The organism is Mycolicibacterium chubuense (assembly GCF_001044255.1).
Taxonomy (GTDB): Bacteria; Actinomycetota; Actinomycetes; order Mycobacteriales; family Mycobacteriaceae; genus Mycobacterium; species Mycobacterium chubuense.
Map to the genome: position 1 here is coordinate 274,990 of NZ_JYNX01000060.1, position 54,942 is coordinate 329,931.

Consider the following 54,942-nt stretch of genomic DNA (forward strand, 5'->3'; position numbering starts at 1 on the left):
GGTTTACGACATCGCCTGCTGGGTTGCCGACGGTGACCGCACCTGGGACGGCACCAGGTTGTGCGTGGGCGGACAGAGCGCCGGCGGGAACCTCGCCGCCGCCACTGCCCGTCAGGCACTGGACAACGGCGGCCCGCGCATCGCCCTGCAGGTGCTGTTCTACGCGCCGTTGGATCTGGTCACGGCCACGCGGGACAAGCCGTCGGCGATCGGTGCTCGGGCCGTGATGAAGCCGTGGATGGGAGAGGTCTTCGACACCGCCTACATCCCCGATCCCGCGTCACGACGCGACCGGCTGGCCTCACCGGCGAACGACGACGCGCACCTCGCCGGTATCGCGCCGGCCCTGGTGATCACCGCCGAACAGGACCGGCTGCGCGACGAGGCTCGCCGATACGCCGAAAAGCTCGATGCCGCAGGCGCGTTGGCCGAGTACTACGAGACTCCCGGCGTGGACCACGGGTACAACATCATGAGCTCGGCGACCGACATCACCCGCGCGACCTACGACCGGATCTGCGGCCACGTCCTCCGCGCCACCACGAGCGGCGAGTAGCCGCCCCGGGTCACCCCGCGAGGGCCAGACGCAGGGACGTGAACCGCGACGACACCAAGGACGTCGCCGACAGCGGCCGGAACACGGTGGTGACGGGAGCCACCGACGTACCGATGACCACGCCGGTGGCGGGACCCACCGGGGTTGCGATGGACACTGCTTGACCGGGCTCGCCGTAGATCCCGGCGCAGCTGCTCCCCTGGCACGCACCCGTCGACGAATCGATGCGGCTCGCGAAGATGTCGTTGATCCATCCGGCCATGAGAGTCTGTGCGGCCGACTTGTTCTCCTCGGTCGGGAACCCCTGGTTCAGGTACGAGATGAGCTGGATGGCCCGGCTCCCGCCCTGCATCGAGTCCAGGTGCTGCCCGTTGTCGAGAACCACGCCGTTGAAGTGGCCGGGTCGGTGTGCATTCAGCGCCTCGTCGACGCGGCGGGGCGAGCCGTCCTCCCTGGGAGCCCCGAGCTCGATCACCGGGATGTAGGTGCCGAGCCCGTCGAGCTTGTCGAGCGCGTCCGCAAGCACCGATCCCGGCGGAGCGCCGTCGAGCGTGATGACACCGGCAAGCTGGTTGACCGCGCCGCTCGCGATCACCGCTTCGGCGTAGTAGCCGGCGGTGCCTGCGACGACTCCCGCTCCCAGCGAATGGCCGACCAGGGTGAACCGATCCGGCAGCGCGGCGTCGGCGCCATACCGCTTGGCGAAGCCGGCGGCCACCGCGCTGGCGGTCAGCGCGTCACGATCACCGAGCAGCAGGGCGGCGGTGGCGCGGTACACCTGATCATCACCGAGCCAGAAGCCATCGCGCACATACGGATTCGACGACAGCGTCGGAACGACGACGATGCTGTTGGTGCGCTCGGCCAGCCAGGCTGCGGTGTAGCTGTACATCGGGCCGACGCCACGATAGCCGTGCTGCAGGTAGATGAACCGCTCCGGCAGTTCTTCACCATCGGGGTAGTACCAGTCCGCGCGGACGAAGCGCCCTTCGGTGATCTCCAGCCTGGAGCTGCGCACCGTGACGTTGACGCCCGCCGGCACCACCGGCGGGCCGGCGACGAAACGAATGGCGGCGCCGATGATCTCCGTCACCAGCGACTGGATGACCTCCTGCAGCGTGCGCGGCTCGGGTGCCGCCGCAGCCGTCGGGGCGGCAAAGGCAGCCGACACGCGTTTCGCCGCAACGGTGTTGGTGGCCGCGACGGGTCGAGCCGGGGTGCTCGGTGGCGCGCTCTGTTCGTCACCGGAGCTCTCGGGGCTTGCCGGCCGGGGGTCGACCGACTCCGGTTCGGCGGGGTCGTCCTGATCTCTCAGTTCGGGGGCGTCGTCCTCGACAGCCTGCTCGCCATCGGAACTCGACCCGGTCGTCGCGTCGTGATCACGGTCAGACGCGGAATCGGTGTCGTCGCCGGTCTGGTTGTCGTTGCCGGTGTCCGTGTCGGCGTCTGAGTCGACATCCTCGTCGGACGCGTCGGGGGCCTCGTCGACAGCCGCGTCGTCGGCCTCCTCGGTATCGGTGTCGGTATCGGGGTCGGCGTCGGTGTCGGTGTCGGTGTCATCGGACGCGCTCGACGTATCCGCGCTGTCGCTCTCACCACCCGCGTCGTCTGACGCACGCGGACCACGATCAGCGGTGTCGGACGCACTGGCGGTAGCGCCCGCCGTGTCGGACCCGGTATCAGCGGCCGCCGTATCGGCCCCGGCAATCAACGCGGCCGACACACCCGCGGCCACCACACCTGCACCCATCCACGCTGACAGTTGCGCCATTCCACTCCCCAACTCGATATTGACGGCTGCGTCATTGACAGCCGTCAACAAACTAGAACACGTTTCACAGTGAATAGACAGTTTCGGTGATCTGGTCATTTTTGTGTCACGGCCCGCTGGGGTCAGTGGTGTAGCACTCGGCGCATCTGCCGATCCGTGGGCGGCGGTACGTCGACGGGAATGTCCGGCGAGACGAGACCCGCCAACCACAGCGCGACCAACCGAGCGCTCGCGCGCGGAGCGTCCTCGACGGTCCGGTGGATGAGACCGGCGTTGGCGATCAAGAGCACTGCGAGGTCGGCGGGCGACGCGTCGACGCGCACCATGCCGCTGCGTACCGCGCGCGTGAACACCGCGGTGATGGCGCGGCGGTGACGAGCACGAAGACTTTCGACGTGTGGCGACAACGGCCGTAGCGATGCCAGCAGATCGGCCAGTCCCCGGTTCGTGGCCTGCAGCGCGCAGGTGGAAACGACACAGTCGCGCAACGCGCTCACCGGATCGTCGGCCCGCGCAGCCTCTTCGGCGATGATGCAGTACCGCTCGAGATGGCCCGTGTAGACGGTCGACAGAAGCAGGTCCTGGGTAGGGAAGTGCCGGTACAACGTCGCGTTGCCGATCCCGGCGCGCCGGGCGATCTCGTTGAGCGACACGTCCACACCGTGCTCGGCGTAGACAGCCTCGGCGGCCGCCAGCACGGCAGCCCGATTGCGTTGGGCGTCAGCACGCACCCTTGACCCTCCGTCATCGTCACGCGGAATATCTGGGGATGGCTCCCCGTTTGATCGTACCGTCGAGATAACGGGGAAGACCCCCCGAATTGAGAGGCGGTCCTCGTGAAGGCAGTGGTGGTCACCCGTTACGGCGGTCCGGAGGTTCTTCGCCAGGTCGATGTCGCCGAGCCTCATGCCGGCCCCGGCCGAGTACGCATCAGGGTGCACGCCGCCACGGTCAACCCCGCCGACGTTCTGCTGCGGGTCGGCGACATCGACGAGGCGTTGCGCGCCAGCACACTGTCACCGCCGTACCGTCCCGGCATGGAGGTCGCCGGGGTGGTCGACGAGATCGGCCCCCGAACATCCACCGACCTCGGCATCGGAGACCGGGTCATGGCGATCGTGATGCCGATCGACGACTCCGGCGGCGCATACGCCGAGTATGTGGTCGTCGACGCAGACCAGGTCACCGCAGCGCCGGCCGGAAGCAGTCACGCCGAAGCAGCCACTGTGCCGATGAACGGGCTCACCGCCCGCCGGGCGCTCGACGTGTTGAACCTGGCACCGGGTGAGACCCTCGCTGTCACCGGTGCCGCGGGAGCGGTCGGGGGCTATGTCGTTCAACTCGCCAAGGCCGACGGGCTCCGGGTGATCGCCGACGCGGCACCCGCCGACGCGCAGCTCGTGTCCGATCTCGGTGCCGACGACGTCGTCCCGCGCGGACCCGGGGTGGGAGAACGCATTCGGCGATTGCGCCCCGACGGGGTGGCCGCGGTCGTCGACGCCGCACTGCAGGGTGACGAGGTGTTACCCGCGCTGCGCGATGGCGGTCAGCTCGCGATCGTTCGCCGTCCCGAGGAGCGCGGCACCTCGACTCTGCACCCTGACCGCGGAATCGCGATCCGCGACGTGTGGGTGCCCGACTACACCCATGCGACCGACAGGCTCCGCAGCCTCCGGGTGCTCGCCGAGGAGGGGAAGATCACCATGCGCGTGGCCAGGATCTTCCCGGCAGCGGAAGCCGCCGCGGCGCACCGCGCCCTCGAACGGGGCGGCGTTCGTGGCCGGCTCGTCCTCACGTTCGACGGCAACGAGGCGACGATCTAGATGAGTCCCATCGGAGTCGGCATCATCGGTGCCGGCAACGTGGCCGCGCTCTACACGGCATTCGCTCGCGACCTCAGCGAAGGCACCAGAGAAACCCCGTCGTTCGGCGACGCGGTGCGGATACATCGACTGGTCGACCGGATAGCCCGCGGTGCATCCACCGCTGGGACGACGATGACAGCAGATCTCGAGGAGACACCATGCGCGCTGCAGTCCTGACCGCTGACAACACCCCGCTCGAGATCCGCGATGTTCCCGACCCCGTGCCCGGCCCCGGCGAAGTCCTGGTTCGAGTCATGGCCAGCGGCGTGAACCCGCTCGACACCAAGATCCGCCGAGGCATGGCCGCACACGCGAAGATGGCGCCGCCGGCGATTCTCGGCATCGACATGGCCGGTGTGGTGGAAGCCGTAGGGGAACAGGTTCACCAGTTTCAGGTCGGCGACGAAGTGTTCGGTATGACCGGCGGTGTCGGTGGCGTCGCGGGGTCACTGGCCGAACTGGCCGCAGTCGATGCGCGCTTGATCGCTCGCAAGCCCGACGCACTGTCCATGGAGCAAGCCGCGGCCCTCCCGCTGGGTTTTGTCACGTCCTGGGAGGGGCTCGTCGATCGCGCGGATGTGACTGCCGGCGACCAGGTGCTGATCCACGGCGGAGCCGGCGGGGTCGGATTCCTCGCGATACAACTCGCCCTCCATCGAGGCGCACGCGTGTTCGCGACCGGGGGGCCGGCGAGCCAGCAGGTGATCCGCCAGGTCGGGGCGACGGCCATCGATTACACGACGAGCGGCGTCGAAGAGTACGTCGATGAGTACACGAGCGGAGAAGGCTTCGACGTCGTCGTCGACAACGTCGGCGGCGCCACCCTCGACGCGTCGTTCACCGCCGTCAAGCGCTACACCGGCCGCGTTGTCAGCGCATTGGGCTGGGGCACCCACAGCTTGGCTCCCCTGTCCTTCCGCGGCGCCACCTACTCCGGCGTCTTCACGTTGATGCCGCTGTTGACCGGCCGCGGGCGTGAGCACCACGGCCACATCATGTCTCAGGCCGCCGCACTCGCCGACCATGGTGGGCTGGCCCCCCGCCTGCACTCGACGACCTTCCCGCTCGACGAGGTCAATCACGCCCACGAAATCATCGAGAACGCCACCGCCACCGGGAAAGTGATCGTGCTGCCTCACCTCTAGCCCAGACGGAGATGTGCTTCAACCCTTCGGCGGTTCGGCAGCCGGTACTGTTGGTGGTCACCATGACAGGCAGGTGCAGGATTCGTTGGCTCGCGCTGATGCTCACTGTCCTGGCGGCGAGCGGTGTCTTCGGATCGGGAACCGCCGGGGCTGACGCACTCGACGACTACCGCTGGGAACGTCGCCCGCTGCTGGTCTTCGCACCGACGGCCACCGACCCCGGCCTCGTGGAAACGCTGAGCCGAATCGAGGCGAGTCGATGTGACTTCGTCGGCCGTGACATGGTGCTCGGCGTTCTGGTGAACGTGGGCACCAGCGCTCTCGATGGGAAAGCGATCGACGCCGAGGAGTCACGGCGGCTGGCGCAGCAGTATGGGATCGATGACAACGCTTTCCGCGTGCTGTTGATCGGAAAAGACGGCGGCGAGAAGCTGCGCTTCACCGACGTGCCGGACCTGCAGGCGATCTACACCGTGATCGACGGCATGCCGATGCGCAGGGGCGAGATGCGGACGAACACGGAGGGGTGTTGATCATGGGGATGCGCGCGCTGATCGGCGTCGTGATGGCCTGTTCACTGGCCGTCATGTCCTGCGGAAGCATCGAGCCGTCCGCCCGGGCCGCCCCGCCCGAAGGATCCGACGTCGTCCTCGTCGACCTCGGGAACCCCGGCGAGGTGGCGACCTGGACGACGGTGAACGACCCTGTCATGGGCGGTGAATCCACCTCGGCGGTCAGCTTCGGCAACGGTGGCCTCGTGTTCTCCGGGGTCCTCTCGCTCGAGAACAACGGCGGCTTCGCCTCGGCGCGCGGTCCGCAAGACCCCGGCATCGGACAACGGGCGACGGGCGCGACGTCACTGCGCGTGCGGGCGGTGGGCGACGGCAAGACCTACGTGCTGAAGGTGGGCGACGCAACGCAGCCGTGGTCCTACATTCAGCGCTTCACCACCGAGGCCGGCGTCGCGCGGGCCTACGACCTGCCCGTCGCGGGCTTCGAACCGGTGGGCATGCGCTTCGACCCCGCACCCGAGGCGCCGCGGACCTTGGACTCCTCACGCATCAACGAGGTATCGCTCTACATCCTCGACAAGCAGGAGGGACCGTTCACCCTGACGGTGAACCGGATCGACGCCGACATCTGAGGACCCGCGGTCAGGACCGCCGAGCTTTCGCCCACGCGGTGAACGATCCGACTGACCCTGACCGAGGGCGCTCCAACCAGGGCCAGGGATGGAGCGCGCCGACGTCGAGCCGGGATGCCCGGCGCCGCCAGCCGGGAACCGGCGCGAATGTCGTCGCCAAAGCCATGCCGTGCAGCACGTGCACGGGGTCGCCGCGGTGCACCTGCACTTCGCGGCGGGTGGCGAGGTCGGCCAGCGACTGGGCGAGAAACACCAGGCGGTTCTGCGACAACCGAAGCCGTCGCAGAAGCGGCTCGTCGAAAACGAAGACCACCGGCAGATCAGGATGCGCCGCGACAGCGGGATCCCGATCGCTCAGACTCTCCGCGGTCATCCAGACCGCCTCCGGTTGGGCGGTGTGCCGCGGGGTCGCAGGGCCGCCGGTGATGTCGGGATGGTCGTCATGACGTAGCCGAGAGTCGGTCGTGTTCCGCCGCTCGGGTTCCTGTGTGGCGGGCCACCGCGCGATCGGGCAGCGCCGCTCGAGCGGACACGACGCGCAGAGACCGGGCGCCCGCTTCTCCACCTGCCAGCGGGAGAACCCATAGGCCTTCCCGGTCAGCGCACCCACCGTCCATTGCCACCCCAGGCGGTTCGCCGCCCGGGAGCCGTCGAGCAGATGGCGGAACATCAGCTCCTCGCCGTCGCGCCAGCCCCACCCCTGACGAACCGTCCAGTGCGACGCGAGCCACATCCGGCTCTGATTGGTCAGCCAGCCGGCGGCTAGTTCGCTCCAACACAGATCCAGGCAGCGCGCCTCGCTCGACCACTGGTCGGGGGCGGGTTCCGTATGCTCGACAATGTTGTATCGCAACGATTCTGACGACGCGACGCCGACGCGGGCGTACAGGTGACGGGCGTATTCCTGCCACCGCAGCTCGTCACGGAACTTGGCGACGTCGGGTCGTGGACCGCCGGCGACGTGGTCCCACACCTCACGCAGGGTCAGCAGGCCGTGCCGGATGTACGGCGACAGCCGCGACGCGCCGCGACGCTGCGGCGGCCACACCTCGTTGCGGCGCCGGGCATAGCCGGTCACATCGAAGGACTGCAGCGCGGCGTCGGCCGCGGTCTGGCCGCCCCGCGCGGGCGGGTCGCTCGCCCGCGGTGGCGGTGTGGTCAGATCACCCAGCTGATCGTCCACCCACGCGCGGATCGCCGAGTCGTCGGTGGGCGGGACGGGCAGGCGCACATTGCGAGTGTAGGTTCGCGTGACCGCGCCTGGCGGACAGACGCCACAACCTGCGCACAGCCTGTGTCCGCATTCACCGAGCCACCTCGGTGGTCGCGCGAGACGCCATGCGGCTCACCAGGATCGGGGCCGCGACGCCATGTAGGAGGACACTGCCCAGAACGACGACGATGGCTACGGACAGGAGCGTGTCGCCCGGTCCGGGCGGTATGACGATGTAGGCCCACAGAGCCAACGCGACGTTCGCGGTGCCGCGGGGACCGAGCCAGGCCAACAGGATCCGCTCGTGTCCGCTCAGTGGCGACCGCACCGTCGCGGCCGCGACCGAGACAGCACGGACGACGGTCAACACCAGCACCCCGAAGACCACCTGAGTGACCGCGACCCCGTCGTGCAGCTTCTCCCATACGACGGCCCCGAACACGAACCACACCACCGCGGCGAGGACGAACCCCACGTCGTCGATGTACTCCTGTTCCCGCTCCTCGTCGACGTAGTGCCGCACGCTGTGGTACGCGATGCCGCCGACGAACGCCGCGACGATGCCGTTGCCGTGCAGGCCGACGTTGAGGGTGTAGGTCAGCACCGGGACGCCGAGCATCAGGAGTCGGCGGGACTGTTCTGTCATCAAGCCGCGGCGGTCGGCTGCGTTGGCGCACCACGCGGCCGCGGCACCGATGCCGAGGCCGAGCACGACCGCGATGGCGAGGTGCGGAATGCCATGCCGCAGCGCATAGATCACGCCCTCCGCCCGGGTGTGCTCGCCGCTCGCGATCGTCAGCGCGAGGAGGAACACCGGCGCGATCACCCCGTCGGAGTAGCCCTCCTCGATGTTGAACACGTGACGGACCCGCTCGGGGATCCGGGGATCGTGCAGGAACGACACCACCGGCGCGAAGTCGACGGGGACCACCACGCACGCGAGCACGAGCAGCTGCGCCAGCGTGAGGCTGGGCAGCAGGCCGGCGCCGAGGAGCACGGCCAGGGCCACGCCGATGGGCAAGGCGATGAAGAGCAGCCGGAGCACGATGCGGGTGTGCCCGCCGAAGAAACCGTTGCGTACGCGGGTTGCGTGCTCGAACAGCACGATCGCCAGGATCGCCTCGATGATGGGTTCGACGACACGGGCCTCGAGGCGGCCGGCGAGCGCATCGTCGGTGAGGTAGCCGAAGAAGGTGCCCGCGAGCACCAGGATCAGCGCCGGAGTGACCTGCCAGTGCCGGAGGCGACGGGCGAACAGCGACCAGACCACCAGCACGGCCGCCAGACCGGCGATCGACCACGACATCGCGTCATTATCATCCGCCGGCAGGCCAGCACGGGTGAACTGCTGCAGGACGAGTCGCGAACGAGCTTGCCAACTCCCCGCCCGAGGCAGGTGCGCCCCCGGGTCGAGCAGTGAACCCGTTGTTGCGCAATCGATTCAGGGAGAAGGCCGCTGCCTCCCGCCACGGCTGTGGACGCTACGTGCGATCCGACGTGGAATCTGAGTAGTCCCAGGACAGTGTCCTCACGGGGGTCACGCGGATGTAAGCGGAACCCGGTCGTGGTGCGGTGGGCCACTCGGACTCCGGCACACCCCGCGCGCGGGCCCCTGCCCTGGCGACTTCGAGGGTCTCGTCGGGTTCGCGGACGATGCGGGCGTGACCTTGGAACATCACTCCCCGAATGTTCGCCATGGTCGATCCGTCTTCGAGCATGACACTCACGTTCGGGTTGCTCTCGACGTTGGCGACTTTGCGCGTCCCATCCCGCACACCCATGACGATGTCGCGGCCGAGCCGAAAGTATCCGAGGGGCACGGTATGCGGAAAGCCATCCTTGTCGATGGTGCTCAGCATCGCCCAGCCTGGACGGCTGTCGAGAAACGCCTCAATTTGCTCGTCACTGAGTTTTCGCGGCATGAAACAGGCTAGCAGGAGCGGTATCTGGCTGGTCCTGCCTGCACCGTGCTTTACCTCGCGCCATCGACGACTACGCGGAGACGGCCGGGAAGCGTCGCAAGGAGCACCACACCGTCCACGGCACGCAGGCCGGAGACCCCGCCAAGGCAGCCACCGCCATCATCACGGCCGTGGAGCAACCGCAACCTCCCCGCTTCCTGCTTCTGGGCTCCGACGCGCTCGCCGGCCATCGGCAGATGGCACAGGCCCGAATCGGCGAGGTGGACAGGTGGGAGAAGCCCAGTGCCAGTACCGATTACATCGACGAGTAGCGCCAGGCCCTCGTGACGCCCACTGCGTCATCAGCTGCCACCTGTTTGCTCCTTCCGCGAACAATTTTTGAGATGCCCCTCAAAAATGCTCCTCTGGCTTGATTTCGCCAATTTGTGACTAGGAAAGGAATTTGCTGTACGCTCCCTGAAAAATATTGACAGGGGGGTCAGCACATGGGTGGGCGGCATCAACGGCGCGCGGAGCAGTTCGGGGTGAGGCAGTGGCTGCAGCTGGGCGCTGCATCGGCTGGTGTCGGGGCGGCACTCCTGGGGTTCTCGCTGGTGGGTCCGGACATCGGCACGGCGGCCGCGGACACGTCGGGGGAGTCGTCGGCCGCATCGACCGGTAGCGCCGGCGGCGCAGAATCCACCGGTCCAGCGAGGTCGACACCGTCGGCCGACCGTGAGTCGGGCACCGCCGCCACCGATACGGACCGCACCGATGACGGTGGCTCCGACGACGCCGTTGATGACGCCGACGACCGCGTCGGCCGCGTCGGTGCGCGCCAGCTTGATCAATCGGTCGAGGACTCGTCGGATGTCGCCACCACCGACGAGAACGCTGCCGACGGGGACGACGCCGGGGATGACGACGCTGCAGACGACGTCGGCGAGGACGAGGTTGCCGAGGAGCGCGCGTCGGCCGACGGCGACGACACCCGTACAACCCCTGCCCCCGCAACGGTCACGGCGACGGCGACCACCACGCCCCGGCCGACCCACGAGGAGCGGGTCGCCGAGAAGATCGCCAAGATCTCGGCCTCAGCGCAGGCGTGGATCGACGCGCGGCCGGTCAGCGACGAGCGCAAGGACGAACTCGAAGCAGCCTGGGCGGCCCTGCGCCGCAACCTTCTCAACCAGGCGCCCACACTGACCCCGGTCCAGCTCACCGGCGTCATCACCGGCGAGGTCACCGGCACCGTCGACGCCCTGGATCCCGACGGGGACCGGCTGGTCTACCGCGTGGTGCGCGGACCGGCGACCGGCAAGGTGCACCTCAACTCGGACGGGACGTTCACCTACACACCCGGTGAGCATTTCGACGGCGTGGACACCTTCGTGGTGCGCGCGGTGGACCTCGGACTGCACATCAACCTGCTGGACTGGTTCCGGCCGATCGGAACGCGCGCCGGCGCACTGATCAACCAAGGTGCGGTCACGTTCGACTTCGCCTACACCGAGGGTGCCGAGCACTGGACGCCCGAGCGTCGCGCGGCGTTGCAGCGCTCGGCCGAGGCGCTGGTGACTTACCTGCGGGTCGCCAAGCCGGTCGTGCTCACCTATGAGATCGAAGGGGTCGACAATCCGGACGTCCGCTGGTTGGCGGGCGCCGGTAGCGGCCTCATCAGCAGGGACCCTGGCTACTGGCCGACGGTGGTACAGAACAAGCTGCTCTCGGGGAAGGACGCCAACGGCGCCGAGTACGACGGCTCCATCGAGTGGAACTTCGCCAAGCCGTGGGCGTTGGGTGACGTGGTCGTCGGCGACGAGTACGACTTCATGAGCACGGCGATGCACGAACTCCTGCATTCGTTCGGCTTCGCTTCGACGCTGGAGGCGCCGGGCACCAACAGCGGGCGGAGGTGGAGCATCTTCGACAGCTTCATCGGTACCGCCGACGGCACAGGGCTTTTCGCCGCCGACTTCACCTGGCCGAGTTCGGCAGATCCCTACCTGACCGGGTTCGCCGGTGGAGTGTTCTTCGGTGGCGAGAATGCCGTTGCGGCGTATGGGAAACCGGTCCCGCTTTACTCGCCCAACCCATGGAAGGACGGCAGTTCGTCGGCCCACCTCGACGACGACACCTTCACCGGTGACGACTTCCAGTTGATGAACCACAAGGCGAAGGGGCACGGGATGGTCGAGGTGCGCGAGATCAGCGCGATCGAGGCGGGCATCCTGCGCGACCTCGGCTACACGGTGGTCATGCCGCGCCAGCCGGCGCTCGCGACAGGTGCGCTCATCGGACTGAGCGCCTGATGGCGCTCCCCGCAAAGGTCGCCCGATACTCCGACGGGGACACGTCCACGATCCTGCGGAAGTGCAGCCGCAGGTTCGCTCCGGTTCCGAGGCCGACCTGATCCGCGATCTGATCGACGGACAGCCTCGTGCTCTCCAAAAGCTCTCGGGCGGCGTCGATCCGAGCGCGCAAGATCCACTGCAGCGGGGTAGTGCCGGTCTCTTCGGCGAAGCGGCGCAGAAATGTGCGCGGCGACATCTGGGCGTGGGTCGCGAGATCATCGATGGTGAGCTGCTTGTCGAGTTGCGACATGACCCATTCGCGCGTTGCGGCAAGAGTGTCCCCGCGGCACACGGCGCTGTTCTTCGGTAGGAACTGGGCCTGCCCTCCACTGCGGTGGGGAGCGGTCACAAGACCGCGAGCGATCTCGTTCGCCGCGCCCACACCGTGGTCACGTCGCACGATGTGCAGACACAGGTCGAGACCGGCGGCAGCGCCGGCCGAGGTGAGGACGGATCCTTCGTCGACGAAGAGCACGTTCGGCTCGACAATGATCTCGGGGTATCGCTGCGCCAGCTGCTCCGCCGCGTCCCAGTGCGTCGTCGCGCGACGACCGTCGAGCAGACCCGCCTCGGCGAGGGCGAACGCGCCGTAACAGATCGACGCGATCCGCACACCGCGGGCTGCTGCGCTGCGAAGCGCTTGATGCACGGCCGTCGGCACGGGTCGGCCCGCCGGTGCGTAACCCGGGACGATGACGGTGTCGGCACCCTTCAGCGCCTCCAGTCCATGAGTGACTGCGTACCCGAATGCCCCGTGAGCCGGCACCGTCCCGGTATCAACCCCGCAGAGTAAGACCTCATAGGGAAAGCCCGTTTCAGGATGGAACACCTCTGCCGCGATTCCGACGTCCAAGGGAAGGGCGCCATCGAGGACGAGGACGACCACGCGATGCGGTGGGGCACCCACGTTGTCACTATCCTCGCGCATATTGGCAATCTTGCCACTGGAGCGGACGGCGCCGATACCGAACACTGGGATGACATTCGTTCGGGCGCGATCGTCCCGCCCCCTCCAGATGAGGAATACCGATCATCACTGCCACCATGAAAGCCGTTGTCCTCGCCCGGTTCGGCGGCGCCGACGCTTTCGAACTGCGTGACGTCCCCGTACCGAAGGTCGAGCCCCGCCAGGTGCGCGTGCGCGTCCATGCGACCGCCGTCAACCCCCTCGACGTGCAGATCCGTCGCGGAGATTACGCCGACTACGTCCCGCTTCCCGCGATCACCGGACACGACATCTCCGGCGTGATCGAGGAAGTCGGCTCGCACGTGACCGAGTTCCGTGTCGGCGACGAGGTCTACTACACCCCCAAGATCTTCGCCGGCGACGGCTCCTATGCCGAGCAGCACGTTGCCGACGCCGACCTGGTCGGCCGGAAGCCGGAGAACCTCAGCCACCTCGAGGCGGCAAGCCTGACACTCGTCGGCGGGACGGTGTGGGAGTCCCTCGTGACACGAGCACAGCTCGCCGTGGGTGAGACCATCCTCGTCCACGGCGGCGCGGGGGGCGTCGGCTCGATCGCGATCCAGATCGCGGCGGCGATGGGCGCGCGGGTGATCACCACAGCGAAACAGAGTGACCAGGAGTTCGTGCGCTCGCTCGGAGCCGACGCGGCGATCGACTTCACGTCCACCGACTACGTGGACGCCGTTTCGGAGCTGACACAAGGCCGGGGAGTGGACGTCGTCTTCGATACGATCGGCGGTGAGGCGCTCACGAGAAGTCCACTGACGCTTGCTGATTCCGGGCGCGTCGTCAGCATCGTCGACATCGCGCAACCGCAGAACCTGATCGAGGCGTGGGGCAAGAACGCCGCCTATCACTTCGTCTTCACTCGACAGAACCGCGGCAAGCTCGACTCACTCACCACCCTGATCGAGCGCGGACTCGTGAGGCCGATCATCGGCGCGACCCTGCCGCTCGCGCGCGTGGGCGAGGCGCATGAACTCTTGGAGAACAGGCGGTCGTACGTCCTTCACGGCAAGGTGGCGATCGATGTCGCCGGCGACACCGTCGCTCTACCCGCGGTGAACCAGGCGCACGTCGGCGTCGGATAGAGAGTCCGCGTAGGCGGGGAAGTCGGTGTGACCGTGCTCGGTTCCGCCCCAGAAGGTCGACCGGTCGTAGTGGGTCAGGGGGTAGCCGACGCGTAACCGGCGCGGAAGATCGTGGTTGGAGGTGAACAACCGGCCGAAGGTGACCAGATCCGCCCATTCCCGGCACATCGCGCCGCACGCATCTGGAAGAGAACATGGCCGCCGCTGACACCCGACAGATCGATAAGCTCAACTCGGCTGCCATTTGATCGCTCGTGAGGCGTACGGCGGCACAGTACGCCTCACGCCGTCCGATCTGGCCCCCGCTCCATCGCCACCTCGAGGTCATCGACGGCCTGAGATCTTTGCGAGGTCTAGCGTGGGCGGAATGGGGTTGTTCAGTCATGAGGAGTTCCGGGACCCGGCCGACGGCGTTGGTGGCGGCGCCAGTGGTGGGGTTGTTGATCGAGCTCGGCGAGCTGAGGTGGGCGAGCACGGGGCCGATGAACCTGTGGTGGTGGGGCCGGGGTTGCTGCCTGAGGATGGCTCATGCGGTCAGTTCGCCGTGCAGTTCCACGTGTCGACGTCAATGCTGCTCGGACTCAAACGTATTGCGGATTTGCGCGGGGTGAGCGTGCCGGAAGTATGCCGGCACGTGATCGGTGTGTTTGTTGCCCAGCAGGAGGGTGAGCTGGGCGCACTACTTGCTGCGGAGGCCGAGGCGGCTGATCACCGGCGGAGTTTGGGACAGGCGTAGTCGCGAGCACCGCAAGGGCACCGCTATAGCGATGCAAGAAAGATTGACAGGACACGCCTGGATCACTCCGCCGGCTTGACGAGAGTTGTCGGTCGGGATCATCGACCGGTTGGCCAGGTACATGTGGCTCGCGTTGTCGACCTCGACGGCGTCGGGGTCCGGGTGGACACCCGCCTGTTCCGGGGGGCGAGGTGACAGAAGACCGCCTCTATTCCGCCGGTGGGGTGGTGCTGAAGATCGGCCAACAGATCTCTGTTGCGGTGAACGTCGTCGGGTGTGCGGCCGTGGCGCCGATGTAGTGCTCTCGGATAGGCCCCTGGTGGCTGATCAGGTGCTCGTTCACGTATCGACCCAACGCCCCGTAGCTGCGGTCGATGCCGTCGTGGCCGCCGGAGTGGGTGAGCACCGCGAACTCGGCCGGAGGTAGGACCTCGGCACGGACATCCGCCGGCGGACGCGCGGAATGGGGTGCGGGGACGAAGAGAGTTGCGTCTCCGCGTGATTCGAGGAACAACGCTCGGTCGTACAGGCCGCCCGGCACGACTTCGAGAGGTGTGCCTGCTGCCGTCTCGACTGCGTCTCGCAGTGTCCTCAGCGTCACCGCGAACCAGCTGTCGATCTCGGAGACGTCGATGGTCGCACCGATGGACCACACGGCGAGCGCCGGCTTGTGGTGCAACTCCACGTGGGCGGGAGTGGCTACGGGCGAGAGCAACTCGCGCAGCGCCCCTACGGTGTCACGCGTTTGCTGCAGCTGCACCTCCATCTGTTCGAGATGAGTCGTGATGATCTCCGTGCGGGCCGCGGCGTCTTCTGTGCTCAGCAGCGCCTTGATGTCGGGAATCGACATGCCGAGCGATCGGAACCGGCGGATGATGTGCGCATGATCGACCTGGCTGGTGTCGTAGAAGCGATAGCCGGTGTGAGAGTCGACGTGGACTGGCGCGAGGACGCCGATGTCGTGGTAATGCCGTAGCGTCTTCCTGCTCAAACTGGTCATCACGGCGAAGTCACCGATCGAAACCCGTACGCCCATGGCATCCTCCTCTGCAATGCGCCGCCCCGCCTTATCGGGTGAGGCCATCGTGCAGTTTCCCCCTGGGGGAAGGTCAACATTGCGGGCACACGTCCGATCATTTTGGTCGCGGGCTTGACCTTCCCCTTGGGGGAACATCCACCGTGGGGTCATGACCACAGAATGGGATGCACTCCCGGACACCATACAAACGTTCATGACCGCTCTCGACACCCGTGAGGTGGACACAGTGTTGGCCACGCTCACCACCGATGCCGTGGTGACCGACGAAGGCCATGACTACAGAGGACATGACGAGATCGGGGCCTGGGTGTCGACCGCGGCCGCCGAGTACACCTACACCACCGCATTCACCGGCGCGACCGCGACCGAAGCAGGTGTCGACGTCCAACAGCACCTGGAGGGCGACTTCCCGGGCGGGGTCGCTGACCTGCACTACCGCTTCACCCTCGACGGCGCTGCGATCAGCCGCGTGGTGATCGAGCCATGACGCGGCGTTGGTTCATCACCGGAGGCACCCCCGGCAACTTCGGGATGGCGTTCGCCGAGACCGCACTCGAGACCGGAGACCGGGTGGTACTCACCTCACGGCGCCCGCAGGAGCTGGCTAAGTGGGCGGAGCCCTACGGTGACCGCGTTCTCGTCGTTCCGCTCGATGTCACCGACGCCGCGCAGGTGCTGCGCGGGGTGCGCGCGGCCGAGGAGCACTTCGGCGGTATCGATGTGCTGGTCAACAACGCCGGCCGCGGTTGGTTCGGATCGATCGAGGGCATGGACGAATCCTCGGTGCGAGCGATGTTCGAGCTGAACTTCTTCGCGGTGCTGTCGGTGACGCGCGCGGTGCTGCCGGGGATGCGCGCCCGCGGCGACGGATGGATCGTGAATGTCTCCTCGGTAGCCGGTCTCGTGCCGGCGGTCGGATTCGGCTACTACAGCGCGACGAAGTTCGCCGTCGAAGCCATCACCGAGACGCTGCGCGACGAGGTCGCCGCGCAGGGCATCTCCGTGCTGGCGGTCGAACCGGGTGCGTTCCGCACGAACGCCTACGCAGGCTTCGCCGACGAGCCGGTGGCGGAGACGATTCCGGAGTACCACGAGATGCTCGAGCAGGTCCGCGCAACGTTCGTGGGTATGGACGGTGTGCAGCCCGGCGATCCACGCCGCGGTACCCGCGCGGTGATCGCGGCGATGGATCAGGACCCTCCTCCCCGTCGGCTGGTCCTCGGCAACGGCGGATACGAGGCCGTGGTCGATACGCTGGAGCAGAGCCTCATCGATATCCGGGCGAACGAGATTCTCTCTCGGAGTGCAGATTTCGACACCTGACCGGTGTCAGCGACAGACCCCCGTATTCGTCATCGCGCCTTGTTGGTTTCACGTCGCGAAACCACGCTTGTGTCGACTCACGATGGCTGTCCACTGTTGACTCAGGACACGAGCGAGGTTCGGCGGGCGGAGGACCCATGAGCAGATACGACATTCCCGGCGACGCGCAGCGCATCTACGACACGGTTACCGCCGGCGGCGCCGTGATCATGCCGAGCGACATCGGCTACGGAGCGATCGCTTCATCCTCTGAGGCATTGCTTCGACTCTTCCGGGCCAAGCGACGGGCACCGCACAAACGACATGCGATGGCGGGCAACTACGACCTGCACCGCGAGATTCACGAACTCGGTCGACGAGAACAGGACATGGTCGACGCAGTCGTGCTCGATGCGGGGCTTCCCCTGGCTGTGGTCGGACCCTACGAGGCCACCCACCCCGTTGTGGCTGCCGTTGAACCCGAGACACTGGCGGCAAGCACAGTCGACGACACTCTCGCGATGCTCATCAACGGCGGTGCGCTTCAAGATGCGGTGGTCCGGCTCGCGCACGCAAACGGCACGCCGCTGCTTGGTTCGTCGGCGAACCTCACGGGCGCCGGGACGAAATTCCGTGTGCAGGACATCGAAGAGCCCATCGTCGACGCGGTTGATCTGGTCGTGGACCACGGACTGCGGAAGTACCACCTCTACCGCCGGTCGTCGACCATGATCGACTTCGCCACGATGGAGGTCGTCCGCATAGGTGCGTGCTACGAGCTGATCGCCGACATCTTCGCCAATCAGTTCGGCATCGACCTTCCCGCCGACCCCGGCTGGGATGCGCTGCCGTCGGGTCATCTGCGGGATCACATGTCGAGACATTGACTCGAGCCGACTGGTGGCCGGTCATGAAGAACGCCGTCACCGACCGCCGCATCGCACCCGCCACGACTTCACCTGATGAAACCCCGTCTAGCCGGTGGTCATTTGTGCGCCGTCATCGAAATCGGCACTGCGGGAGAGGCTTTCCCATGTCCTGATGTCTTCGTCGACGGCGGCCCTGGCTTCGCCGATCAGGCGCAGGGCATCAGAGCCCAGCACCAGGTGCGCCGGCGGATCGGCCATGGCGACTATCTTCAGCACTGCCTGGGCTGCTTTCTCCGGGTCACCCAGCTGGTTGCCGCTGGCCGCGAGTCGCGCGGCGCGGATGGGATCGAACACCGTGTCGTAATCAGCGATAGTGCGGCCGGCACGCGTCATCGAGCGACCGGCCCAATCGGTGCGGAACGACCCCGGTTCGATGGCGGTGACTCGGATCCCGAACGTGGAGACCTCTTTACGAAGGCTTTCCAGCATGCCCTCAACGGCGAACTTGCTCGCACAGTAGGCCGACATCCCCGGAACCGCCATCAGTCCGCCCATCGAGGTCACCGCCATCAGGTGCCCAGAGCCGCGGGCCCGCATGAACGGCAACGAAGCCTGCAACGTCGCCGCGACACCGAAAACGTTGGTGGCGAACTGCGCCCGCCATTGTGACAGGGAGGTCTCCTCGAAAACCCCTTCCACGCCGTAGCCTGCGTTGGCGATGACAACGTCGAGGGGGCCCACCGTTGCTTCGACATCCGCGACCGCCGCAAAGACGGCCGCGTCGTCCGTCACGTCGAGCACGTAGGCGTGCCCCCGATCCGTTGCCGTGAACTCCTCGAACACCGTGGCATCTCGTGGCTTACGCACCGTGCCTACCACGCGATGTCCCACTGCCAATGCGGCGACCGCGAACGCGCGCCCCAAGCCGCTGCTGACTCCGGTGATCAGCATTGTCTTCATGAGATCTCCTCTCGGGAGTCAAGTCGTCGCCGGCGCGCGCGCGTCACGCTCAACGAGGCTGCCGACAGCAAGAAGTACAGGGCGCCGAATGCGGCATACGGTGCGATATCGGTAGCGCTGGGCGTCGTCGGCCCCGCGGCCTTCCAGAGGAACATCACACCGACGACCCCGGACTGCGCACCGCTGAGGATCATCGCCCATTGTGCGCCAACATGTTTCCATCGGCGCGCAGCAGTTGCCAGCTGCAGCAGCCCCGACAGGCTCGCCCAGACGCCGAAGACCCCGAGCACCACGTTCATGCTCACCGCCAACCCGAAAGCCACGGCCAGGGTGGCCACACAGCTGACGGCCGTGTTGAACGCCTGGGTGCGATTCCGGCGCAAACCTCCGTTGTGCCGTGCATCGATGACGTTTGCCAATCCGTCCCACGCCGGGTAGATCAGCAGTAGTACCCCAGCCACGAACGAGAATCTGGGGCCGATGATCACGACGGCGGTGACCCAGACGAGGGAAACCAGTGCGCGCACAAAGTAGTACAGCCGGAGCCATTCGTCCGCTTCTGCGGATGTTCGATCCTTGAGGGACTGATCGGTCATGTTCTGTCCTTGAGCGGCGACGGTCCAGACGCATCGTTGCGGCCGGCATGGCTTCACTGTCAGTCGGCACGCAGGACGGCCGCCACCTAAGTTTCAGTTGGTGCAACCATGCGCGGTGTCATAGGGACAAGCGAGGCTTCAGAGCGTCAGCCGCGAGCAGCCGCCACCATGTCCTGGATGGTGACATCAAGGGATTCACGGCGCGCCGACGATTTCGGTCCGAGCAAGGCCGTCAAGTGTGGTGCGAGCCCGTCGCACGCGGCGATCAACGGCCGCGCGAGCGTCCGCAGTGTTCCCTCCGAAAGTCGGTCGTCGGGTCCGGCGATGGCGATCGACCCGAGCGGGTAGCCGGTGTCCAGGTCGAGCAGGGCTGCACCGATCCCGTTGAGGGACAGGTGATTCTCGCTGAACGACAGGGCATAGCCGTCGGCGCGGATGATATCGAGCTCCCGTTCGAGCTTTGCGCGACTGTTGGTGAACGTGTGTTGCGCCACCACCGCGTCGGCCTCATCCACAGGCAGGTGCGCCAAGATCACGCGGCCGCTGCAACCGGAGGTGAGTGGTGCCCGCTCACCGATGTGGACGCGCTTCTTCTGCGGCTCGGTAACTTGTTCGGTGCCGAGCACGAGGACTCGATGCTCGCAGCTGCGAAGATGCATCGTTGCGGTCGCCTGAGCCATGGCGGCCAGTCTGAACAGCACGGGACGCGCACGTTGGAGCAACGCGGGGCGTGGCCCCACCAGCGAGGCCAACGCGAGCGAGCGGCTCCCTATGCGGTAGCCCTGGCGGCCGGCATGGTCGACGTAGCCCTCGTCCTGCAGCGTGCGCAACACGCGGTACGCGCCGGCTTTGGACAAGCCGACGGCCGCCGCGATCGCCAGGAGACTTGCGGGCTGTTCCATGGCGGCAAGCGTTTCGAGCACCAGTAGCGGCCTCCGGAGAAGGTCCGGTTGGGCGGGTTTCGGCGACTTCCGGGGCCCTGACATCACACCTCATTGGTTTCAGTTGGCGAAACCAACTTTGCACCACCTCGTGCGCGCTGTCCACAGTCGAGGTCGAAACGGGCGATCATTCCGAGAGGCACCAAGAAGATGACCACAGCGAGCGGTATCGATGTCCGCCACGGCCGGGCCTGGGTCGACCCGGATGAGACGGTTCGCATCGGTTATACGGTTGTCACTCCCCCTGACGCCACCAAGACAGTCGTACTCCTCCACGGCGCCCCCCAAACGCGATACGAGTGGCGCAAGGTCATGATGCCGCTGGCGGCAGCCGGGTACCGGGTGATCATGCCCGACTACCGCGGCGCCGGCGCCTCCGACAAGCCGCGTGACGGGTACGACAAGTGGACCATGGCCGGTGATGTTCACAGCCTCGTCCGCGAGACCCTGGGCGTGGCGGAGCCCATCTCACTTGTCGGTCATGATCTCGGGTCGACACTGGCGCTGAGTTACGCGCTGCGGTACCGCGACGATGTCGTCAGCGCCACCTTCATGGAAGCTCCGCTGCCGGGCACCGCCTACTACGACTGGCGCGTGACTCAGAAGTCGGCGTGGCAGTTCTCCTTTCACGCCAACCCGGATATCGCGGTGTACCTCACCCATGGACGCGAGCGGTGGTACATCAACCGATTCTTCGACAAGTTGGCTTACCAACCGGATGCGATCTCCAACGATGACCTCGACGTTTACGCCCGCGCTTTCGAAGCCCCGGGAGCCATGCGGGCACTGTGTGAGATCTACCGGGAACTCGACCGCGACGCCGACGACAACCGCACCGCGCTGCGCAGGCACGGCAAGCTCACCATCCCGGTGTTGGCGTCGGGAGGTGCCTCCAATCCTCTCGCCGGAAACTTCCGGTCGATGTGTGAAGAGGTCGCTGATTCGGTGACAGGCCAGCTTGTCCCGGACTGCGGCCACTGGGTGGCTGAGGAGCAGCCGACGTACTTCACCAGGATGTTCGGTGAATTCGACGCGGCCGCCCGGTCACGGCCCTCCTCGCCGGAGCCGGGCCCGGCGACACCCGTCAGATCGATGCACGGAACCTGACCTGGGCGCGGTGGCGCGGGCCTCCCGCGAGCACCCCGCTCACGAACAACAGTGGAAACGCAGTGAAATGGAGAAATCGCAATGGTGAACGTGGACCCGCAGACGATCAGTATCGGCGGCAAGAAGGTATCGCGCTTGGGTTTCGGTTCGATGAGATTCACGGGCCGCGGCATCTGGGGTGAGCCCCAGGACCGCGATGAATGCATCGCCGTGGCCCGTCGGGCGGTCGACCTCGGTGTGCAGTTCATCGACACGGCCGACTCGTACGGACCGCATGTCGCCGAACAGATCCTGTATGAGGCGCTGCATCCCTACCCCGATGACGTCGTCATCGCGACGAAGGCGGGCTTGACCCGAAATGGACCTGACGTCATCGACACCGACGCCGGGCCGAAACGCCTCGGGCCGGCGGCGTGGCCACCGGTCGGACGACCCGAATACCTGCGGCAGCAGGTCCTGATGAGCATGCGTCGATTGGGAGTCGATCAGATCGACCTCTTGCAGCTGCACCGGGTGGACCCTCAAGTGCCGTTGGCCGATCAGATCGGTGAACTCAAGGCGCTCCAGGACGAGGGCAAAATCCTCGAGATCGGCATGTCGCAGTGCACCGTGGCGCAGCTCGACGAGGCGCGGCAGATCGCCGACATCGTGAGTGTCCAAAGCCGGTTCAACGTCATCGACCGGAGCGCCAAAGACATTCTGGATGTGTGCGAACGCGACGGGCTCGCGTTCATTCCCTGGGCGCCGGTGGCGCAGGGCGGGCTCGCTGCGGCCCACCAAGCGCTCGACGACATCGCCCGGGCTCACCAGTGCACCGTGGGCCAGGTGGCCATCGCCTGGTTGTTGCATGTCTCACCGGCGATGCTGCCCATCCCCGGCACATCGCGCCGCACGCATCTGGAAGAGAACATGGCTGCCGCTGACGTGCAGCTGACACCCGAACAGATCGACGAGCTCAGCGCGGCTGCCAGTTGATCAGCCGCGTCGGGAGACGGCCCGTTCTCGAGCGACAGACAACAGCCCCGATGGTCGGGCGCGTCGTGTACCTCGAGCCCCTCCAAGGGTGGGTAGCCCGCTGACTTGGGGTTACGGAGCACCTTGTGCTCGCCGGCGCACGCGAACGTCGTGGTCCGCCCACGAAACCGCACGTAGACCGGACGAAGACTACGGGTTTTCCGTGGTCCCTGACCGGGGCCTTGGGTGCCATCGTCGAAGACATGAAGGACACATCAGTTCTCGGTGGCGGCTCCGCCACCCGAGTCGTCATCGTCGGCGGCGGCTATGCCGGCGTTCTGACCGCCAACCGCCTCAGCCAGCGCGCCGACATCGACATCACCCTGGTCAATCCGCGCCCCATCTTCGTCGAACGAATCCGGCTGCATCAATTGGTTGCCGGCAACGATGATGCCGTCGAGTCTTATTCGGCTATCCTCACCGATCGCGCGAACCTGGTGGTCGACAGCGCTCAACTCATTGACGCCGCCGCTCACCAACTGCGGCTGATCTCCGGCGCTTCCCTGAGTTTTGACTTCCTGATCTACGCCGTGGGCAGCACCGCACCGATGCCCGCCGCAGTCCCTGGTGCGCCCGAATTCGTCTATCCACTAGGCGAATTAGAGGCAGCGCAACGCCTGGCCGCCCGCCTGGCCGATGTCCCGTTGCAGGCCCCGATCGTCGTCGTGGGCGGCGGGCTGACCGGGATCGAGGCTGCCTCAGAATTTGCCGAGGCCGGACGCAACGTGACCCTGGTCACCGGTGCACTGGGCCCATCACTGGCCAAGGGCGGACGCAAGTCGGTGGCCAGGCAGTTGACGAAACTCGGGGTCCGCGTGGTCGAGAACGCCACGGTCACGCAGGTCGGCGAGGACCGGGTGACTCTGCGCGACGGCACCGATCTGCCGAGTGCGGCGACGGTCTGGACCGCCGGCTTCATTGTTCCCACCCTGGCCGCTGACAGCGGCCTGTCCACCGACCGGCTCGGCCGGCTGGTGACAGACGAAACCCTGACCAGTGTCGACGATCCCTCGATCATCGCGGCCGGCGATGCGGCATCCCCGTCGGCGCAGCCGTTGCGGATGAGCTGTCAGCTCGCGATGCCGCTGGCCTCGCACGCCGCCGATACCGTCCTGGCTCGGTTGCAGGGCAGGGAACCCACGGCCCTGAACCCGGCCTCGGTAGGTCAGTGCATCAGCCTGGGCCGCCACGCCGGCACCATCCAGATGTCGCACTTCAACGACGTCGCTCTGCCGATGCACCTCAGCGGCCACCTCGCCGCCACCATCAAAGAGGCGGTGTGCAAGGGCACCCTGTCGTTCCTGTCCGAGGAGGCCCGCAAACCGGGCAGCTACTTCTGGCCCCACGGCGGAAAGCGCCAGAAGAACCTGAAGAAGGGAAGAGTCGATGTCTGACGTCGTCTCCTACCCCGACGGTGACCACGCCGGACCGATGAGTGAGCTTGCTGGCCGAACCGCACTGGTCACCGGTGGCACCGCCGGGATCGGCTTCGCGACGGCCCACCGGCTGGTGCACGCGGGCGCCTCGGTCATCATCACCGGACGCAACCTCGAACGCGGACAGCAGGCACGGGAAGCCCTCGGGCCGGCGGCACAATTCGTCGCCGTGGACATGGCCGACCCGGCCGGTGTGGGGAGACTGGCCCGCAATCACGAGCCCGACATCCTGGTCAACAACGCCGCACGCTTCCCGGCCAGCCTGACCGTCGACCAGGACGAGAACGAGTTCGGGCACACCTTCGCCACCAACGTGCGCGGCCTCTACTTCCTGGTAGCCGCAACGGTGCCCACCATGATCCATCGCGGTGGCGGTTCCATCGTCAACGTCACCTCCATGGTGGCGTCCAAAGGTGTTCCGGGCGCGTCGGTGTACAGCGCGTCCAAGGCAGCGGTCGAGCAGTTGACGCGAACGTGGGCCGTCGAGTTCGGCCCGCACCACATCCGGGTCAACAACGTGGCGCCCGGCCCGACGACCACCGAGGGTGTCGCAGCCGAATGGGGTGACACCAACGAGGAACTCGGGCGCGCGCTGCCACTCGGGCGCACGGCGGATCCCGCCGAGATCGCCGAGGCGATCTACTTCCTCGCCTCGCCACGAGCCAGTTTCATCACCGGAACCACGCTGCACGTGGACGGCGGCGGCACCGCCGTCTGAAAGGAGAATGATGGAATTCGACGACCAATGCGGCCTCAACCGGCATGGATGACGCGCTGTCATCGACCACCGGTCAGCCGGTCTCGGGGTGGCGACACGAACTGGGCCCACCGCCGCGGCGTGCCCCGCAGAGCCTCATCGACGAGCTCCGGACCGTGTTCCTCTTCAAGTTCCTCACCGATGAGCAGCTCGATGCGCTGTGCGGCAACGGCCATTGCACCACAGCTGCGGCGGGACCGGTGTGCCGCGAAGGAGCGCCGGCGCAGTTCTTCTACGTACTGCTCGACGGCGGTGACGTGGTGGTGTCGAAACGGTCCGGCGACAGTGACGTCGAGCTCCACCGGACATCCGAGCGGGGAACGTATTTCGGTGCCCTCTCCGATACCGTCCAGGTGTACGACGTGTCGGTGCGGGTGACACGACCGTCGCGACTGTTCGTGGTCGGGACGGGGTTCTTCACGCGGTTCACCCGGACGGTATGGCCGGTGGCGGTCCACCTGCTCGAGAGCAGCGTCACCGGCGGTCTGCGGCAGCGTCAGCTGCTGGGGCTCCAGGAGAAGCACCACGCGCTGGCGACCATCACGGCGGGACTCACCCATCAGCTCAACAACCCCGCGGCGGCCGCCATACGAGCGGTGGCAGACCTGCGGGACAGCATGGCTGACGCGCACCGCCATCTCGGGCTGCTCGCCGTCGCCGCTCCGCAGGCACTGAGCGGGCTGCTCGCCATTCAGGACGAGATCACCGCACTGCTGGCCACCGAGGCGACACTGTCGCCACTGCAAGCCGCGGATCGTGAGGATGCGCTTGACGACTGGCTCGCGAGTCACGGTATCGGGGACAGCTGGCGCTACGCCTCGACCTTCGTCGAGGCCGGTCTCGACGAGAGCTGGTTGGACCGTATCGCCGCCGCTACGCAATCGTCGCTGCAGAGCGCGATCCACTGGCTCGAGAACATCATCGATATCGAGATGCGGACCCGGGAGATCGCCGAGGCCACCGCACGCATCGCAACCCTGGTCGACGGCGCCAAGCCCTACTCCCAGATGGACCGCGGCCCCTACCAGTGCATCGACGTCCACGAGATGCTGCGAAGCACCGTGCTGATGTTCGGCGACAAGATCGCGATGGCCGGGAAGCCCGTCACCCTGATCAAGGACCTCGACGACTCACTACCGGAATTGTCCTGTTATCCAGCTGATCTGAACCAGGTGTGGACCAACCTGATCGACAACGCGCTGCACGCGATGCGCGGACGCGGCACACTGACGGTGCGCACCCGGCGGGAACGTGATTCGATGATCCGGGTGGAGATCTGCGATGACGGACCCGGCATCCCCGAAGAGATCCTCGGCCGGATCTTCGACCCGTTCTTCACCACCAAACCCGTGGGCGAAGGGCCGGGCCTGGGTCTGGATCTGGCGCGCCGCATCGTCGTGGACCGGCACCGCGGCCGCATATCCGTGCAGTCGGCACCGGGTGACACCCGCTTCATCGTGTGCCTGCCGCTGGAAGCACCCGGCCCAGCCGGCTAGCCGAGCCTCCTCCGGAGGTCACGCCGGGAGCGAATACCCAACTTGGTGAACACCTTCCGCAGATGCCACTCCACGGTGTGCGCGCTGATGAACAGCTGGCCCGCGATCTCCTGATTGGTCAGACCTTGGCCAGCCAGCTCGGCGATCTGGTGCTCCTGCGGGCTCAGTTCCTCACCGGCGCTGGTGGGTTGCTTGCGGATCTTCTGTCCGGCGGCCTGAAGTTCGCGGCGGGCCCGTTCGGCGAACGCTGCTGAGCCCATCTGAACGAAAGCCTGGTGGGCGATCCGCAATGGCTCGCGTGCGATGGTGGCAGGCGCGTTGCGGCGCAACCACTCGCCGTACACCAAACGGGCCCGGGCCAGGTGGATCAGTTGGTTCGTCGCTTCGAAGTGGGTGATCGATTCCAGGTACAGCGCCTCAGCCTGCCGGCCGTCGCTCAGCAGGGCGCGCGAGCGGGCCAGCGCGCCCAACGCTCGCGGTGTCCCCGCCGCTCGGGCCCGCTCCTGCAGATGGCCGAGAACCTGCTGGGCGAACACACGATCGTCGGCCCGGACAGCGGCTTCGACCGCCTCGACCAACAACCCGCTGCGGAATCCGAAATCGTCGTATTCGAGGGCAGTTCGTGCCGCGCCCAGCGCCACGGCGTACCGACCAAGGCCGTTGTTCACCACGGCGGTGGCGTAGTGGGCCAGCCCGGCGACCCGGCCCTCACCGCGCGTGCGGCCGGACTCGATGGCCGCCGTAGCCAACCGGGTGACCTCGGACTCGTCACCCTGCCAGGCCGCCACCACCATGCGGTGATACTTCAACGGCGTGTAATTGATGGCGATCGACAGATCGTTGGCTTCGGCGATAAGTGAGCTGGCCGAGGCCAGTTCACCAAGTTCGACGTGGGCGCCGGCGCGGGACGACAACGCGGCCGGAACCAGAGCCAGCGCGCCGCTGCCGGTCGCCGAGCGGACGGCATACGACGCGACCTCCTGCCATCCGTCATCCCAGGTCTCGTGAATCAGTGATTCGTGGGCGATGGGAAATCCCCGCCAGAACCACCCTGCGCCACCGGCCCGCGCCGACTCCTTGATCGCCTCCAGGGCGCGGCGCATGGCGGGCATCGCCTCCGCGGCACCGATGGCGAACCGCTCCGCCAGCGCTCGGGTGAGAAGTTCGATCGGGGTCCGCGGCTCTGAAGTGGTCAGGGCCGCACGAGCGGAGGCGGCAACGTCAGCGATCAACGTCGGTGCGCTGCGCCCGACGTACATCGCCGCGCAGAGCGCCTCCAGGTACGCCTCGACGGCCAGTTCGGCGTCGAGTGCCTCCAATTGCCGCGCCACGGCGGTGAACTGCGTGACGGCCTCGGCGAGGGTCTCGGCGTCCCCGCTGGCGCGCGCGCCCGCGAACTCGAGTCTGGTGCGCAATTGGCCCAACCGCGCCCGCTGCAGGCCCGACAGCGGGCCACGTTCGGCGGTCGCCAGCAGGTGGCGGGCGGTATCGAACGAGGCGATCTCACGATGCGCCTCCGCTGCGGCCAGCGCACGCACACTGCGCTGTGCCGGATCCGGGGTCAACTCAACCGCACGAGTCAAAAATGCTGCGGCCGAGGCGGTTCCGCCTCGCTGGCGGGCGCGATCTGCGGACTGCTCCAGGTCGAGAGCCACGTCCTCGTCCACGGATGCGACGGCCAGCGCCCGATGCCAGGCCCGCCGGTCCGGATCGACGAGGGGGTCGGTGACCGCCGCCAGTGCACCGTGGGCGGCCCTGCGCTGCTCGAGACTCGCCGACCGGTAGGCGACCGAGCGCGCGAGCGGGTGGTGAAACTGCACGCGGGTGTCGACGTGGATCAATTCGGCGTCCTGGGCGGGCGCCATCGCCGAGATTTCGAGACCGAGGTGTGCCAGCGCCCGGGTCAGCAGTGCCGGGTCACCGACGGGTTCCGCGGCTGCCACGTGGAGAAACATCCGTGTCTCGACGGGCAGATCATTGATCAGTTGTCGGTAATGCTGCTCGACGCCGGCGCTCACCGGCACCCGCTGGGTGCCGGCGGGCGCGTCGAAGGCATCGACGTACTTCGGAGACTCCAGCAGTGCCAACGGGTTTCCCCGCGATTCTGCGACGATTCGGTCGACGACTGCCGCGTCGAGACGTCCCGGAAACGCCGACTCCAGCAAGCTGCGTGCATCACGATCGTCGAGCCCGCCCACGATCAGGGTCGGCAGCCCCGCAGTGCCGTCGATCGGACTGCGCAGCGCGAAAACCAATCCCACCGATTCGGCCTGCAACCGGCGCGCGACGAAGAACAGCGTCTGCGCCGAGACCTGATCCAGCCACTGCACATCGTCGACCACGCACAGCACCGGCCGGTCCGCAGCAGCGGCGGCCAGCAGTCCCAGCACCGCCAATCCGACGAGGAACCGGTCGGGTGCGATCCCGAAGGAACTGAGGCCGAAGGCCTGCTCGAGCGCGTCGCGCTGCGGCTGCGACAAACCGGCTCGGTGGTGCAGCACCGGCGCGCACAACTGTTGCAGGCCGGCGAAAGCCAAGTCCATGTCCGATTCGACACCGACCGCGCTCAACACCGTGCAGTTCGCGGCGTACTCCCGCAGATAACGCAGCAGCGCCGTCTTGCCGATGCCGGCCTCCCCCTGCAGCACCCGCACCTCGCTGCGCCCCGACCGCAGCGCATCCACCAGGTCCCCCAGCGCCCGACATTCGAGGTCGCGGCCGGCGAGCGCCGCGGTGCTCGGGTCGGGGATCGCCGTCACGATCGAGTTGACCACCTGTCTGGAACGCCGGATGCAGCCAACGCCCCCGGCCGCAGTACGAGCAAATCCTGTCATGTCACGCCGCCGGATGCCGACCTACCGAAGGACTACGGGTTTTCCGTGGTCCTTTCCGGCGCGACGACTGCCATCGTTGTCCATTGTCGTCCAAGCACGGTGCAACAGATGAAGGCAGGCGATGATCGCTCCGGAACTTCAGAGATGCGCGGCCCTGGTGACCGACGGGACCTCAGGCCCGGGACTGGCCGTCGCACGGCTGCTCAGGAACGCCGGCGCGCACGTCGTGGTCAGCGGCCGTGACCCCGTCGCGGGGAAGATCGCGGCCTCCCACATCGGCGGCGGTACGCGGTTCATCGCCGCCGACCTGACCGACCTGGCGACCGTCGACCATCTGGCGCGTCAGATGCCCGTCGACATCCTGATCAACAATGCCGCCGTCACGGATATCGATCAGCTCACCGGGTTGTACTTCCTGGTGGCCACCATCGCGCCGGGCATGGTCCGCCACGGCGGAGGGGCCATCGTCAACGTCGTGTCCGGAACCGGCGCGCCCGTCACGGCGCTGACGCGTACCTGGGCCGCAGAATTCGGGGCCGACGGCATCCGGATCAACAGCGTCGTCACCGGGGAAAGGCCGAGCCCGCTGGGGCGCGTCGTCGAGCCCACCGATATCGCCGAGGCCACCGTATTTCTGGCCTCACCGCGCGCGAGTTACATCACCGGCGCCACTCTTCTTGTCGACGGCGGTGCCGCCGTCCTATGAGCTCACTTCACGAATCCGACAGCGGCACCGCCTATCGCGTAAGCCAGAAGACCGATCTCGCAACGTATCCAACCGATTCACCCCGAGAGAAAGGCAGCACGGCGATGGCCGAACCTACGAGGAGCATCACCGTGATCGGCGCCACCGGCCTGATCGGCCGCCAACTCGTCCCCCTGCTCAGCAGCCGAGGTCACGACGTCACCGCTGCCTCCCGCGACTCCGGTGTCGACCTGCTCACCGGGCAGGGTCTCGACGAGGCGCTCGCCGACGCGGAGGTCATCATCGACGTGATCAACTCCGCCACCCCCGACGACTCCGCCGAAGCGTTCTTTCAGCAGACCGCAGCCAACCTGTCCGCTGCCGCCGCCAAGGCCGGCGTCGGACATTACGTCGTGCTGTCCATCGTCGGCGCCGACGACATGGCCCCCAAAGCCGGATACATCCGCGGCAAGATCGCCCAGGAGCGCGCCGCCGTGACATCGGGGGTTCCCTGGACGGTTGTGCGGGCCACGCAATTCCACGAACTGGCTGAACCCATCACCGAATCCCTGATCGTCGGCGACGAGCTGCGAGCCCCGGAGGCCCTCATCCAGACCATCGACTCCGCCGAGGTCACCGCAATCCTGGCCCGCATTGCCGTCGACGAGCCGCTCAACACCATTCACAACATCGGCGGCCCGCAGAAGATGTCCTTCTCCGACATGGCCCGAGCCGTCCTGCGCCACCAGAGCCGAACGCTCAACGTCGTCGACGACCCGTCGGCAACGTACAGCGGGCTGAGCATCGACTACACGACGCTCGTCACCGACGACGAGGCCGAACGAGGTATCACGCGACTGGCCGCCTGGCTGGCGCGCCGCTGAGCCTGCCCGGGAGGACATGCGTTCATGTGTGCAATCGTCGGTTATGTGGGGCACCGGCCCGCCCGCCCCATCCAACGGCAGCCAGATTCCGCGCGAGGCCGATGCGGTGCTCTACACCCGTGCCAGCCCGGAGATCGGGGAGGCCTCCACCAAGACGTTCCTGGCGCAACTGACCGCCAATTACTTTGTGGGACTCGCCTGGAGGCGATGCCCGAGCAGGTAGCGCGGGTGCTGACGTGCATGGATTCGGTCACCGAGCTGGCGCGCCGGTTCGCCGGCTCCTCGGCCGTGCTGTTCCTGGGACGTCATGTCGGCTACCCGGTGGCGCTCGAAGGCGCGCTGAAACTCAAGGAACTGGCGTACATGCACGCCGAGGGATTCGCCGCCGGTGAGCTCAAGCACGGTCCGATCGCGCTGATGGAGGACGACTTGCCGGTGATCGTGGTGATGCCGTCACCGAAGAGCACCGCGACGCTGCACGCCAAGCTGTTGAGCAACATCAGGGAGGTCCAGGCTCGCGGGGGCGGTCACCGTCGTCATCGCCGAAGAAGGCGACGACACGGTGGCTCCATACGCGAATCATCTGATCGAAATCCCCTCTGTATTAAATCTTTTCCCGCCGCTGCTGTCGACGGTCCCCATGCAGGTCTTCGCCGCCGGGGTGGCACAGGCCCGTGGCTACGACCTGGACAAGCCGCGCAACCTCGCCAAGTCGGTCACCGTCGAATAGATAGAGGGGCCGTCGAGAGGTTCTTTCCTGGTAAGTCGCCAGATGTCACTCGAATGTCCAATGGGCCGGGTACATATGGCTCCCCTTGTCGACCTCGACGCCGTAGGGGTTCGGGTGAACACCGTCGCGCCCGGTCTGATCGACACGCCGATCCAAGGGGAAGGTCCGGAATCCGGACAGGGCCGCAGCAGGCGGGAAAGTGGGTTGTCACCCTGTGACGCGGACCCTCACGTCCTGCCGGCGGCCATTGTCGCTCGATTGCGCCCGGTCTGCTTGGCGCTGTAGAGCGCTTGATCGGCTGATTGAAGAAGGTCTCGCGGCGAGACGGTGTCCGCGTCGATCGCGGCCACGCCGACGCTGATCGTGATCGCACGCTTCGGCCACGGCGCCCTCTGCACCGCGCGCCGAAACCTTTCGGCGAGTACAAAAGCGCCTTTGCAGGTGGTCTCAGGAAGAATCACCGCGAATTCTTCTCCGCCGTAACGGAACAGGGTGTCCGAACCGCGCACCTCTGATTGCAGGAGGTGCGCGACCGACCGGAGCACCTCGTCGCCAGCAGGATGGCCGAAGTCATCGTTGAAGGATTTGAAGTAGTCGACGTCGATCATGAGCAACGACAGGGTCGTGCTCCTCGATTTCGCACGCATGAACTCCTCTTCAACCGTGAGGTCGAAAGAACGCCTGTTCTTCAGGCCCGTCAACACGTCGGTGACCGATTGGGACTCCAGGTGCACCCTCACCTTCTCGATGTCACGCTGGTACTCCTGCAGGAGTTCGACGTACTGCTCCTGATCCAGAACCGCCTGCTCGAGTGTCGAGATACTTCGACGCAGCTCGAGCTGCACGATGATCTCGCGGGATAGAATTTCGAGCGCCTCTCGCTGTGTCTCGCTGAGACTGCGCGGCTCGCGGTCGATCACACAGATCGTGCCCAACGCCTCGCCGGTTGGTGCCACAAGCGGTGCGCCTGCGTAGAAGCGGATCCCGGGATCGCCGGTCACCAGTGGATTCGCGGCAAAGCGTTCATCCAAGGTGGCATCCTCAACCGTCATCACCTGGCCAGGATCGATGATCGCGTGCGCGCAGAACGCTTCTGATCGGGGTGTTTCACTGACCCCTAGGCCCACCTTGGCCTTGAACCATTGACGGTGGTCATCCACCAACGTGATGAGCGCGATCGGTGTACCGCAGATCGCCGAGGCCAGCTTCGCGAAGTCGTCGTATGCCTGCTCCGGCAGCGAGTCCAGGATCTTGTAATCAGCGAGAACCTGCATACGCTTGTCTTCGTTCGCGGGCATCGGGAATCCGCTATCCGGCATCTGCGATCTCCTTAAGTGCCGGGCAGTACCGGCCATGTCATCACTGCGTGTCTTCAAGCGAGGCCAAATCGTAACTCGGACCGCGGCGCAAACTCGGCGCAATAAGAGCGATGATCGCATCGGAACCCCGGTGCCCATTCCGCAGCCTGCGCGGGGATCCTGTCCACACCACGACAGGTCTTTCTGTTCACTCGTGGTTCACGCGGAGCATGCACCGTGGCCGTGAAAGCCGGCAATTGAAGCGGGCGTAAACCACGCGAATACCAACCCTTCGGCGGAACTCAGCCGGGAGATGTCACGGGTCTGGCAACCGACGTCAAGCAATCCGTGTAGGTTCTCAATTTCCGTGTCATATCGCGGTCTTCTGACCTGGGCGTCGCCAGTCTGTCTCACGCCGTTTCCATTGGGGTTTGTCTCAGAAGCCGCTTCATTTCCTAGTGGCGCTTTAAGGCGTGCGCCCGTACAGGTATCGCTGCACGAACGAGGGGAAATCGTTTGACATTGCGAGGGTCGGCTGCGCGCCTGCGAGAAGCCGCCTGAGCAGTATGGGACCCAGCAGTTCGGCGGGTTGTGCAGGGGGTCGCCTTCGCGGAGATTTCCTGCGGCCTGGTGCTGTTGGAGGATTGCGCAAGGCGACCGATGGCGACGANTGCTCGGCGTTGATCAACCCCAGCTGTTGGGCGACCGCGGTGGCATGCAAGACCGGCGAGGGGGGCGCTTTGGCAAGGTTGTCGATGTGTGGCGCTGATCGCAGGAAGTCGAGGATGATCGCGGCGTTTCGAATGACCATCGCGTCGTAGGCGGTCGCGACACCGACCAGATTGCGCTCGACGTCTCCGGAGAACTGCGGCGCGGCTTCACCGAGAGCTTGTGCCTCCCGGCGAGTGCGGCCGCGAACAGGCTCGCTTTATCTCCGAAACGCCGGTACAGCGTGATCTCTCCGACGTTGGCGCGCCGTGCGATTTTGACCGTCGTGGCGGCGTAACCGTGTTCCCGCCACACCGCGAGCACCGCATCCAAAATGCGGTCCGTGGGAATTGGGGCGGGCAATCATTCCTCCTAGATCACTCGGGACGAATCGCACGAGAAGCCGGCGATACCGACTGTCGCACGTTAACGCCACCTTGACAGCCAGGCCCATCAATACTGTTGATAGTGATTACTAACAATCGCCTGGAGGGCAGCGTGGGATCAAACACTTACTGTTGACGTACGCAACGGTTGGTCGGCTACGTAGCAGTCTCTTCGGGAGAGTGGCGCTGAAAATGTCAGTGCCACATCGTATTTAAAGACGTTTTCTCGTCAGCTTTTCTCGGGTACCGCTAGCGCTGATCCTGCGAGGATCTAGTGGCACACGTCCCGCACCATCAACGACACGCCCCTCAGTGCCGAAATCATCCAGTGCAAACGTCTCCGCCAAGGCCGGCATTGAAAGACTGCCTAACCAACGACGCTGGCCCGATGGCACCGATTGCGCGACGACGTTCTGACTGGCACGCCGAAAGCAGTGTCCGAAGTTCAGCGACCTCACGCGGCGCCGAAGAATCGGCGTGCGCGACCGCCTCAACGACCTGATGCTTGCATCCAACTTTAGTATTTACTAAAGTCTTGGACAAGATGATGCAGCGGCGGATGATAGTGAGGGGACAGTTCCATGAAGTCGGTTGCGCAGTGCGCGAGGACGGGGTTATACCCGCCGGCATGTTCTTGGACGCGCTGAAGAAGGGTGCTTGGAGCGCCCCAGATGAGTCCGTTCCGTTGGATGAGCAGATCAGCGATTACCACTGGTTTCTCCATGCGATCCGCCACTGGGCGAACACGGGTGAGCCGGTCTACCGAAGTGCGGTCAATGCGCTTGACGACGGCGTGTGGGAGTTTCGCCATGGTGATAAACGGCTGACGTTTTTCGACACAGACGGCAACGGTGCATACGCCCCGAAGCTTCCGATCCGTTCTCACGCTGACAGCGAAGCACCCAACAGCCAGTATTGGCATATCCCCTATTTCGACCAACAGATCCGGCTCGGACACGCGTTCACCAAAGTCAGCCAGCGGACACTCGCGCAGGATCTTCTCGAGTCCCGTGACACGCGGAAGGAGGATCTCGCCCATGACCAACCGATCCGACCAGACCTTGATTGATGAGGAAAACGCCACAGATGAAGGCGCCCAAGGGCTCGCCGCGGCCGACCTGGCTGGTCAAGTGATGCGTCTACTACAACAAGCACTCGACGCTTCCGAGATGGACCAGAAGGCCCTCGCCGACAAACTCGGCGTCACGCAGGGGCGCGTCTCACAGGTGATCAACGGCGACGGCAACATGAAGATCGCGGCAGTCGGTCGCTACTTGCGCGCCCTCGGCTACGAAACGCATCTCGTTGCCTCACCCCTCATCTCAGGCCTTCCGGCACTTCCCCTTGAGTCACGTCACCCGCCTGCCACTTCCTCCCAGTCAACAGTGACCGAGCAGCGCTATGTTGCACGTCTGCCGAAGCGTCGCCGAGTAGAGGCCAAGAATGCCTGAAGAAATCGAAACGGCAGAACAGCTCGTCGCCCTCGCAGTCCTCGGCGAGATTGTTATTCACGAGATGTCCGCCATCCGGATGACTAGACCGGACCCGGCTGGGATCAACCTGCCGCCGGAGGAGCTACACGCGCCAGACTCAGCCGACGACGATGCGGCGCTGAGCTTCTCTGCTCGCTTGGACGACACCCAACTCGCGGTGCGATCCCGAGTGGAAACCAGTAATGCCTACGGGAGTTTCATGGTCGACGGTGAAGCAGTTTTCGACCTGCCGGTGCCGGTCTCTAAACGGCACTCAGACATCGTGTTTCAGTTCGTTGAACAGGTCGGCGCCCCGGTCGTGTTCCCGTACATCAGATCGACAGTGGCCGCACTCGCCGCTCAGCTGTCGGTGCCCGCGTCGCCGCTCCCCATACTTCGCGCTGGCGACGTCATCCTCACGCATGACGACGAACCGGCGATCGAGGATGAGCCCTCCGAGTTCTTCATGCATGGCACCCTGCTAGGAACCACGGGAGACGGCGGCCAAGAGCAAATTGGCGAGTTCTTCCTCGATAAGGAAACCGGGATGCTCGCCCGCATCGGCGGAGAAGGACAGACCCCCGACGCCGACGAACTCCTCGATCTCATTGCCGGGTTTCCGCGCCCGGAGGAGGTGACCGCGGAGTGGATCGTGCGCAACCACGGCGATGCGGGTATCCGCCAATCCCTCGAGGCTCTACGCCAAGCCAACGGAGACGCCGTCACGGACCAGATGCTGGCCGAGGTAGACGAGGCAGTCGCGCACATTGAGGCAGAGGAGGCCTTCGCGTCACTGCAGATCGCGATCGCGAATCTCGATGCCGTCATCGCATCAGTGCGAAGCAATTACACCGCTGCGGAAGCTGTCGAGGGCGAAGCCGACAGTTCGTCATTGCTCGATGCCGCCAAACATGTACGCGACAGCTGGGTTCGTGTGCAAAACGCGTTGTCCGATTAGCCGAGCTGCGCAACCAGATACCAATTCCAAAGAGGACTACCTTGAACAATACTGACTCGCTATCGACCTCGCTCACAGCGGCCTTGTCCGCCGTCGGCGTTCCGGTCGCCAATCATGACTTCATTCGTGAGTTCACCACCGCCGTCGGCATCGCCGAGTATCTCTACATAAACCAGCCTGGCAAGCCGTACGTCATCGCAACAAGACGGGACGGTGGGCTGCCGCTCCACATCTACTACGGAGCAACGAACGGCTTCTCTTCGGAAGAAGAAGTTATCCGGATGGCGGGACCCGCCGCTGATCGCCGAGAAAGCGGATCCCGCAGGGGAACTTGGTGCGTCGAACACCCAGTAAATCGAAGCCGTCCCCCCGGCCCGCGTTCCAAGGATGTACGACGCGAGGGAGCCTTTTGCGCATGCGGCATTCAGCGATCAGTGACCGGAGTGTGCCCGAGCTGCGACTAACCCCTGGGCATCACGCTGACCATCAGCTTGCTGGAGCACTGGACCAGGCGATAGGAGAAACGTAATCAACAACCGGATAGCGACTCTCAACATTCGCCATGGCGGAACCCGATCCGCGGAAGCTCTCGCGACTCGACTTCTCGGGTACGACGCCGACCTCCTTGTGATCACCGAGTTCCGCACCAGCGACGCCGGCATGCGGCTGATCGGCCGTCTAAAGGCTGAGGGCTATATCACCACACATCCGAGCACCGAGCCCAATCAGAATACCGTCCTCATCGCATCTCTACACGCCATCAACCAGCCGAATTCCCCTCTTGGAGAAGGGATCGACACGCGACATCTGTTGTGCGCAGACGTCAACGGGCTGCTGGTGTGCGGTGTCTACATGCCTCAGAAGACCGCCAAGCTCCCCTACTGGGAAACGCTGATCGCTCAGGCCCGCATCAGCGGGATCGACCTGTTGATTGGTGACTTCAACACTGGCAACAACGATCTCGATAAGGACTTGAAGGGATCCAAGTTCATCGGTCCGGAAATGCCTGGGCGACTCATAGACTCGGGGTACACCGACCTGTGGAGATCGCTACATCCTGGACAACGTGAGTACTCGTGGTACAGCTGCCCCGGCAACAATGGCTTTCGTCTGGACTACATCTTTGCCGCCCCCGAGCTCACGCGGCAGGCGATCACGTGCGAGTTCGACCACGCTCCAAGGCTCGCTGGAGAGACCGATCACTCCGCGCTGGTGGCGTCACTGGGCTGACCCTGAACTAGGGCGGACCAAGACTACGGACAGGATCGTCGGACATCCCGAATCTGTCTCAGACTTCGTGACCAATTGGGCATTCGGTGGTCGTTTCAGATGGGATTTGGTCATGAAGTATGAGAAGTCACAACGGCTTCTACTGCTTGGCCATGTTGGCGAACCGCGACAGATGCAGCTGATGCGCCACGGTCACCGTGCGCGTCGGGCCGGCACGGTGCTTCGCGACGATCAGGTCCGCCTCCCCGCCACGCGGGTCGTCGCTTTCGAAGGCGTCCGGGCGGTGCAGCAGCACCACCATGTCGGCGTCCTGCTCGATCGATCCCGACTCGCGAAGGTCCGACAGCTGCGGCTTCTTGTCGGTGCGCTGCTCGGGCCCACGGTTCAGCTGGCTCATCGCCACCACCGGGACCTCGAGCTCTTTCGCCAAAAGCTTGATCTGACGCGAGAATTCGGACACTTCCTGCTGACGTGACTCCACCTTCTTGCCCGATGTCATCAGCTGCAGGTAGTCGATCACGACGAGACGCAGGTCCGCCTTCTGCTTCAGCCGCCTCGCCTTGGCCCGGATCTCCATCATCGTCAGGTTCGGTGAGTCGTCGATGTAGAGCGGCGCCTCGCTGATCTCACTCATCCGCCGCGCCAGCCGCGTCCAGTCGTCGTCGCTCATCCGGCCCGACCGCATGTCGGCGAGCTTGATCCTCGCCTCGGCCGAGAGCAGGCGCATGACGATCTCGGTCTTACTCATCTCCAGCGAGAACACGATGCTCGGCAGGTGGTGCTTGATCGAGCACGACCGCATGAAATCGAGTCCCAGAGTCGAGTTGTGCGTGGGGATCATCGATCGGCTGGCCAGGTACATGTGGCTGGCGTTGTCGACCTCGACGCATCGGACCGGAACACTCGGGATGGGTCGGACGTCGACGATGAACCGGGACGCGGAGCCGACCGAGCGACGCTCCTTGTGCAGCAGGTCTTTTCGATGCAGCCGGAATACGCTGTCGGCCGCGATGAACGCGATGCCGCCGGTCGCCTCGGCCTCGCACCGGTAACCGAGCGACACCACGAGTTCTGCAACGTCCTCAGTGAACCCCTCGTCGGCGACACCGAGCAGCACCGATCCGTCCTCCGCCACGGTCCCGCGGGCGTCGAGGAGGCCGGCGAGCAGGGAGCGTCGCTGCGCCTCCGAGGCACGCAGGTACTCGACCGGGATGCGCGTGCCGGCGCGCGCGTCGGACGTACTGGACCCCTCCCCCTCGATCCGCATCAGGATCTCCGGGTCGGTGGTCGCCGGGTCGCCCAACAAGGCACCCAACGTGTACGGCGGTACCGGAAGTTCGGCGTCCGCAGTCTGCACCGCGGCCGCATTCGTCACCGAGTGGACGAACCCGGTCGACAACGTCTCGGCGATCTCCCGAGTGGTGCGGATCGCGCCGGAAGCAAGCCACTGGTGCTCGGCGTCGGCGACGATCACTGTGCCGTCGGAGAACTCGACCTCGAAGCAGGGTCGCCCCTCCATCACGGCCGTCGCGGCGACGACCCGCGTCGGTAACCCGTCGGGCCCGATCAGCTCGTCACCGACGGCGACCTGGGCCATCGTCGTCCACCCGGTCGGCGTCGGCAGCGGCGTGTCCAGCGACAGCGCCTTCCCCATACCGGGACGCGCCGCCACGACGATCATCTGACCCGGGTGCAGACCGTTGGTCAGCTCGTCGAGTTCGGTGAAGCCGGTCGGCACACCCTTCGAGATGCCGCCCTGCGACGCGATCGCATCGATCTCGTCCATCGTCGGCTGCAGCAGCTCTTCGAGCGGCACGAAGTCCTCGGTGGCCCGTCGCTCGGTGACGTCGTAGATCTCGGCCTGCGCCCGGTCCACGATCTCGTTGACGTCCGCGCCCTCGGCGCCGGCGTAGCCGTACTGCACCACCCGGGTGCCCGCCTCCACCAGACGGCGCAGCAGCGCCTTCTCCGAGACGATCTCGGCGTAGAACCCGGCATTGGCGGCCGTCGGTACCGTCGAGATCAGCGTGTGCAGATACGGCGCCCCACCGACCCGGCGCAACAACCCCTTGCGGTCGAGCTCCGCGGCCACCGTGACCGCGTCAGCGGGCTCTCCGCGGCCGTACAGATCCAGTACCGCGTCGTAGACGAGTTGGTTGGCGGGCTTGTAGAAATCCCCGGGGCGCAGCCGCTCCAGCACGTCGGCGATGGCGTCCTTGCTGAGCAGCATGCCGCCCAGCACCGCCTGCTCGGCCGCGAGATCCTGGGGTGGCTGCCGGCCGAACTCCTCGTTGGGAGGAGGCTCCATGGACGTGTGGTCTCCGGACCGGCCCAAGTCATCGACGACAGCCACGCGGTGCCTCACCCCTCCTCAATCGACCTCGAACGCACGTTCGACATGCGTCCTGCTGCGACTGTAAGTCCGGGATCCGACAAACCCCCGTCGGCACCCGCAACTGCGTCCGCGACGGCCAACGCTAGACGTTGCTGAGCCGGACGCAACCACCGCTTGTTGACAGACCTGTGGATGGCGTGTGGATAGGTCTGGTGAGCCATGTTGAGGGGTTGGGGAGAACCTGTGGATCAACACTGTCATCCGCCCTGTTTCCGCAGATGGACGCACGATAGACCGAGGTGAGATCTGTGGATGGGAAATTCGTCGGCGTGTCGTCGCCGGTTTCCTTCTCGGGCGTGTTGTGTTTCGCTTCGGGGCCGGGCAGGTTAACACCCGGTTATGTTCGCTGGGAAGGATTCGCCCCAAAGAGTTCGCCATACGTACAGCAACGGCCGGGTGAAGACCTCGCGGTCTCCACCCGGCCGTGAATGCCGTGGGCGGCTAGCCGGCGACGACGCTCAGCGACACCGTGGCGGCCACGTCGTGGTGCAGACGCACCGTGACGGGGTGGGTGCCGACGGTCTTGATGTGCGTCTTGGGCAGCTGCACCGTCCTCTTGTCGAGGTTCGGTCCACCGGCCTTCTTGATCGCGGCGACGACGTCGGCCGCGGTCACCGAGCCGAACAGCTTGCCCGAATCACCGGCGGTCTTGACCGCCAGCTCGACGCCCTCGAGACCCTCGAGCGCCGTCTTCAGCTCGTTGGCGTGCTCCAGGCTCTTGACGCCCTTGAGCTCCTGGGCGCGCCGGATGTCCTCGGCCTGGCGCTGCGCGCCACGGGTGGCCACGATGGCCAGGCCGCGCGGCAGCAGATAGTTGCGGCCGTAGCCGTCCTTCACCTCGACCGCGTCGCCGGCCGTTCCGAGGTGCTCGACCTCGGCAGTCAGAATCAGTTTCATCTCATTCGTCCTTATCGCGTCGACGAGCTGAACGGCAGCAACGCGACCTCACGGGCGTTCTTCACCGCGATCGCGATATCCCGCTGGTGCTGAACGCAATTGCCGGTCACCCGGCGGGCACGGATCTTGCCGCGCTCGCTGATGTAGGTGCGCAGCAGCGCGGTGTCCTTGTAATCGATGTTCTGCCCCTTCTTCGAGCAGAACACGCACTTGCGTGTCTTGACCGGCTTTTCCGGAGCCGGACGCCTCTTCGTGGAGGACTTGGCCATGGTTTGACTCTTTCTTGAAATGACTCGGATGTTTCCGAATGTTGTTGTCTCAGAAGGGCGGTTCTTCGTCGGCGCCGCCGAAGGATCCCGACGCGGGCGCGCTGCCCCACGGATCGTCCTTGGGCTGCTCCGAGCCGCGGGACGAGTTACCGCCTCCGCCTCCGCCGAACCCGCCACCGCCGCCACCACTGCGGCTGGCCTTGTTGACCTTCGCGGTCGCGTAGCGCAGCGAGGGCCCGATCTCGTCGACCTCAACCTCGACCACCGTGCGCTTCTCACCCTCGCGGGTCTCGAAGGAGCGCTGCTTGAGCCGGCCCGTGACGATCACGCGCGACCCGCGGGTCAAGCTCTCGGCCACGTTCTCGGCGGCCTCGCGCCAGATGTTGCACCGCAGGAACAGCGCTTCGCCGTCCTTCCACTCCCCGCTCTGCCGGTCGTAGATGCGCGGGGTGGACGCAACGGTGAAGTTGGCCACCGCGGCACCGGACGGCGTGAAACGCAGTTCCGGATCGGCGGTCAGGTTTCCGACGACGGTGATGGTGGTGTCACCAGCCACGAGTTCCTCCTAGGTGAGCGGACGTTGGGCGCGAGCCTACGCAGCGGCTCCGACGATCGGCACCCTTTAGTGCTTGTCGGTCCGCATCACCTTGGTCCGCAGCACGGACTCGTTCAGGTTGAGCTGACGGTCGAGCTCGGACACCGTCGCGGGCTCGGCCTTGACGTCGACGATCGCGTAGATGCCCTCGGCATGCTTGGCGATCTCGTAGGCCAGCCGGCGCCGGCCCCAGATGTCGACCTTGTCGACACTGCCGCCGTCCTTGCGGATGACGTTCAGGAACGTCTCCAACGACGGAGCAACGGTGCGCTCGTCGAGTGTGGGGTCGAGAATGACCATGATTTCGTATGGACGCATAGGAACCCATCACCTCCTCTGGTCTGATCGGCCGCGGCGTGTCCGCGGCAGGAGGGTCGCCTGCGTCGGCAACCGGCCCAGGCTACAGGAACGGGCTTTGATCTGGGAAATCGCGATCAGGGATGCCCGGGAACCGGCCAGTTCCACACGGACATGTCGCCCTTGGGGTAGTTCATGCAGACGTCGGTCGCGTGCGCGACCACACCCTTGTTGTTGAAGAACAGCTTGGCCCAGTTGCCCCACCGCGTCGCGGTCTGCTCGTAGAACACGTTGGTGGCGGTGTCCTCGGAGTACTGCCGGCGCGCGACCGGGTCGAGGGAGAAGAACCAGTGGATGCGATCGAAGGCCATCTGCTGGACGTCGGCCGGCCGGTTGCTCCGGTCGATCATGTAGCGCTCGAAGTACACCGGGCTGGTGTCGCGAGCCGCGGCCATGTACTGCTCGACGTCGCAGGTGGTGACGATGATGCGGTGCGGGATCGGGTAGTCGTCGGTGGAGTCGGCGTTGGCCGGACCCGCTGCTCCCAGGAACGCCGTCGCCGCGGCCGCTGCCGCCAGCGCCATCTGCGTCGTGCGCCTGATCAGTCCGCTCATCGTCACTCCCACCTCATGGCACGCAGAGAGCTGCCAGTCGTCTGCCAACTATATAGCGCATCTAGGCAGATGGACATCCCCGTCAGATGTCAGCCGCCGTTGGTCACCGGGTTCGACGACAGCGTGATGAAGCTGCCGTGTTTCCACACACCCCAGCGCCCGCCCCACATCGACGTCCACACCACCGGCTCGCCGTTCCACATCTCAGCGGGCTTGCGCGGCGCCCAGTTCGGCACCGGCTCACCCGGCGGGTTCGGAGGGAACTCGGCGGGCCCCGGCGGGGGCGGCGGAGCCGGCTGCGCGAACGCGGGTGCGGCGCCGAAGCCGAGGGCGCCCGCGACGAGACCACCGAGGATCACTGCGGCGGGCAGGGCCCGGTCGAGAAAGGTCATGAGACGACTCCAGCCTGAGATGCAGCGGTTGCTTAGCAAATATAACCACCCGCGGGGAGCGGCAAACAGTCGACGCCGTCCCGGTTTCGCCCACAGCGCCCGAGGGTAGAGCGCAGCCATGGTCCGGCCGCCGCTCGTCGACCGGATCGTGGCCCACGACGGGGTGCGCCGGGCGGCTCGGGCCGGCTTCATCGCCAGTGGCTCGCTGCACTTCCTGATCGCCTATGTCATCGCGCGGATCGCGATCGGGCGCGGCGGGCACGCCGACCCCTCCGGAGCGATGGCGACGCTGGCCGCGGCGACCGACGGGGTGCTCATCCTGTGGGCCATCGCCGCCGCGCTCATCCCGTTGGCGGCCTGGCGCCTCACCGAGGCGCTGCTCGGTCTGCATCCGGCCGAAGGCGGGCGAGACCCCCGCGACGCGAGCATCGGCAACCGGCTCAAAGCCCTGGGTCTGCTGGCCGTCTACTGCAGCGTGGGCTACACCTGCGCGCGGTTCGCCATCGGCAGCCGCGAGACCAGCAGTGAGCAGAACACCGGCCTGAGTGCCCAACTGATGCAATCGTTTTCGGGTCGCGCCGCGCTGATCGCGGTCGGCGCGGTGGTCGCCGTCATCGGTGGCTACTACGCCTACAAGGGCGCCTCACGACGATTCGTCGACGACCTGACCATCTCGGGCGGGCGACTCGTGGTCGTGCTCGGGGTGTACGGCTACGTCGCCGAGGGTGTCGTCTACTCGCTGGCCGGCATCCTGGTGATCGTCGCCGCCGTCCGGGCCGATCCGGCCAAGGCCGCCGGATTGGACGCTGCCGTGCAGACCCTCGGCGCCGCGAATTCCGGGGACGCGCTGCTGATGTTCGCCGCGCTGGGCTTCGCGGCCTACGGCCTCTACAGTTTCGCGCTGGCGCGCTGGGCCCGGATGTGATGCGCGGGGCCGCAGCCAGTCCGGTAGCCACACGGGATAGGCATCGGGTGCCCGGTCGAACACTCCGCCCGCCGGATCGTCGACGCCGCCCCGGCGCACCACATCCAGCTCCGGCCGGTAGATCTGTCGAATCACCAACGCGCACAACACGACCACCGCGACGTCACGCAGCAGCACGGTCGCGGTGAACCACTGCTCGGGCAGACCCTTGTTCTGCTCACCGAACAGATACAGCATCCGCGGCACCCACACCAGCATGTCGATCGTCATCCACGCCAACAGAACTCGCCGGTGCGGCAGGGCCAGCACCGCCAGCGGCACCAGCCACAACGAGAACTGCGGGCTCCACACCTTGTTGGTGAGCAGGAACGCCGCCACCACTAGAAACGCCAGCTGAGCGATCCGCGGCCGGCGCGCTGCGGTCAGCGCGATGTAGCCGATCGCGATGCAGCACGCCGCGAACAACGCCGCGGTGATCGAGTTGAGCACCACCGGCGGTTCCCAGAACCCGAGGTCGGGATCGAAGCCCTGCCACCCGGTGAACGACTTCACCACGTTGTAGATCGAGTCCATGTCGTCCCCACGGCGGGTGTTTAGCCGGAAGAACTCCGACCAGCCGCGGGGAAACAGCACCATGATCGGCAGGTTGACCACCAGCCACGTGATCGCGGCCGTCAGCGCGGTCTTACCGACCTCGCGCAGGCGCCCGGTTCGAATCGCCAACAGCGTCAACGGGATCAGCAGCAGCAGCGGATAGAGCTTGGCCGCCACGCCGAGCCCGATCAGCACCCCGGCCAGTACCGGACGGCGGCGGGCCCAGGCCAGCAAGGCTCCCGCCGCCAACCCGGTCGCCAGCGCGTCGAAGTTCGTGAAGATCTGGAAGACCACGATCGGGGAGGCTGCCACCAGCGCGGCGTCCCAGATGCGCCGCGCACCGGCCAGCAGGGCGGTCGCCCACACCGTCGTCAGCCACGCCAGCGCCAGACCGAACGCGGAGATGTTGAAGAACATCACCACCTCGGCGATGATCGGCACCGACGTCAGCTTCGTCAGCGTCGTGTACGTCTTCGCCAGGGACATCGACAGGTACTGGTAGATGCCCGTCAGCACCGGATACTCCATGTACCGCACCGCGGGGGTGCCGTCGTACTGCAGCCGCGGCTTGCCCTTCTCGTCGGTCTCCAGCCAACTCGACTTGTACGGGAACTTGCCGAGATTCAACAGTTCCGCGGTGTAGAGCGGCACGGTGTCGGAGTAGCAGAGCTCGTAGTAGGCGCGGTTGTTCGCCCAGTTGCCGACCCGCTGATCGGCGGTGCCCGTGCCCGTCGTCTGCAGGCAGGCCGCCTTCGTCGAGTAGCCGAGCGCCAGGAACACCAGCGCGATGACGAGCATCACCCGCAGCGGGGTCATGAACCGGGTGCGGCCGATCAGCGCGTGCCTGCCGACGGGTCCGCCGATGGTGCCGGCCAGCGCGGCACCGAGAGTGTCGGTGCGGCTGGGGAAATCGCGATCGTCGAGGCTCCGCAGATCGTCTGCGAGAGGGCCCGGCGAGGTCACGGAGGCGGCGGGGGAGCGCCGGGCGCGACCGGGACCGGGGCACCGGGAGGCGGCGGCGCCCCCGGTACGACCTCCGGGCCGGGCGGGGCCCCGACGGGGGCCGGCGCCGGCGTGGCCGGCACGGTGGTCGGCGGGCCCCACGGAATCGTGATGCCGGGCGCGATCTCCAGCGTCGGCTGGATCACCGTCTCCGACGGGGGCGGCGCGACCGTGGTCGACGGCGGCGGAGGCGGCGCCTGCGGCACACCCGCGTAACCGCCGATCTCCTCGGGCTTGGGGAACGACTCGTTGTCGGTGCCGTCGAGGGCGCCGTCCATCGTGGCCTTCCAGATCTGCCCCGGCAGGCCCGACCCGTACACGGCCCCGCCGGACTCGTTCACCAGCGGCTTGGTGCCGTCGACGGTGCCCACCCACACCGCCGTCGACAGCGACGGCGTGTAGCCGACCATCCACGCGTCCCGGTTGTCGCCGGTGTCACCGAGTTGGTTGGTGCCGGTCTTGGCTCCCGACGGGCGCCCACCCGCCAGCGCCCTGCCTGAGTACCCGGCGATGGGCTGCATCGCCGCGATCACGTTGTCGGCCACCGCCTTGTCGATGCGCTGCTCGCCCGAGTTGTCCTCCTGGCCGGCATCGAAGAGGACCGTGCCCTCGGCGTTGACGACCTTCTGCACGAAGTGCGGCTTGTGGTAGACGCCCGACGCGGCGATCGTCGCGTACGCCGAGGCCATGTCGATGACCCGGGACTGGTACTGGCCGAGCACGACGCCGTTGTTCGGTGGGCCGCCCTTACCGTCCTCGGACAGCGTGTGCTCCACACCGGGGAAGCTCTCGGCGATGCCGGCCTGGTGCGCGGCGTCGGCGACGTCCTGCGGTCCGTTCTTGAGCTTCAGCATCAACCGGTAGTAGCTGGTGTTCAGCGACCGCTTCAGCGCCTCGGCGATGTTGCAGGTGCCGCAGCTGCTGCCCTCGACGTTGGTGATCTTGATGCCGTCGACGGTCACCGGCGAGCTGTCGACCTGATAGCCCAGCCCCATGCCCTGCTGCAGCGCCGCGACGAGTGCGAACACCTTGAACGACGATCCGGTGGGCAGCCCGGCCTGGGCGAAGTCGAACCCGTTGGCATCGGAGCCACCGTAGTAGGCCTTGACGCCGCCGGTCTTCGGGTCGATCGACACCACCGCGGTGCGCATGTCCGGGTCCTGGCCGTCCATGTACTCCGAGACCGCGTCGACCGCGGCGGACTGCGCCTTCGGGTCGATCGTCGTGGTGACCTGGAGGCCTTCGGTGTTCAGCTGCTGCTCGCTGATGTTGAAGATGTCCATCAGCTCGTTGGTCACCTGGCGCTCGATCAGCCCGTTCGGCCCGGTGGTCTGGTTCTGGGTGCTCGCCGCGTCCTTCGGGATCGTCGGCGGGAACACCTGCGCCGCGCGGTCCTGTGCCGACAGCGCGCCGATCTGCACCATGCCGTCGAGCACCCAGTTCCACCGCTCGTTCGCGGCCTCCGGGTCGACGGCCGGGTCGAGTGCCGACGGCCGCTGGATCAGCGCCGCCAGCAGAGCGCCCTCGGCGACGGTGAGCTGCTCGACGGGCTTGTTGAAGTACGCCTTCGACGCGGCGGCCACCCCGTAGGCGCCCCGGCCGAAATAGATGATGTTCAGATACGACTGCATCACCTGGTCTTTGGACCACTCGCTGGACATCTTGGTGGAGATGACCAGCTCCTTGGCTTTTCGGATCAGCCCGCCCACGCCGGAGCGCGCATCGCCCACCAACGCGTTCTTGACGTACTGCTGCGTGATCGTCGACCCGCCCTGCAGGTCGCCGCCGAAGATGTTGTTCTTGAAAGCGCGCAGGAAGCCGGTGAACGAGAAGCCCGGATTGGAATAGAAGTCCCGATCCTCGGCGGCCATCACCGCGTCGCGCACGTGCACCGGGATCTGGTCGATGTTGACGTCGACCCGGTTGCCCTCCGGCGGAACGATCTTCGCGATCTCCGAACCGTCGCTGGCCAGGATCGTCGACACCTGCGCGGTGCGGATGTCGCCCGGCTTGGGCACGTCGACGATCAGATACGCCATCCCGAACGTCAGCAGCGGCAGCACGATCAGCACCGCAGCCATCGCGATGAGGCTGCGGCGCACCCATTTACCGCTGATCTGCTCGCGCAGGGTGGGCTTGCGTCCCGGCGGACCGCCACCGCCCGGAGGGCCTCCGCCGCCGGGCGGCCGGCCCGGGGGCGGCGGTTGCTTCGGCGGGCCGCCGTCGAGCGCGCGCTTGACGGCGTCGATCGGGTCCTGCAGATGGCGGGGACGTTCGTCGCGCACCGGGGGCAGCACGGTGGTCAGCCGGTCGTCGGGGGCGGGCCGGGGCGGACGCGGCGCATCCGGGCCGGGCGGCCGACGCCGAGGGGCGTCGGCACGGTGCTGGGGTCGCGCGTTCACACCGTCAGCCGCCCTGCGCCCATCGCGGGCACTGTCGGCTGATCGGTCGTGACGCCCGTCGCTATTCACTGGCCGTCCGCGCGTTGCTGCGCGCGGTCTGGGTGCGGCGCGAACCCTTGGGGGGCGGCACCGCGCCGAGCACGTAGGACTTCACCAGATGGTTCCAGCTGCAGGTCCGACACACCTCCACCACATGAACCGAGAACTCGTCGTAACGGGTTGCCAGCAGAACCAGCTCCTCTGCCGTGCGGGCGGATCCGGACACCGCACCGAGATGGTCACCGAACACCCACGACACCAGGGTCAGCTGCTCCTTGCGGCAGATCGGGCACATCACCGAACTGGGCTTGCCGTGGAACTTCGCCGCGCGCAACAGGTAGGGGTTGGCGTCGCAGACCTCCGTGACGCCGGTGCGTCCCGAGTAGACCTCCGCCAGCAGGGACCGCCGCCTCAGGGCGTAGTCCACCACCTGTCGCTGCAATCGCACGCAGACCAGAGTACGTCGGCACCCGGGCCGCGGACGCGTGACATGGCTCCCGGGTCGGCCCCGAACCCGCCGTGATCCGCGCTGGCCTGCGGGATCACGGACTCAACTCCTACGATCATCTCTCGTGGCTTCTGGCAGCTCGGCCCGTGGGGCAACGTGGACGCGGGCAAAGGACAGCGACCGCACCGACACGTGCCAGATCCTCGACACCGCGCTGGCCGAGGGCCAGCTGTCGATGACCGAGCACGGCGAGCGGGTGAAGGCCGCCACCAACGCCGCCACGCTGGGTCAACTGCAAGAGCTGGTCTCCGACCTGCAGACCGCCAACGCGCCCACCCAGCTGCGCAAACCGCCCCGGCAGCTGCCCAAACTGCCCGGCGGCTGGGGCATCCGGATCGCGATGGCGTCGGTGCTGGTGCTCCTCGGCGTGGCCATCGGGTGGGGCCTCTACGGCAACACGCCTTCACCGCTGAACTTCACCTCCGACCCGGGCGCCAAGGCCGACGGCATCCCCGCCACGGTGCTCACCCCGCCCCGGCAGCTGCACTCCGTCGGCGGGCTCACCGGGCTGTTCACCCAGATGAAGCAGAAGTTCGGCGACACCAAGGGCTACAGCCTCACGATCTACTCCGACTACGCCTCGCTGGAACGTCCCGACCCCACCGAACCCCGGCGGGTGCTGCGCTACTCCTACCGCGGCGGCTGGGACGACCCGACAGAGACGAGCACGGGGTCGGACGCCCGTCTGGTGGACCTGGCCGCGTTCGACGTGCCGAAGCTCGTCGGCATTCTCCGGGGCGCTCCGGAGACGCTCGGGATCGACCCGGCCGAGGTGAAGACCACTTACCTCAGCATCGACCCGAACAGCGACATGACCGCGCCGCCGGAGAGCATCGAGCTCAGCATCTACGTCTCGCCGACGTTCGGGAACAGCGGATACATCGAGCTCAACGGCGACATGACGGTCAAGCGGATCAGCTACCCCAGCTCCTGAGCGACGCCTGACGGCCGTCGCGCGGCGCACCCGTGTGGCGCTCAATATATCGGCGCGATACTATTGCGCGACGTGTCGGATCGTCCTAGCGGCGAATCATGAGAAGGGGGTGCCCGGATGCTCGAGCTCGCCATCCTGGGGTTGCTCCTGGAAGCGCCGATGCACGGCTACGAGTTGCGTAAGCGGCTCACCGGTCTGCTCGGTGCGTTCCGCGCCTTCTCCTATGGTTCGCTCTACCCGGCGCTGCGGCGCATGCAGGCCGACGGCCTGATCGTCGAGGACGCCGCGCCGGAAGGCACGGTCAAGGTGCGCCGTGCGCGCCGCGTGTACCAGCTCACCGATGCCGGCAAGCAGCGGTTCACCGAGTTGGTCGCCGACACCGGACCCCAGAATTTCTCCGACGACGGCTTCGGAGTGCATCTCGCCTTCTTCAACCGCACCCCCGCCGAGGCCCGGATGCGGATTCTGGAAGGTCGCCGCCGTCAGGTGGAAGAGCGTCGGGAAGGTCTGCGTGAAGCCATCGCGCGGGCGAGCAACTCGTTCGACCGGTACACCAGACAGCTGCACCAGCTGGGGCTGGAGTCCAGTGAGCGCGAAGTGAAATGGCTCAACGAGTTGATCGCGGCGGAGAAGTCGGCGCAGGGACGTGCCGAACAGATTTGAGCTCGAGTACCACCCATACCAGCAGTGACGTAGGACAAGAGGAGAAGTCGTCATGACCGCAAGCAATGACGTTCGGGTTGCGATCGTCGGCGTGGGCAACTGCGCGTCCTCGCTCGTGCAGGGCGTGCAGTACTACAAGGACGCCGACGAGAACGCCAGCGTTCCCGGCCTGATGCACGTCAAGCTCGGCCAGTACCACGTGCGCGACGTGAAGTTCGTCGCCGCCTTCGACGTGGACGCCAAGAAGGTCGGCTTCGACCTGTCCGAGGCGATCTTCGCCTCCGAGAACAACACCATCAAGATCGCCGACGTGCCGCCGACCGACATCGTCGTGCAGCGCGGCCCGACGCTCGACGGCATCGGCAAGTACTACGCCGACACCATCGAGGTGTCCGACGCCGAGCCCGTCGACGTGGTCAAGGTGCTCAAGGACGCCAAGGTCGACGTGCTGGTGTCCTACCTGCCGGTGGGCTCCGAGGAGGCCGACAAGTTCTACGCCCAGTGCGCGATCGACGCCGGCGTGGCGTTCGTCAACGCGCTGCCGGTGTTCATCGCCTCGGATCCGGTGTGGGCGAAGAAGTTCGAAGACGCCGGCGTGCCGATCGTCGGCGACGACATCAAGAGCCAGGTCGGCGCCACCATCACCCACCGCGTGATGGCCAAGCTGTTCGAGGACCGCGGCGTCACGCTGGACCGCACCTACCAGCTCAACGTCGGCGGCAACATGGACTTCCTCAACATGCTCGAGCGCTCGCGGCTGGAGTCGAAGAAGGTGTCCAAGACCCAGGCCGTCACCTCCAACCTGTCCGGCTCGCTGGCCGGCAAGATCGAGGACAAGAACGTCCACATCGGTCCGTCCGACCACGTCGCGTGGCTCGACGACCGCAAGTGGGCCTACGTCCGCCTCGAGGGCCGTGCCTTCGGCGACGTGCCGCTGAACCTGGAGTACAAGCTCGAGGTGTGGGACTCCCCCAACTCGGCCGGCGTGATCATCGACGCGGTGCGCGCGGCGAAGATCGCCAAGGACCGCGGCATCGGCGGCCCCATCGAGGCCGCCTCGGCGTACCTGATGAAGAGCCCGCCCAAGCAGCTGGCCGACGACATCGCCCGCGATCAGCTCGAGAAGTTCATCGCCGGTGGGCAGGAGCGTAGCGACTCGGGGATCTAACCGGGCTGAGTCTCCTCTTCGCCGAAACTGCGGGGAGATCGCGTTCCGTCACGGAATGCCGATCTCCCCGCAGTTTCGCGTTGGGGCTAGAAGCCGTAACCCAGCTCGGCCGGGACGTCGACGGCGAACGCCGCGTCCAGCGCGGCTAGTACCTGAGAGTCGTTGCAGCGCAAGCGGTGTGCGGTCGCGAACGACGAGGCGCGGTGCGTCCCGAGATAGAGGCTGCCCAGCACCGACACGTCGGTGTGCACGTCGGCGTCGGCGGTGGTGGGTGCACAGTGCGCATGGCCGTCGCGCACCTGCAGTGCGAACCGGCCGCCGCGACCAAGGAACTCATCGGAGATCTCCAGCACCACAGACAGATCCGCCGCGTAGGTGCGCGCCTGCAGCACGGCCGGGATGTCGAGCATCCGCAGCCAGAGCCCGTCCTCGACACTGGTGGTGCGTACCCGGCGGGGATCGGTGAGCAGGTAGGGCAGCAACGCGCCGGGATGGGTGTGGATGCCGATCGTGTCCTTGAGATCCAGCCCCAGCAGCACCCGCCACAGCGCGATCTCCGCCTCCGCGGTCGCCGCCGCCAGCTTCGTCACCTCGACGGTGGTCTTCTCGTCACTGCCGTGCAGCCGGTAGAACGCGAAGCCGTCCGGATGCAGCAGGCAGTAATGCGGCGTACCACCGCTTCTCGACCCCTCGCGGTCGGCCAGGATCTCGTCCCACAGCCGGGCCGGGGTGTGCAGGCCGCCGGGAGTCCGGCGCCGCCATCGCTCGTCGATGTCCTCGAGCTGCGCGCGATGCTCGGCGGGCCGCACGATGCGGACACCGCCCGGATCGGGCACCGCGGGATGGAAGCGTGCGCCGCGGCGGTGCACCTCGAGCCGTTCCCACACCGTCGCGGCGCCATAGCCGAAGCGGCCGTAGATCTCCGCCTCACTGGCCTCCAACCCGGCGATCGGGTAGGCGTCCATCCGCCGGTGCAGTTCGTCGAACATGCCGCTCAGCGCCCCCCGCCGCCGGTGGGTCGGTGCGACGGCGACCATCGACACCCCCGCCATCGGCAGCACCGCTCCCCCGGGCACGGTCAGCTCGAGATCGAGGAACAACGCCGTACCGACCACGTCGTCCCCGTCGCAGGCGACCACGGCGCTGTCCGCCGGCATCATCGACCGCCACACCGCGGCGGTCTCCTCGGACCGCCAGACCCCGAACCCCGTCGCGGTGATCAAGGCCATCGCCGCCCAGTCGGCCTCCTCGGCGCTACGGAACGTCAGGCTCTTCGGATCGGTGTGCACGGCCTCGACGGTGGCACACCCGGCACGGCGCACGCATCCCAATATCGGCCGGTGCGTACTGTTTGCCCATGGACGACAGCGACGACGAGCTGGCCAGCCTGTCGGAATTCATCTTCCTCAAAGAGAACGCCACCCAGGCCGGGGTGACGGGGCCGCTGCCGGCGGCGACCCGCGTCGACCACGGACCGATCAGCGCACTGCGGTACGGCGACGACGCGCCGCGCGTGGTGTTCCTGCACGGCGGCGGGCAGAACGCCCACACCTGGGACACCGTGATACTCGGGCTCGGCCTGCCCGCGCTGGCCATCGACCTTCCCGGCCATGGCCGTTCGGCGTGGCGCGAGGACGGTGACTACGGGCCGAAGAACAACGCGGTCGCGGTCGAACCGGTGGTGCGGGAGCTGGCCGGCGACGCCGACCTCGTCGTCGGCATGTCGCTCGGCGGTCTGACCGCACTGCGGTTGGCGGTGACCGCGCCGGACCTGGTGCGCAAGCTCGTCCTGGTCGACGTGACACCGTCGGCACCCGAACGGCACACCCAGATGACCGACGCGCAGAAGGGCACGGTCGCTCTCGTGCAGGGGGAGCGGAGCTTCCCGTCGTTCGACGCGATGCTCGAGGTGACCGTGGCGGCGGCACCGCACCGTGATCGGGAATCGTTGCGGCGCGGCGTGTTCCACAATGCCAAGCGGCTCGACGACGGCACCTGGACGTGGCGCTACGACTCCATCCGGAAAGCGGAGGGATTCGAGGGCCTGTGGGACGACGTGCCGCGGCTCTCCACGCCGACGACCCTGGTCCGCGGCGCGAAGTCGTTCTTCGTCAACGACGACGACGCTGCCGAATTCGCCCGCACCGCGCCGGGATTCCAGCGCGTCCACATCGTCGAGGACTCCGGGCACTCGGTGCAGAGCGACCAGCCGCGGGTCCTCGTCGAGTTGCTACGCGGCGTCTTGGCCGACTGAACTCCCCGCCCTGCGGCGCCGCCGGACCAGCACGAGCAGCCCGGCGAACGCCAGCGCCGAGTTCTGCGGCGTGACCACCTGATAGCCGAGATCCTTCAGGATGCCCACCTCGACCGCGCTCAGCGCCCGCACACCGGGGCCTTTTCCGGCCTTGGCGTTCATCAGCTGATCGTCGGCGCCGACGAACGTGGTGTCGTCGAGGTGGCTCATGGAACTGCCGCTCTCCCAAGGGTTCGGCGTGTACAGCGGGACCGGGCCGCCGTACGCCGCGACCGCGTTCGCGCCCCCGAAGAACAAGCCCCCACTGGCGCCGGTGAGCCGCGCATTGTCGGCGGTGTTCCAGGTGTAGAACGCACTGATCGGTTTGTGACCGTCGGCGGCCACGACGAACCGGTCGAACGATGTCCAGGAGCGACCCGTATTGCTTCCGGCCTTGTTGATCTGGGACAGGAAGCCGAGCGTGTGCAGCAGTTCGTGCAGTGCGGTCGACGTGAAGTCGTACTCGTCGGCGGCGATGCTGTCGTCCAATCCCCAGGCGTAGCTGAAGTTCCAGTCGATCTGGCCGTCGGCGGCCGACCCGTTGGAGTCGACCCCGGTGATCAGCTTGTTCTGCACGACGGTGCGCCAGAAGCCGGCGTATCCGGAGGTGAGCGCGCTGCCGGCCGAAGCGAGGCTGCCCGCATCGGTCTCCACACCCACGTCGTAGGTGAGCGTGACCGGCTTGGTCACCATGACGTATCCGGTGAGTCGTCTGGCCACGTCCTGCAGTGCCTGCTGCCGCTCGGGAGTCCAGGCGGTGCCGCCGTCGGTGTAGCGGAACTGAAAGGTGATGGCGCCCTGGTTGATCAGTGACGTGGCGCTGGTCCCGAACGGCCGGAACGGGCTGCCGTCGAGGACGGCGACGCGGAAGGTGTCGACGCCGTCGAACTTCTCGTTGGGCGTGTAGGTGTAGGTCCCGTCGTCGGCGAGTTGCACCAAGCCCTCGCGTGGTGACCGCCGGATCCGGTAGGTGAGCGGGTCGCCGTCGGAGTCGCTCGCACCGATCGTTCCGGTGATCGGACCGTCGACCTGACCGGTGAGCTGGATCGGGGTCACGGTCGGTGCCTTGTTGAAGAGGGTGCTTCGGGTCGAGGTGGCGACGGTTTCGGTGGCGACGGTGCTGGTGTCGACGGTGCTGGTGTCGACGGCCCGCGCGGCGGATGCGGGTTCGGCGTCGGCCACGCGGTCCGCCCGCCGCGCCTGACGTGTCTCGGCCCGGGCCGCGCGGCGCTCGGCTCGTCGCTGCGCCCCGGTGGTGCGGGCCGTGTCGGCCCGGTGCGCTGTCGACGGACCGGCAGACGCCGAGGTCTCGCTGGTGCCGTCCGCCGCGGCGACGCCGGTCTGCGGCCCGAGCAGCGAGAATCCCAGCAACGCCGCTCCGACACCGGCCGATGCCGCCCCGAGCGCTAGCCAGTGCGCGCGCGGCCGGCTTCGAGCTGCACTTTCGTAGCTGTATCCGTCACTATTTGACCCTCTCGTCAACAGTGCTGGACAGGCTATACCGGGAACG

At 66.6% G+C, this 54,942-nt stretch carries 54 protein-coding genes and 3 pseudogenes (1 of these 57 only partly in view); 31 read left to right on the forward strand and 26 right to left on the reverse strand.

The window, feature by feature from the left end; genetic code table 11:
• Positions 1–556: the 3' portion of an alpha/beta hydrolase gene (locus MCHUDSM44219_RS22125; RefSeq protein ID WP_048420500.1), read on the forward strand. 266 nt of this gene lie to the left of the window's left edge; the window shows 556 of its 822 coding nt (coding positions 267–822); its start codon lies beyond the left edge, outside the window; its stop codon occupies positions 554–556.
• 10 nt (positions 557–566) lie between these two features.
• Here the strand turns inward: MCHUDSM44219_RS22125 and MCHUDSM44219_RS22130 are convergent, their stop codons facing one another.
• Together MCHUDSM44219_RS22130 and MCHUDSM44219_RS22135 are read right to left on the reverse strand one after the other, a co-directional pair.
• On the reverse strand, positions 567–2,327 hold the full coding sequence (locus tag MCHUDSM44219_RS22130; protein ID WP_048420361.1) for an alpha/beta hydrolase: 1,761 nt from the start codon (positions 2,325–2,327) through the stop codon (positions 567–569).
• Positions 2,328–2,449: 122 nt separating this feature from the next.
• A complete protein-coding gene (locus MCHUDSM44219_RS22135) occupies positions 2,450–3,058 on the reverse strand; it encodes a TetR/AcrR family transcriptional regulator (RefSeq protein WP_157868777.1) in 609 nt (202 codons plus the stop codon).
• A gap of 105 nt (positions 3,059–3,163) precedes the next feature.
• Here MCHUDSM44219_RS22135 and MCHUDSM44219_RS22140 point away from each other — a divergent pair, with 105 nt between their 5' ends.
• From MCHUDSM44219_RS22140 to MCHUDSM44219_RS22160, 5 genes are read left to right on the forward strand one after another with little or no spacing between them, the layout of a single operon-like run.
• The gene (locus MCHUDSM44219_RS22140; RefSeq protein WP_048420362.1) at positions 3,164–4,150 is read left to right on the forward strand and encodes an NADP-dependent oxidoreductase; all 987 of its coding nucleotides are present in this window, start codon (positions 3,164–3,166) and stop codon (positions 4,148–4,150) included.
• Positions 4,151–4,369: a hypothetical protein gene (locus MCHUDSM44219_RS22145; protein WP_048420363.1), complete on the forward strand. Its 219-nt coding sequence runs from the start codon at positions 4,151–4,153 to the stop codon at positions 4,367–4,369.
• On the forward strand, positions 4,351–5,337 hold the full coding sequence (locus tag MCHUDSM44219_RS22150; RefSeq protein ID WP_048420364.1) for a zinc-dependent alcohol dehydrogenase family protein: 987 nt from the start codon (positions 4,351–4,353) through the stop codon (positions 5,335–5,337). The genes MCHUDSM44219_RS22145 and MCHUDSM44219_RS22150 overlap by 19 nt, the downstream gene beginning before the upstream one ends.
• Positions 5,338–5,390: 53 nt before the next feature.
• Positions 5,391–5,870 carry a DUF4174 domain-containing protein gene (locus MCHUDSM44219_RS22155; protein ID WP_236695560.1) on the forward strand — a complete coding sequence of 160 codons (480 nt, stop codon included), beginning with the start codon at positions 5,391–5,393 and terminating at the stop codon, positions 5,868–5,870.
• Between the two features lie 2 nt (positions 5,871–5,872).
• Positions 5,873–6,481: a CIA30 family protein gene (locus tag MCHUDSM44219_RS22160; protein ID WP_048420366.1), complete on the forward strand. Its 609-nt coding sequence runs from the start codon at positions 5,873–5,875 to the stop codon at positions 6,479–6,481.
• Between the two features lie 10 nt (positions 6,482–6,491).
• Here the strand turns inward: MCHUDSM44219_RS22160 and MCHUDSM44219_RS22165 are convergent, their stop codons facing one another.
• From MCHUDSM44219_RS22165 to MCHUDSM44219_RS22175, 3 genes are all read right to left on the reverse strand, one after another.
• Positions 6,492–7,712, reverse strand: coding sequence for a cryptochrome/DNA photolyase family protein (locus MCHUDSM44219_RS22165; RefSeq protein WP_048420367.1), 1,221 nt, complete (start codon positions 7,710–7,712; stop codon positions 6,492–6,494).
• A gap of 73 nt (positions 7,713–7,785) precedes the next feature.
• Positions 7,786–9,000, reverse strand: coding sequence for a cation:proton antiporter domain-containing protein (locus tag MCHUDSM44219_RS22170; protein WP_048420368.1), 1,215 nt, complete (start codon positions 8,998–9,000; stop codon positions 7,786–7,788).
• Positions 9,001–9,175: 175 nt separating this feature from the next.
• Positions 9,176–9,616 (reverse strand): pyridoxamine 5'-phosphate oxidase family protein, encoded by a 441-nt coding sequence (locus MCHUDSM44219_RS22175; protein WP_082162328.1) that lies wholly within the window; start codon positions 9,614–9,616, stop codon positions 9,176–9,178.
• Positions 9,617–9,786: 170 nt separating this feature from the next.
• On the opposite strand from MCHUDSM44219_RS22175, the gene MCHUDSM44219_RS30060 reads away from it, so the two are divergent.
• Both MCHUDSM44219_RS30060 and MCHUDSM44219_RS22185 read left to right on the forward strand, forming a co-directional pair.
• Positions 9,787–9,927 (forward strand): hypothetical protein, encoded by a 141-nt coding sequence (locus MCHUDSM44219_RS30060; RefSeq protein ID WP_157868778.1) that lies wholly within the window; start codon positions 9,787–9,789, stop codon positions 9,925–9,927.
• A gap of 174 nt (positions 9,928–10,101) precedes the next feature.
• Positions 10,102–11,907, forward strand: a complete 1,806-nt coding sequence (locus MCHUDSM44219_RS22185) for an Ig-like domain-containing protein (RefSeq protein ID WP_048420371.1) — start codon at positions 10,102–10,104, stop codon at positions 11,905–11,907.
• Here the strand turns inward: MCHUDSM44219_RS22185 and MCHUDSM44219_RS22190 are convergent.
• Positions 11,888–12,922: a GlxA family transcriptional regulator gene (locus tag MCHUDSM44219_RS22190; RefSeq protein WP_330218635.1), complete on the reverse strand. Its 1,035-nt coding sequence runs from the start codon at positions 12,920–12,922 to the stop codon at positions 11,888–11,890. The genes MCHUDSM44219_RS22185 and MCHUDSM44219_RS22190 overlap by 20 nt on opposite strands.
• A gap of 71 nt (positions 12,923–12,993) precedes the next feature.
• Here MCHUDSM44219_RS22190 and MCHUDSM44219_RS22195 point away from each other — a divergent pair, with 71 nt between their 5' ends.
• Positions 12,994–14,007: a zinc-dependent alcohol dehydrogenase family protein gene (locus MCHUDSM44219_RS22195; protein ID WP_236695550.1), complete on the forward strand. Its 1,014-nt coding sequence runs from the start codon at positions 12,994–12,996 to the stop codon at positions 14,005–14,007.
• Here the strand turns inward: MCHUDSM44219_RS22195 and MCHUDSM44219_RS22200 are convergent.
• On the reverse strand, positions 13,969–14,175 hold the full coding sequence (locus MCHUDSM44219_RS22200) for a hypothetical protein (RefSeq protein WP_048420373.1): 207 nt from the start codon (positions 14,173–14,175) through the stop codon (positions 13,969–13,971). The two genes, MCHUDSM44219_RS22195 and MCHUDSM44219_RS22200, sit on opposite strands and share 39 nt — an antisense overlap.
• Before the next feature lie 199 nt (positions 14,176–14,374).
• On the opposite strand from MCHUDSM44219_RS22200, the gene MCHUDSM44219_RS22205 reads away from it, so the two are divergent.
• Entirely contained in the window at positions 14,375–14,743 is a 369-nt protein-coding gene (locus MCHUDSM44219_RS22205; protein WP_048420374.1) for a hypothetical protein, read from the forward strand.
• A gap of 208 nt (positions 14,744–14,951) precedes the next feature.
• On the opposite strand, the gene MCHUDSM44219_RS22210 is transcribed toward MCHUDSM44219_RS22205, so the two are convergent.
• On the reverse strand, positions 14,952–15,779 hold the full coding sequence (locus MCHUDSM44219_RS22210) for a MerR family transcriptional regulator (RefSeq protein ID WP_048420375.1): 828 nt from the start codon (positions 15,777–15,779) through the stop codon (positions 14,952–14,954).
• Between the two features lie 196 nt (positions 15,780–15,975).
• On the opposite strand from MCHUDSM44219_RS22210, the gene MCHUDSM44219_RS22215 reads away from it, so the two are divergent.
• The 3 genes from MCHUDSM44219_RS22215 to MCHUDSM44219_RS22225 all read left to right on the forward strand — a co-directional run bounded on the left by MCHUDSM44219_RS22215 (position 15,976) and on the right by MCHUDSM44219_RS22225 (position 17,971).
• Positions 15,976–16,269 carry a hypothetical protein gene (locus MCHUDSM44219_RS22215; protein WP_109777903.1) on the forward strand — a complete coding sequence of 98 codons (294 nt, stop codon included), beginning with the start codon at positions 15,976–15,978 and terminating at the stop codon, positions 16,267–16,269.
• The gene (locus MCHUDSM44219_RS22220; RefSeq protein ID WP_048420377.1) at positions 16,266–17,105 is read left to right on the forward strand and encodes an SDR family NAD(P)-dependent oxidoreductase; all 840 of its coding nucleotides are present in this window, start codon (positions 16,266–16,268) and stop codon (positions 17,103–17,105) included. Before MCHUDSM44219_RS22215 ends, MCHUDSM44219_RS22220 begins: the two co-directional genes overlap by 4 nt.
• A gap of 137 nt (positions 17,106–17,242) precedes the next feature.
• On the forward strand, positions 17,243–17,971 hold the full coding sequence (locus MCHUDSM44219_RS22225) for a Sua5/YciO/YrdC/YwlC family protein (RefSeq protein ID WP_048420378.1): 729 nt from the start codon (positions 17,243–17,245) through the stop codon (positions 17,969–17,971).
• A gap of 87 nt (positions 17,972–18,058) precedes the next feature.
• On the opposite strand, the gene MCHUDSM44219_RS22230 is transcribed toward MCHUDSM44219_RS22225, so the two are convergent.
• The 3 genes from MCHUDSM44219_RS22230 to MCHUDSM44219_RS22240 all read right to left on the reverse strand — a co-directional run bounded on the left by MCHUDSM44219_RS22230 (position 18,059) and on the right by MCHUDSM44219_RS22240 (position 20,495).
• Positions 18,059–18,913 carry an oxidoreductase gene (locus MCHUDSM44219_RS22230; RefSeq protein WP_048420379.1) on the reverse strand — a complete coding sequence of 285 codons (855 nt, stop codon included), beginning with the start codon at positions 18,911–18,913 and terminating at the stop codon, positions 18,059–18,061.
• Positions 18,910–19,509 carry a hypothetical protein gene (locus MCHUDSM44219_RS22235; RefSeq protein WP_048420380.1) on the reverse strand — a complete coding sequence of 200 codons (600 nt, stop codon included), beginning with the start codon at positions 19,507–19,509 and terminating at the stop codon, positions 18,910–18,912. Before MCHUDSM44219_RS22235 ends, MCHUDSM44219_RS22230 begins: the two co-directional genes overlap by 4 nt.
• A 146-nt stretch (positions 19,510–19,655) precedes the next feature.
• Positions 19,656–20,495, reverse strand: coding sequence for an IclR family transcriptional regulator (locus MCHUDSM44219_RS22240; protein ID WP_048420381.1), 840 nt, complete (start codon positions 20,493–20,495; stop codon positions 19,656–19,658).
• A 105-nt stretch (positions 20,496–20,600) separates the two neighbouring features.
• Between MCHUDSM44219_RS22240 and MCHUDSM44219_RS22245 the strand changes: the two genes are divergently transcribed.
• The 5 genes from MCHUDSM44219_RS22245 to MCHUDSM44219_RS22265 all read left to right on the forward strand — a co-directional run bounded on the left by MCHUDSM44219_RS22245 (position 20,601) and on the right by MCHUDSM44219_RS22265 (position 26,260).
• The gene (locus tag MCHUDSM44219_RS22245) at positions 20,601–21,557 is read left to right on the forward strand and encodes an alpha/beta fold hydrolase (protein ID WP_082162330.1); all 957 of its coding nucleotides are present in this window, start codon (positions 20,601–20,603) and stop codon (positions 21,555–21,557) included.
• 81 nt (positions 21,558–21,638) lie between these two features.
• Positions 21,639–22,532: an aldo/keto reductase gene (locus MCHUDSM44219_RS22250; RefSeq protein ID WP_048420382.1), complete on the forward strand. Its 894-nt coding sequence runs from the start codon at positions 21,639–21,641 to the stop codon at positions 22,530–22,532.
• A 242-nt stretch (positions 22,533–22,774) separates the two neighbouring features.
• On the forward strand, positions 22,775–23,965 hold the full coding sequence (locus MCHUDSM44219_RS22255; protein WP_048420504.1) for an NAD(P)/FAD-dependent oxidoreductase: 1,191 nt from the start codon (positions 22,775–22,777) through the stop codon (positions 23,963–23,965).
• Complete coding sequence (locus MCHUDSM44219_RS22260; protein ID WP_236695551.1) at positions 23,958–24,725, forward strand: SDR family NAD(P)-dependent oxidoreductase; 768 nt, start codon at positions 23,958–23,960, stop codon at positions 24,723–24,725. Before MCHUDSM44219_RS22255 ends, MCHUDSM44219_RS22260 begins: the two co-directional genes overlap by 8 nt.
• A 44-nt stretch (positions 24,726–24,769) precedes the next feature.
• The gene (locus tag MCHUDSM44219_RS22265) at positions 24,770–26,260 is read left to right on the forward strand and encodes an ATP-binding protein (protein ID WP_082162331.1); all 1,491 of its coding nucleotides are present in this window, start codon (positions 24,770–24,772) and stop codon (positions 26,258–26,260) included.
• On the opposite strand, the gene MCHUDSM44219_RS22270 is transcribed toward MCHUDSM44219_RS22265, so the two are convergent.
• Entirely contained in the window at positions 26,257–29,034 is a 2,778-nt protein-coding gene (locus MCHUDSM44219_RS22270; protein WP_236695552.1) for a helix-turn-helix transcriptional regulator, read from the reverse strand. The two genes, MCHUDSM44219_RS22265 and MCHUDSM44219_RS22270, sit on opposite strands and share 4 nt — an antisense overlap.
• 217 nt (positions 29,035–29,251) lie before the next feature.
• Here MCHUDSM44219_RS22270 and MCHUDSM44219_RS22275 point away from each other — a divergent pair, with 217 nt between their 5' ends.
• The 4 genes and pseudogenes from MCHUDSM44219_RS22275 to MCHUDSM44219_RS29605 all read left to right on the forward strand — a co-directional run.
• Positions 29,252–29,800, forward strand: coding sequence for an SDR family NAD(P)-dependent oxidoreductase (locus MCHUDSM44219_RS22275; protein WP_053081349.1), 549 nt, complete (start codon positions 29,252–29,254; stop codon positions 29,798–29,800).
• Positions 29,801–29,904: 104 nt separating this feature from the next.
• Positions 29,905–30,663 (forward strand): SDR family oxidoreductase, encoded by a 759-nt coding sequence (locus tag MCHUDSM44219_RS22280; RefSeq protein WP_048420508.1) that lies wholly within the window; start codon positions 29,905–29,907, stop codon positions 30,661–30,663.
• 70 nt (positions 30,664–30,733) lie between these two features.
• A pseudogene (locus tag MCHUDSM44219_RS22285) lies at positions 30,734–31,393 on the forward strand (SIS domain-containing protein); the annotation flags it as partial.
• 90 nt (positions 31,394–31,483) lie between these two features.
• Positions 31,484–31,585, forward strand: a pseudogene (locus tag MCHUDSM44219_RS29605) (3-hydroxyacyl-CoA dehydrogenase); the annotation flags it as partial.
• 35 nt (positions 31,586–31,620) lie between these two features.
• Here the strand turns inward: MCHUDSM44219_RS29605 and MCHUDSM44219_RS22290 are convergent.
• Positions 31,621–32,712, reverse strand: a complete 1,092-nt coding sequence (locus MCHUDSM44219_RS22290) for a GGDEF domain-containing protein (RefSeq protein ID WP_048420384.1) — start codon at positions 32,710–32,712, stop codon at positions 31,621–31,623.
• A 663-nt stretch (positions 32,713–33,375) separates the two neighbouring features.
• Positions 33,376–33,723, reverse strand: a complete 348-nt coding sequence (locus MCHUDSM44219_RS31770) for a helix-turn-helix domain-containing protein (protein ID WP_413783637.1) — start codon at positions 33,721–33,723, stop codon at positions 33,376–33,378.
• 597 nt (positions 33,724–34,320) lie between these two features.
• On the opposite strand from MCHUDSM44219_RS31770, the gene MCHUDSM44219_RS22295 reads away from it, so the two are divergent.
• The 4 genes from MCHUDSM44219_RS22295 (at position 34,321) to MCHUDSM44219_RS22305 (ending at position 37,445) form a co-directional block, all read left to right on the forward strand.
• Positions 34,321–34,854 carry a hypothetical protein gene (locus MCHUDSM44219_RS22295; protein ID WP_048420385.1) on the forward strand — a complete coding sequence of 178 codons (534 nt, stop codon included), beginning with the start codon at positions 34,321–34,323 and terminating at the stop codon, positions 34,852–34,854.
• Positions 34,823–35,236: a type II toxin-antitoxin system RelB family anti-toxin gene (locus MCHUDSM44219_RS29165; protein WP_082162335.1), complete on the forward strand. Its 414-nt coding sequence runs from the start codon at positions 34,823–34,825 to the stop codon at positions 35,234–35,236. The genes MCHUDSM44219_RS22295 and MCHUDSM44219_RS29165 overlap by 32 nt, the downstream gene beginning before the upstream one ends.
• The gene (locus tag MCHUDSM44219_RS22300; RefSeq protein ID WP_236695553.1) at positions 35,229–36,215 is read left to right on the forward strand and encodes a hypothetical protein; all 987 of its coding nucleotides are present in this window, start codon (positions 35,229–35,231) and stop codon (positions 36,213–36,215) included. The genes MCHUDSM44219_RS29165 and MCHUDSM44219_RS22300 overlap by 8 nt, the downstream gene beginning before the upstream one ends.
• 555 nt (positions 36,216–36,770) lie before the next feature.
• Entirely contained in the window at positions 36,771–37,445 is a 675-nt protein-coding gene (locus tag MCHUDSM44219_RS22305) for an endonuclease/exonuclease/phosphatase family protein (protein ID WP_236695561.1), read from the forward strand.
• Positions 37,446–37,584: 139 nt separating this feature from the next.
• Here the strand turns inward: MCHUDSM44219_RS22305 and dnaB are convergent, their stop codons facing one another.
• From dnaB to MCHUDSM44219_RS22340, 7 genes are all read right to left on the reverse strand, one after another.
• Positions 37,585–39,753: a replicative DNA helicase gene (gene dnaB / locus MCHUDSM44219_RS22310; RefSeq protein ID WP_413783633.1), complete on the reverse strand. Its 2,169-nt coding sequence runs from the start codon at positions 39,751–39,753 to the stop codon at positions 37,585–37,587.
• Positions 39,754–40,281: 528 nt separating this feature from the next.
• Complete coding sequence (gene rplI / locus MCHUDSM44219_RS22315) at positions 40,282–40,737, reverse strand: 50S ribosomal protein L9 (RefSeq protein ID WP_048420387.1); 456 nt, start codon at positions 40,735–40,737, stop codon at positions 40,282–40,284.
• Positions 40,738–40,748: 11 nt separating this feature from the next.
• The gene (gene rpsR / locus MCHUDSM44219_RS22320; RefSeq protein ID WP_043403642.1) at positions 40,749–41,006 is read right to left on the reverse strand and encodes a 30S ribosomal protein S18; all 258 of its coding nucleotides are present in this window, start codon (positions 41,004–41,006) and stop codon (positions 40,749–40,751) included.
• 49 nt (positions 41,007–41,055) lie between these two features.
• Entirely contained in the window at positions 41,056–41,562 is a 507-nt protein-coding gene (locus MCHUDSM44219_RS22325; RefSeq protein ID WP_048420388.1) for a single-stranded DNA-binding protein, read from the reverse strand.
• A 66-nt stretch (positions 41,563–41,628) separates the two neighbouring features.
• Positions 41,629–41,919, reverse strand: coding sequence for a 30S ribosomal protein S6 (gene rpsF / locus MCHUDSM44219_RS22330; protein WP_003931678.1), 291 nt, complete (start codon positions 41,917–41,919; stop codon positions 41,629–41,631).
• A 116-nt stretch (positions 41,920–42,035) separates the two neighbouring features.
• Positions 42,036–42,512 carry a DUF5078 domain-containing protein gene (locus MCHUDSM44219_RS22335; RefSeq protein WP_048420511.1) on the reverse strand — a complete coding sequence of 159 codons (477 nt, stop codon included), beginning with the start codon at positions 42,510–42,512 and terminating at the stop codon, positions 42,036–42,038.
• A gap of 89 nt (positions 42,513–42,601) precedes the next feature.
• Positions 42,602–42,904 carry a hypothetical protein gene (locus tag MCHUDSM44219_RS22340; RefSeq protein WP_048420389.1) on the reverse strand — a complete coding sequence of 101 codons (303 nt, stop codon included), beginning with the start codon at positions 42,902–42,904 and terminating at the stop codon, positions 42,602–42,604.
• A 118-nt stretch (positions 42,905–43,022) separates the two neighbouring features.
• On the opposite strand from MCHUDSM44219_RS22340, the gene MCHUDSM44219_RS22345 reads away from it, so the two are divergent.
• Positions 43,023–43,829 (forward strand): DUF1206 domain-containing protein, encoded by an 807-nt coding sequence (locus tag MCHUDSM44219_RS22345; protein ID WP_048420390.1) that lies wholly within the window; start codon positions 43,023–43,025, stop codon positions 43,827–43,829.
• Here MCHUDSM44219_RS22345 and MCHUDSM44219_RS22350 read toward each other — a convergent pair.
• The 3 genes and pseudogenes from MCHUDSM44219_RS22350 to MCHUDSM44219_RS22360 form a co-directional block, all read right to left on the reverse strand.
• Positions 43,758–45,386 (reverse strand): annotated as a pseudogene (locus MCHUDSM44219_RS22350) (glycosyltransferase family 87 protein); the annotation flags it as partial. The gene MCHUDSM44219_RS22345 and the pseudogene MCHUDSM44219_RS22350 sit on opposite strands and share 72 nt — an antisense overlap.
• The gene (locus MCHUDSM44219_RS22355) at positions 45,383–47,896 is read right to left on the reverse strand and encodes a transglycosylase domain-containing protein (protein WP_413783634.1); all 2,514 of its coding nucleotides are present in this window, start codon (positions 47,894–47,896) and stop codon (positions 45,383–45,385) included. The gene MCHUDSM44219_RS22355 and the pseudogene MCHUDSM44219_RS22350, both read right to left, overlap by 4 nt.
• The gene (locus tag MCHUDSM44219_RS22360; protein ID WP_048420392.1) at positions 47,889–48,314 is read right to left on the reverse strand and encodes a DUF5318 domain-containing protein; all 426 of its coding nucleotides are present in this window, start codon (positions 48,312–48,314) and stop codon (positions 47,889–47,891) included. Before MCHUDSM44219_RS22360 ends, MCHUDSM44219_RS22355 begins: the two co-directional genes overlap by 8 nt.
• Positions 48,315–48,438: 124 nt before the next feature.
• Between MCHUDSM44219_RS22360 and MCHUDSM44219_RS22365 the strand changes: the two genes are divergently transcribed.
• From MCHUDSM44219_RS22365 to MCHUDSM44219_RS22375, 3 genes are all read left to right on the forward strand, one after another.
• Positions 48,439–49,308: a DUF1707 SHOCT-like domain-containing protein gene (locus MCHUDSM44219_RS22365; RefSeq protein WP_048420393.1), complete on the forward strand. Its 870-nt coding sequence runs from the start codon at positions 48,439–48,441 to the stop codon at positions 49,306–49,308.
• A 117-nt stretch (positions 49,309–49,425) separates the two neighbouring features.
• Positions 49,426–49,971 (forward strand): PadR family transcriptional regulator, encoded by a 546-nt coding sequence (locus MCHUDSM44219_RS22370; RefSeq protein WP_048420394.1) that lies wholly within the window; start codon positions 49,426–49,428, stop codon positions 49,969–49,971.
• A 52-nt stretch (positions 49,972–50,023) separates the two neighbouring features.
• Positions 50,024–51,139 (forward strand): inositol-3-phosphate synthase, encoded by a 1,116-nt coding sequence (locus MCHUDSM44219_RS22375; protein ID WP_048420395.1) that lies wholly within the window; start codon positions 50,024–50,026, stop codon positions 51,137–51,139.
• 86 nt (positions 51,140–51,225) lie between these two features.
• Here MCHUDSM44219_RS22375 and MCHUDSM44219_RS22380 read toward each other — a convergent pair whose 3' ends face one another.
• Positions 51,226–52,368, reverse strand: a complete 1,143-nt coding sequence (locus MCHUDSM44219_RS22380) for an enhanced intracellular survival protein Eis (RefSeq protein WP_048420513.1) — start codon at positions 52,366–52,368, stop codon at positions 51,226–51,228.
• Between the two features lie 128 nt (positions 52,369–52,496).
• Here MCHUDSM44219_RS22380 and MCHUDSM44219_RS22385 point away from each other — a divergent pair, with 128 nt between their 5' ends.
• Positions 52,497–53,393 (forward strand): Rv0045c family esterase, encoded by an 897-nt coding sequence (locus tag MCHUDSM44219_RS22385; protein WP_048420396.1) that lies wholly within the window; start codon positions 52,497–52,499, stop codon positions 53,391–53,393.
• Here the strand turns inward: MCHUDSM44219_RS22385 and MCHUDSM44219_RS22390 are convergent.
• Entirely contained in the window at positions 53,370–54,803 is a 1,434-nt protein-coding gene (locus MCHUDSM44219_RS22390) for an Ig-like domain-containing protein (RefSeq protein ID WP_053081351.1), read from the reverse strand. The genes MCHUDSM44219_RS22385 and MCHUDSM44219_RS22390 overlap by 24 nt on opposite strands.
• Between the last annotated feature and the right edge of the window lie 139 nt (positions 54,804–54,942).

Excerpts from the sequence above, each read along its gene's own strand:
- MCHUDSM44219_RS22175 (WP_082162328.1), bottom strand. The coding sequence starts at position 9,616 with ATGCCGCGAAAACTCAGTGACGAGCAAATTGAGGCGTTTCTCGACAGC.
- MCHUDSM44219_RS22200 (WP_048420373.1), bottom strand. The coding sequence starts at position 14,175 with ATGTGCCGGGAATGGGCGGATCTGGTCACCTTCGGCCGGTTGTTCACC.
- dnaB (WP_413783633.1), bottom strand. The coding sequence starts at position 39,753 with ATGGAGCCTCCTCCCAACGAGGAGTTCGGCCGGCAGCCACCCCAGGAT.
- MCHUDSM44219_RS22370 (WP_048420394.1), top strand. The coding sequence starts at position 49,426 with ATGCTCGAGCTCGCCATCCTGGGGTTGCTCCTGGAAGCGCCGATGCAC.
- MCHUDSM44219_RS22150 (WP_048420364.1), top strand. The coding sequence starts at position 4,351 with ATGCGCGCTGCAGTCCTGACCGCTGACAACACCCCGCTCGAGATCCGC.
- MCHUDSM44219_RS22335 (WP_048420511.1), bottom strand. The coding sequence starts at position 42,512 with ATGAGCGGACTGATCAGGCGCACGACGCAGATGGCGCTGGCGGCAGCG.
- MCHUDSM44219_RS22245 (WP_082162330.1), top strand. The coding sequence starts at position 20,601 with ATGACCACAGCGAGCGGTATCGATGTCCGCCACGGCCGGGCCTGGGTC.
- rpsF (WP_003931678.1), bottom strand. The coding sequence starts at position 41,919 with ATGCGTCCATACGAAATCATGGTCATTCTCGACCCCACACTCGACGAG.
- MCHUDSM44219_RS22385 (WP_048420396.1), top strand. The coding sequence starts at position 52,497 with ATGGACGACAGCGACGACGAGCTGGCCAGCCTGTCGGAATTCATCTTC.
- MCHUDSM44219_RS22185 (WP_048420371.1), top strand. The coding sequence starts at position 10,102 with ATGGGTGGGCGGCATCAACGGCGCGCGGAGCAGTTCGGGGTGAGGCAG.
- MCHUDSM44219_RS22340 (WP_048420389.1), bottom strand. The coding sequence starts at position 42,904 with ATGACCTTTCTCGACCGGGCCCTGCCCGCCGCAGTGATCCTCGGTGGT.
- MCHUDSM44219_RS22205 (WP_048420374.1), top strand. The coding sequence starts at position 14,375 with ATGGGGTTGTTCAGTCATGAGGAGTTCCGGGACCCGGCCGACGGCGTT.
- MCHUDSM44219_RS22235 (WP_048420380.1), bottom strand. The coding sequence starts at position 19,509 with ATGACCGATCAGTCCCTCAAGGATCGAACATCCGCAGAAGCGGACGAA.
- MCHUDSM44219_RS22225 (WP_048420378.1), top strand. The coding sequence starts at position 17,243 with ATGAGCAGATACGACATTCCCGGCGACGCGCAGCGCATCTACGACACG.
- MCHUDSM44219_RS22210 (WP_048420375.1), bottom strand. The coding sequence starts at position 15,779 with ATGGGCGTACGGGTTTCGATCGGTGACTTCGCCGTGATGACCAGTTTG.
- MCHUDSM44219_RS29165 (WP_082162335.1), top strand. The coding sequence starts at position 34,823 with ATGACCAACCGATCCGACCAGACCTTGATTGATGAGGAAAACGCCACA.
- rplI (WP_048420387.1), bottom strand. The coding sequence starts at position 40,737 with ATGAAACTGATTCTGACTGCCGAGGTCGAGCACCTCGGAACGGCCGGC.
- MCHUDSM44219_RS22375 (WP_048420395.1), top strand. The coding sequence starts at position 50,024 with ATGACCGCAAGCAATGACGTTCGGGTTGCGATCGTCGGCGTGGGCAAC.
- MCHUDSM44219_RS22220 (WP_048420377.1), top strand. The coding sequence starts at position 16,266 with ATGACGCGGCGTTGGTTCATCACCGGAGGCACCCCCGGCAACTTCGGG.
- rpsR (WP_043403642.1), bottom strand. The coding sequence starts at position 41,006 with ATGGCCAAGTCCTCCACGAAGAGGCGTCCGGCTCCGGAAAAGCCGGTC.
- MCHUDSM44219_RS22260 (WP_236695551.1), top strand. The coding sequence starts at position 23,958 with ATGTCTGACGTCGTCTCCTACCCCGACGGTGACCACGCCGGACCGATG.
- MCHUDSM44219_RS22195 (WP_236695550.1), top strand. The coding sequence starts at position 12,994 with ATGAAAGCCGTTGTCCTCGCCCGGTTCGGCGGCGCCGACGCTTTCGAA.
- MCHUDSM44219_RS22250 (WP_048420382.1), top strand. The coding sequence starts at position 21,639 with ATGGTGAACGTGGACCCGCAGACGATCAGTATCGGCGGCAAGAAGGTA.
- MCHUDSM44219_RS22280 (WP_048420508.1), top strand. The coding sequence starts at position 29,905 with ATGGCCGAACCTACGAGGAGCATCACCGTGATCGGCGCCACCGGCCTG.
- MCHUDSM44219_RS22380 (WP_048420513.1), bottom strand. The coding sequence starts at position 52,368 with ATGGCCTTGATCACCGCGACGGGGTTCGGGGTCTGGCGGTCCGAGGAG.
- MCHUDSM44219_RS22300 (WP_236695553.1), top strand. The coding sequence starts at position 35,229 with ATGCCTGAAGAAATCGAAACGGCAGAACAGCTCGTCGCCCTCGCAGTC.
- MCHUDSM44219_RS22240 (WP_048420381.1), bottom strand. The coding sequence starts at position 20,495 with ATGTCAGGGCCCCGGAAGTCGCCGAAACCCGCCCAACCGGACCTTCTC.
- MCHUDSM44219_RS22130 (WP_048420361.1), bottom strand. The coding sequence starts at position 2,327 with ATGGCGCAACTGTCAGCGTGGATGGGTGCAGGTGTGGTGGCCGCGGGT.
- MCHUDSM44219_RS22265 (WP_082162331.1), top strand. The coding sequence starts at position 24,770 with ATGGATGACGCGCTGTCATCGACCACCGGTCAGCCGGTCTCGGGGTGG.
- MCHUDSM44219_RS22170 (WP_048420368.1), bottom strand. The coding sequence starts at position 9,000 with ATGTCGTGGTCGATCGCCGGTCTGGCGGCCGTGCTGGTGGTCTGGTCG.
- MCHUDSM44219_RS22290 (WP_048420384.1), bottom strand. The coding sequence starts at position 32,712 with ATGCCGGATAGCGGATTCCCGATGCCCGCGAACGAAGACAAGCGTATG.
- MCHUDSM44219_RS22230 (WP_048420379.1), bottom strand. The coding sequence starts at position 18,913 with ATGAAGACAATGCTGATCACCGGAGTCAGCAGCGGCTTGGGGCGCGCG.
- MCHUDSM44219_RS22145 (WP_048420363.1), top strand. The coding sequence starts at position 4,151 with ATGAGTCCCATCGGAGTCGGCATCATCGGTGCCGGCAACGTGGCCGCG.
- MCHUDSM44219_RS22215 (WP_109777903.1), top strand. The coding sequence starts at position 15,976 with ATGACCGCTCTCGACACCCGTGAGGTGGACACAGTGTTGGCCACGCTC.
- MCHUDSM44219_RS22345 (WP_048420390.1), top strand. The coding sequence starts at position 43,023 with ATGGTCCGGCCGCCGCTCGTCGACCGGATCGTGGCCCACGACGGGGTG.
- MCHUDSM44219_RS22160 (WP_048420366.1), top strand. The coding sequence starts at position 5,873 with ATGGGGATGCGCGCGCTGATCGGCGTCGTGATGGCCTGTTCACTGGCC.
- MCHUDSM44219_RS22255 (WP_048420504.1), top strand. The coding sequence starts at position 22,775 with ATGAAGGACACATCAGTTCTCGGTGGCGGCTCCGCCACCCGAGTCGTC.